Origin of the sequence: Massilia arenae (assembly GCF_008014745.1) — a bacterium.
GTDB lineage: Bacteria > Pseudomonadota > Gammaproteobacteria > Burkholderiales > Burkholderiaceae_D > Telluria > Telluria arenae.
Genome location: NZ_VPFD01000005.1, coordinates 1 through 56,277, shown reverse-complemented (window position 1 = coordinate 56,277; position 56,277 = coordinate 1). Strand labels below are relative to the sequence as shown.

The 56,277-nt window shown below is 67.6% G+C and carries 53 protein-coding genes and 1 pseudogene (1 of these 54 only partly in view); 33 read left to right on the top strand and 21 right to left on the bottom strand.

Going from position 1 to position 56,277, the window contains the following annotated elements:
* On the bottom strand, positions 1–624 hold the 5' portion of the coding sequence (locus tag FVD38_RS06560) for a CLIPPER-2 domain-containing protein (RefSeq protein ID WP_147934082.1). Its footprint begins 627 nt before the window's first position; the window shows 624 of its 1,251 coding nt (coding positions 1–624); its start codon is at positions 622–624; its stop codon lies off the left edge, out of view.
* Here FVD38_RS06560 and FVD38_RS06555 point away from each other — a divergent pair.
* Positions 580–1,662, top strand: coding sequence for a chemotaxis protein CheW (locus tag FVD38_RS06555; protein WP_147934081.1), 1,083 nt, complete (start codon positions 580–582; stop codon positions 1,660–1,662). The genes FVD38_RS06560 and FVD38_RS06555 overlap by 45 nt on opposite strands.
* Before the next feature lie 25 nt (positions 1,663–1,687).
* Here FVD38_RS06555 and FVD38_RS06550 read toward each other — a convergent pair whose 3' ends face one another.
* On the bottom strand, positions 1,688–4,885 hold the full coding sequence (locus FVD38_RS06550; RefSeq protein ID WP_147934080.1) for a hybrid sensor histidine kinase/response regulator: 3,198 nt from the start codon (positions 4,883–4,885) through the stop codon (positions 1,688–1,690).
* 109 nt (positions 4,886–4,994) lie between these two features.
* Here FVD38_RS06550 and FVD38_RS06545 point away from each other — a divergent pair, with 109 nt between their 5' ends.
* Positions 4,995–5,684 (top strand): SOS response-associated peptidase family protein, encoded by a 690-nt coding sequence (locus tag FVD38_RS06545; protein WP_147934079.1) that lies wholly within the window; start codon positions 4,995–4,997, stop codon positions 5,682–5,684.
* A gap of 37 nt (positions 5,685–5,721) precedes the next feature.
* On the opposite strand, the gene gudD is transcribed toward FVD38_RS06545, so the two are convergent.
* From gudD to FVD38_RS06515, 6 genes are all read right to left on the bottom strand, one after another.
* A complete protein-coding gene (gene gudD, locus FVD38_RS06540) occupies positions 5,722–7,062 on the bottom strand; it encodes a glucarate dehydratase (RefSeq protein WP_147934078.1) in 1,341 nt (446 codons plus the stop codon).
* A 48-nt stretch (positions 7,063–7,110) separates the two neighbouring features.
* Positions 7,111–8,079, bottom strand: coding sequence for a Bug family tripartite tricarboxylate transporter substrate binding protein (locus FVD38_RS06535; protein WP_147934077.1), 969 nt, complete (start codon positions 8,077–8,079; stop codon positions 7,111–7,113).
* 32 nt (positions 8,080–8,111) lie between these two features.
* On the bottom strand, positions 8,112–9,185 hold the full coding sequence (locus FVD38_RS06530) for a porin (protein ID WP_147934076.1): 1,074 nt from the start codon (positions 9,183–9,185) through the stop codon (positions 8,112–8,114).
* A 164-nt stretch (positions 9,186–9,349) separates the two neighbouring features.
* A complete protein-coding gene (locus FVD38_RS06525) occupies positions 9,350–10,234 on the bottom strand; it encodes a LysR substrate-binding domain-containing protein (protein ID WP_147934075.1) in 885 nt (294 codons plus the stop codon).
* Positions 10,235–10,303: 69 nt separating this feature from the next.
* A complete protein-coding gene (gene alr / locus FVD38_RS06520) occupies positions 10,304–11,440 on the bottom strand; it encodes an alanine racemase (protein WP_147934074.1) in 1,137 nt (378 codons plus the stop codon).
* Between the two features lie 4 nt (positions 11,441–11,444).
* Entirely contained in the window at positions 11,445–12,734 is a 1,290-nt protein-coding gene (locus FVD38_RS06515) for a D-amino acid dehydrogenase (RefSeq protein WP_147934073.1), read from the bottom strand.
* Between the two features lie 108 nt (positions 12,735–12,842).
* Between FVD38_RS06515 and FVD38_RS06510 the strand changes: the two genes are divergently transcribed.
* Both FVD38_RS06510 and FVD38_RS06505 read left to right on the top strand, forming a co-directional pair.
* Positions 12,843–13,328 (top strand): Lrp/AsnC ligand binding domain-containing protein, encoded by a 486-nt coding sequence (locus FVD38_RS06510; RefSeq protein WP_147934072.1) that lies wholly within the window; start codon positions 12,843–12,845, stop codon positions 13,326–13,328.
* Between the two features lie 79 nt (positions 13,329–13,407).
* Positions 13,408–15,594, top strand: coding sequence for a hybrid sensor histidine kinase/response regulator (locus FVD38_RS06505; protein WP_147934071.1), 2,187 nt, complete (start codon positions 13,408–13,410; stop codon positions 15,592–15,594).
* On the opposite strand, the gene FVD38_RS26420 is transcribed toward FVD38_RS06505, so the two are convergent.
* Positions 15,480–15,932 carry a winged helix-turn-helix domain-containing protein gene (locus FVD38_RS26420; protein WP_187271497.1) on the bottom strand — a complete coding sequence of 151 codons (453 nt, stop codon included), beginning with the start codon at positions 15,930–15,932 and terminating at the stop codon, positions 15,480–15,482. The genes FVD38_RS06505 and FVD38_RS26420 overlap by 115 nt on opposite strands.
* 173 nt (positions 15,933–16,105) lie before the next feature.
* On the opposite strand from FVD38_RS26420, the gene FVD38_RS06495 reads away from it, so the two are divergent.
* On the top strand, positions 16,106–16,648 hold the full coding sequence (locus FVD38_RS06495) for a flavin reductase family protein (protein ID WP_147934069.1): 543 nt from the start codon (positions 16,106–16,108) through the stop codon (positions 16,646–16,648).
* A gap of 1 nt (position 16,649) precedes the next feature.
* On the opposite strand, the gene FVD38_RS06490 is transcribed toward FVD38_RS06495, so the two are convergent.
* A complete protein-coding gene (locus FVD38_RS06490; RefSeq protein ID WP_147934068.1) occupies positions 16,650–17,117 on the bottom strand; it encodes a hemerythrin domain-containing protein in 468 nt (155 codons plus the stop codon).
* A gap of 30 nt (positions 17,118–17,147) precedes the next feature.
* Entirely contained in the window at positions 17,148–17,993 is an 846-nt protein-coding gene (locus FVD38_RS06485) for a universal stress protein (protein WP_147934067.1), read from the bottom strand.
* Positions 17,994–18,192: 199 nt separating this feature from the next.
* Here FVD38_RS06485 and FVD38_RS06480 point away from each other — a divergent pair, with 199 nt between their 5' ends.
* From FVD38_RS06480 to FVD38_RS06470, 3 genes are read left to right on the top strand one after another with little or no spacing between them, the layout of a single operon-like run.
* Complete coding sequence (locus FVD38_RS06480) at positions 18,193–18,993, top strand: ThuA domain-containing protein (protein WP_222706890.1); 801 nt, start codon at positions 18,193–18,195, stop codon at positions 18,991–18,993.
* Positions 18,994–19,052: 59 nt separating this feature from the next.
* Positions 19,053–20,399, top strand: a complete 1,347-nt coding sequence (locus FVD38_RS06475) for a hypothetical protein (protein ID WP_147934066.1) — start codon at positions 19,053–19,055, stop codon at positions 20,397–20,399.
* A 17-nt stretch (positions 20,400–20,416) separates the two neighbouring features.
* Entirely contained in the window at positions 20,417–21,214 is a 798-nt protein-coding gene (locus FVD38_RS06470; protein ID WP_147934065.1) for an N-acetylmuramidase domain-containing protein, read from the top strand.
* Here FVD38_RS06470 and FVD38_RS06465 read toward each other — a convergent pair.
* Together FVD38_RS06465 and FVD38_RS06460 are read right to left on the bottom strand one after the other, a co-directional pair.
* Positions 21,211–21,606: an MAPEG family protein gene (locus tag FVD38_RS06465; protein ID WP_147934064.1), complete on the bottom strand. Its 396-nt coding sequence runs from the start codon at positions 21,604–21,606 to the stop codon at positions 21,211–21,213. The genes FVD38_RS06470 and FVD38_RS06465 overlap by 4 nt on opposite strands.
* Positions 21,607–21,704: 98 nt before the next feature.
* Positions 21,705–22,928, bottom strand: a complete 1,224-nt coding sequence (locus tag FVD38_RS06460; protein ID WP_147934063.1) for a metal-dependent hydrolase — start codon at positions 22,926–22,928, stop codon at positions 21,705–21,707.
* Between the two features lie 204 nt (positions 22,929–23,132).
* Between FVD38_RS06460 and FVD38_RS06455 the strand changes: the two genes are divergently transcribed.
* The 5 genes from FVD38_RS06455 to ccoS all read left to right on the top strand — a co-directional run bounded on the left by FVD38_RS06455 (position 23,133) and on the right by ccoS (position 29,613).
* Positions 23,133–24,656: a methyl-accepting chemotaxis protein gene (locus tag FVD38_RS06455; RefSeq protein ID WP_308616794.1), complete on the top strand. Its 1,524-nt coding sequence runs from the start codon at positions 23,133–23,135 to the stop codon at positions 24,654–24,656.
* A 119-nt stretch (positions 24,657–24,775) separates the two neighbouring features.
* Entirely contained in the window at positions 24,776–26,236 is a 1,461-nt protein-coding gene (gene hemN, locus FVD38_RS06450) for an oxygen-independent coproporphyrinogen III oxidase (protein WP_229493461.1), read from the top strand.
* A 9-nt stretch (positions 26,237–26,245) separates the two neighbouring features.
* Positions 26,246–27,019 (top strand): sulfite exporter TauE/SafE family protein, encoded by a 774-nt coding sequence (locus tag FVD38_RS06445; RefSeq protein WP_147934061.1) that lies wholly within the window; start codon positions 26,246–26,248, stop codon positions 27,017–27,019.
* Positions 27,016–29,466: a heavy metal translocating P-type ATPase gene (locus FVD38_RS06440; protein WP_147934060.1), complete on the top strand. Its 2,451-nt coding sequence runs from the start codon at positions 27,016–27,018 to the stop codon at positions 29,464–29,466. The genes FVD38_RS06445 and FVD38_RS06440 overlap by 4 nt, the downstream gene beginning before the upstream one ends.
* Before the next feature lie 3 nt (positions 29,467–29,469).
* The gene (gene ccoS, locus FVD38_RS06435; RefSeq protein WP_147934059.1) at positions 29,470–29,613 is read left to right on the top strand and encodes a cbb3-type cytochrome oxidase assembly protein CcoS; all 144 of its coding nucleotides are present in this window, start codon (positions 29,470–29,472) and stop codon (positions 29,611–29,613) included.
* A gap of 45 nt (positions 29,614–29,658) precedes the next feature.
* Here ccoS and FVD38_RS06430 read toward each other — a convergent pair whose 3' ends face one another.
* The gene (locus FVD38_RS06430) at positions 29,659–30,024 is read right to left on the bottom strand and encodes a TraR/DksA family transcriptional regulator (protein WP_229493460.1); all 366 of its coding nucleotides are present in this window, start codon (positions 30,022–30,024) and stop codon (positions 29,659–29,661) included.
* Between the two features lie 288 nt (positions 30,025–30,312).
* Here FVD38_RS06430 and ccoN point away from each other — a divergent pair, with 288 nt between their 5' ends.
* Genes ccoN through FVD38_RS06400 form a run of 6 tightly spaced genes read left to right on the top strand, consistent with a single transcriptional unit; the run spans position 30,313 to position 35,498 of the window.
* Entirely contained in the window at positions 30,313–31,773 is a 1,461-nt protein-coding gene (gene ccoN, locus FVD38_RS06425; RefSeq protein WP_147934057.1) for a cytochrome-c oxidase, cbb3-type subunit I, read from the top strand.
* 18 nt (positions 31,774–31,791) lie between these two features.
* Entirely contained in the window at positions 31,792–32,406 is a 615-nt protein-coding gene (ccoO, locus tag FVD38_RS06420; protein WP_147934056.1) for a cytochrome-c oxidase, cbb3-type subunit II, read from the top strand.
* Between the two features lies 1 nt (position 32,407).
* Positions 32,408–32,578, top strand: a complete 171-nt coding sequence (locus tag FVD38_RS06415; protein WP_147934055.1) for a cbb3-type cytochrome oxidase subunit 3 — start codon at positions 32,408–32,410, stop codon at positions 32,576–32,578.
* 1 nt (position 32,579) lies between these two features.
* On the top strand, positions 32,580–33,536 hold the full coding sequence (gene ccoP, locus FVD38_RS06410; protein ID WP_147934054.1) for a cytochrome-c oxidase, cbb3-type subunit III: 957 nt from the start codon (positions 32,580–32,582) through the stop codon (positions 33,534–33,536).
* Positions 33,533–34,942 (top strand): cytochrome c oxidase accessory protein CcoG, encoded by a 1,410-nt coding sequence (ccoG, locus tag FVD38_RS06405; RefSeq protein ID WP_147934053.1) that lies wholly within the window; start codon positions 33,533–33,535, stop codon positions 34,940–34,942. The genes ccoP and ccoG overlap by 4 nt, the downstream gene beginning before the upstream one ends.
* A 28-nt stretch (positions 34,943–34,970) precedes the next feature.
* Positions 34,971–35,498, top strand: a complete 528-nt coding sequence (locus FVD38_RS06400) for a FixH family protein (protein WP_229493459.1) — start codon at positions 34,971–34,973, stop codon at positions 35,496–35,498.
* Here the strand turns inward: FVD38_RS06400 and FVD38_RS06395 are convergent.
* Positions 35,495–36,457 (bottom strand): arsenic resistance protein, encoded by a 963-nt coding sequence (locus FVD38_RS06395; protein WP_147934051.1) that lies wholly within the window; start codon positions 36,455–36,457, stop codon positions 35,495–35,497. The two genes, FVD38_RS06400 and FVD38_RS06395, sit on opposite strands and share 4 nt — an antisense overlap.
* Positions 36,458–36,592: 135 nt before the next feature.
* On the opposite strand from FVD38_RS06395, the gene FVD38_RS06390 reads away from it, so the two are divergent.
* The 4 genes from FVD38_RS06390 (at position 36,593) to FVD38_RS06375 (ending at position 42,434) form a co-directional block, all read left to right on the top strand.
* The gene (locus tag FVD38_RS06390; protein WP_147934050.1) at positions 36,593–36,970 is read left to right on the top strand and encodes a hypothetical protein; all 378 of its coding nucleotides are present in this window, start codon (positions 36,593–36,595) and stop codon (positions 36,968–36,970) included.
* Positions 36,971–37,200: 230 nt separating this feature from the next.
* Positions 37,201–39,030, top strand: coding sequence for a DUF885 domain-containing protein (locus FVD38_RS06385; protein ID WP_147934049.1), 1,830 nt, complete (start codon positions 37,201–37,203; stop codon positions 39,028–39,030).
* A 236-nt stretch (positions 39,031–39,266) separates the two neighbouring features.
* The gene (locus FVD38_RS06380) at positions 39,267–41,549 is read left to right on the top strand and encodes a catecholate siderophore receptor Fiu (protein ID WP_147934048.1); all 2,283 of its coding nucleotides are present in this window, start codon (positions 39,267–39,269) and stop codon (positions 41,547–41,549) included.
* Between the two features lie 51 nt (positions 41,550–41,600).
* Positions 41,601–42,434, top strand: a complete 834-nt coding sequence (locus FVD38_RS06375) for a metallophosphoesterase (RefSeq protein WP_147934047.1) — start codon at positions 41,601–41,603, stop codon at positions 42,432–42,434.
* A gap of 6 nt (positions 42,435–42,440) precedes the next feature.
* On the opposite strand, the gene FVD38_RS06370 is transcribed toward FVD38_RS06375, so the two are convergent.
* A complete protein-coding gene (locus FVD38_RS06370) occupies positions 42,441–44,711 on the bottom strand; it encodes a penicillin-binding protein 1A (protein ID WP_147934046.1) in 2,271 nt (756 codons plus the stop codon).
* Positions 44,712–44,913: 202 nt separating this feature from the next.
* Here FVD38_RS06370 and FVD38_RS06365 point away from each other — a divergent pair, with 202 nt between their 5' ends.
* Positions 44,914–45,729, top strand: a complete 816-nt coding sequence (locus FVD38_RS06365; RefSeq protein ID WP_147934045.1) for a transporter — start codon at positions 44,914–44,916, stop codon at positions 45,727–45,729.
* 85 nt (positions 45,730–45,814) lie between these two features.
* On the opposite strand, the gene FVD38_RS06360 is transcribed toward FVD38_RS06365, so the two are convergent.
* Together FVD38_RS06360 and FVD38_RS26765 are read right to left on the bottom strand one after the other, a co-directional pair.
* Positions 45,815–45,958 carry an NAD(P)H-dependent oxidoreductase gene (locus FVD38_RS06360; protein ID WP_147934044.1) on the bottom strand — a complete coding sequence of 48 codons (144 nt, stop codon included), beginning with the start codon at positions 45,956–45,958 and terminating at the stop codon, positions 45,815–45,817.
* Positions 45,955–46,074, bottom strand: a pseudogene (locus FVD38_RS26765) (carboxymuconolactone decarboxylase family protein); the annotation flags it as partial. The gene FVD38_RS06360 and the pseudogene FVD38_RS26765, both read right to left, overlap by 4 nt.
* A 13-nt stretch (positions 46,075–46,087) precedes the next feature.
* On the opposite strand from FVD38_RS26765, the gene FVD38_RS06350 reads away from it, so the two are divergent.
* Positions 46,088–46,951: an aminotransferase-like domain-containing protein gene (locus tag FVD38_RS06350; RefSeq protein WP_147934043.1), complete on the top strand. Its 864-nt coding sequence runs from the start codon at positions 46,088–46,090 to the stop codon at positions 46,949–46,951.
* Here the strand turns inward: FVD38_RS06350 and FVD38_RS06345 are convergent.
* Genes FVD38_RS06345 through fnr form a run of 3 tightly spaced genes read right to left on the bottom strand, consistent with a single transcriptional unit; the run spans position 46,948 to position 49,467 of the window.
* Positions 46,948–47,880 (bottom strand): DMT family transporter, encoded by a 933-nt coding sequence (locus FVD38_RS06345; protein ID WP_147934042.1) that lies wholly within the window; start codon positions 47,878–47,880, stop codon positions 46,948–46,950. The two genes, FVD38_RS06350 and FVD38_RS06345, sit on opposite strands and share 4 nt — an antisense overlap.
* 60 nt (positions 47,881–47,940) lie before the next feature.
* Positions 47,941–48,699 (bottom strand): AraC family transcriptional regulator, encoded by a 759-nt coding sequence (locus tag FVD38_RS06340; RefSeq protein WP_147934041.1) that lies wholly within the window; start codon positions 48,697–48,699, stop codon positions 47,941–47,943.
* Positions 48,700–48,705: 6 nt separating this feature from the next.
* A complete protein-coding gene (gene fnr, locus FVD38_RS06335; RefSeq protein WP_147934040.1) occupies positions 48,706–49,467 on the bottom strand; it encodes a fumarate/nitrate reduction transcriptional regulator Fnr in 762 nt (253 codons plus the stop codon).
* A 232-nt stretch (positions 49,468–49,699) separates the two neighbouring features.
* On the opposite strand from fnr, the gene FVD38_RS06330 reads away from it, so the two are divergent.
* The 8 genes from FVD38_RS06330 to FVD38_RS06295 form a co-directional block, all read left to right on the top strand.
* Positions 49,700–50,386, top strand: coding sequence for a TorD/DmsD family molecular chaperone (locus FVD38_RS06330; RefSeq protein WP_229493457.1), 687 nt, complete (start codon positions 49,700–49,702; stop codon positions 50,384–50,386).
* A complete protein-coding gene (locus FVD38_RS06325; RefSeq protein ID WP_147934039.1) occupies positions 50,373–50,606 on the top strand; it encodes a formate dehydrogenase in 234 nt (77 codons plus the stop codon). Before FVD38_RS06330 ends, FVD38_RS06325 begins: the two co-directional genes overlap by 14 nt.
* A gap of 18 nt (positions 50,607–50,624) precedes the next feature.
* Positions 50,625–53,444 (top strand): formate dehydrogenase subunit alpha, encoded by a 2,820-nt coding sequence (locus FVD38_RS06320; protein ID WP_147934038.1) that lies wholly within the window; start codon positions 50,625–50,627, stop codon positions 53,442–53,444.
* Positions 53,445–53,463: 19 nt separating this feature from the next.
* Positions 53,464–54,147 carry a formate dehydrogenase FDH3 subunit beta gene (gene fdh3B, locus FVD38_RS06315; protein ID WP_222706889.1) on the top strand — a complete coding sequence of 228 codons (684 nt, stop codon included), beginning with the start codon at positions 53,464–53,466 and terminating at the stop codon, positions 54,145–54,147.
* Positions 54,144–54,362 (top strand): hypothetical protein, encoded by a 219-nt coding sequence (locus tag FVD38_RS06310; protein WP_123071126.1) that lies wholly within the window; start codon positions 54,144–54,146, stop codon positions 54,360–54,362. Before fdh3B ends, FVD38_RS06310 begins: the two co-directional genes overlap by 4 nt.
* Positions 54,363–54,371: 9 nt before the next feature.
* Positions 54,372–55,451 (top strand): formate dehydrogenase subunit gamma, encoded by a 1,080-nt coding sequence (locus FVD38_RS06305; RefSeq protein WP_147934037.1) that lies wholly within the window; start codon positions 54,372–54,374, stop codon positions 55,449–55,451.
* Between the two features lie 9 nt (positions 55,452–55,460).
* Positions 55,461–55,901, top strand: coding sequence for a hypothetical protein (locus FVD38_RS06300; RefSeq protein ID WP_147934036.1), 441 nt, complete (start codon positions 55,461–55,463; stop codon positions 55,899–55,901).
* On the top strand, positions 55,898–56,277 hold a 380-nt coding region (locus tag FVD38_RS06295), incomplete at its 3' end, for a hypothetical protein (RefSeq protein WP_147934035.1). The genes FVD38_RS06300 and FVD38_RS06295, both read left to right, overlap by 4 nt.

Below are 56,277 nucleotides of genomic sequence, written 5' to 3'. Positions count from 1 at the left end.
GACCTCGAGCGGAATATTCACCGATGCCAGGCCCAGCACCAGCGTCGCCTGCAGGTTGCCGATGGCGCCGAAGTCGACGTCCGAGTCGCGGATGGGGCTGCGGCTGAAGAAGACGCCGTCGTCGATCTTGCCGATATACAGGTCGGCCACGCCCGGCGCGACCTGCAGGGTGACGGCCTTGGCGGCGGCGTTGACCGCCGCCAGGCTACCCTGGCCACGCGCGACGTCGGCATACACGTCCAACCTGCCAATGCCGATCGAAGCGCTCTGCAGCAGGCCGAGGCCGACCAGGGTGTCGGTGACCGGGGCCAGCGTGAGAAGGTCGAGCTTGAGCTTGATGCGCACCGCGGCCGAATAGAAGGTCGAGCCGGTCGGACCGCACACGTAGGACGGCGGCTCGATCACCTGGGCGTACAGCTGCAGGCTGTTGAGTATGCCCAGGGAGCCCAGCGGGCCACCGGAGATGCCGACCGGCACCGGTGTGGTGAGCACGTTGCGGCGGTTGTACAGCTGGATCAGGCCGGTGAAGGCGTGGTCGCGGGAGCGATCACCCTGGAAGACGGCGCGCGCATCGTCCAGATGCTCGACGCCGCACGCCTGGTGCGCATCGATAACGTGCCGCAAGTGCGGGCCCACGCCAGCGTGGCGCGCGAAGCCTGGCGCATGCGCTTCCTGCGCCAGGCGCAAGGCCGCAAGTGCATCTCGTTCACCGTCGGCGGGCTGCGCTTCGCGCTGGCGATGGAGGCGATCCAGGAAATCATGCGCGTGCCGGCATTGCAGCCATCGGTGATGCTGGGCCGCCTGTGCAAGGGCTGGCTCAACCTGCGCGGCGCACCGGTCGGCGTGGTCGATTTCGGCGCGCTGCTGCAGTGCGCGCCCGGTACCGGCGACCCGGACGATGCGCGGGTGCTGGTGGTGCGCATCGGCGACGAGCAGATGGGCCTGCTGGTCGACGCGGTCGACGACATCCGCCCCTACTTCGACACCGACATCCTGCCGATTCCGATGCTGGGCACCGCGCGCGGCGCCATGTACCGGGGCTGCCTGCCGAATGCGGAGCTGGGCGACAGCCTGTTCCTGGCGCACGATGCGCTGTTTTCGGATGCCGAGGTGGCCGAGATCTGCGCCGGCCACCGCCGCCTGTACGCGGCCGAAGCCGGCGCCGCCCGTGCGGCCGAGAAGAAGGTGGGGGCGCGCCGCGTCTACTTGGCGTTCTCCCTCGACACCGGCTGGGCGGCCGACATCGGCCAGGTGCGCGAGATCGTCGGTTTCGACGGTCCCGTCACCCGTCCGCCCGGCATGCCGGAATGCGTGCACGGCATGATGCAGGTGCGCCAGCAGATGGTGTGCGTGATCGACCTGCGCACCCTGTACGGCATGGCGCCGCTCGAAGACCGCTCCGGTTGCCGCATCCTGGTGCTGGAGCACGAGGGCGAGCGTTTCGGCCTGGTGGTCGATCGCGTGGACACCATCCTGTCGCTGCCCGACAGCCAGCGCCGTCCTTCGCCGCAGCTGCTGCGCGTGAACGGACCCGAGGACATGCGGCGAGACGCCGCCGAAGTGCTCGAGGTGCCGGGCGAGGACGGACGCGAGGACGTGCGCACGCTGCTCGACAAGGAACGCTTCCTGGCGACGCTGCGCGGGCAGCTGGGCGGCGCCTGAACGGTTGCCCGGACAAGCGCGCGAATCAGGCCAGCTTCTCCAGCAGCGCCGCCAGCTGCTCCGCATCGTAGGGCTTGGGCAGCAGGGCGTCTGCCGCCTCCGATGCGTGGCTGGCCCCGCTCATGAAGACAATCCGCGCGCGCGGCAGCTTTTCCCTCACCAACCGCGCAAGGGCCTCGCCGCCCAGCCCCGGCAATTGCAGGTCGGTCAGCACGATGTCCGGCTGCCTGCCCAGCAGCGCCAGCGCCGCTTCGGCGCTGGCCGCCTCCAGTACCTCGTAGCCCATGATGCGCAACAGTTCCGCGGTGTTGTCGCGGATGTCGTCCTCGTCTTCCACCAGCAGCACGCGCGCCTTCGAGCCGGCCGGCGCCGCGGCGCCGGACGACGGCTGCAGGGCCGCATTCTTCTGCTGCTGGTTAGCGAGCACGTGGCGGATCTTGCGCGCCAGGGCATCGCGCGTATACGGCTTGCCCAGCAGTTCGACGCCCGGGTCGAGGCGGCCGCCGTGCACGATCGCGTTCTCGGTATAGCCCGAGGTGAACAGCACCGCGACGTTCGGCAGGCGCTCGCGCGCCTTCCTGGCCAGCTCCGGGCTGCGCAGGGGGCCCGGCATCACGACGTCGGTGAACAGCAGGTCGATGTGGATGCCGCTGTCGATCACGGTCAGGGCCGAGGCGGCGTCGTTGGCGCGCAGCACCCGGTAGCCCAGGTCGGTCAGCAGGTCGACCACGGTCAGGCGCACCTGTTCGTCGTCCTCGACCACCAGCACGGTCTCGTGGCCGCCGGTCACCGGCTGCGCCAGCTGCTCGCCGGCGAGGTCCTCGGCCTGCAGCGAGCGTGGCAGGTAGATCTTGACCGTGCTGCCTTCGCCGACCTCGCTGTAGATCTTGACGTGGCCGCCCGACTGCTTGACCAGGCCATACACCATCGACAGCCCCAGCCCGGTGCCCTTGCCCTCGGGCTTGGTCGAGAAGAAGGGTTCGAAGGCCTGGTCGATGACTTCTTGCGGCATGCCGCTGCCGGTGTCGCTGACGGCCAGCAGCACGTACTGGCCGGGCGTGACCTCGGGGTGGGCGGCGCAATAACCGGCGTCCAGCGCGGCATTGGCGACCTCGATGGTCAGCTTGCCGGCGCCGTCCATGGCGTCGCGCGCATTGATCGCCAGGTTCAGGATCGCGTTCTCGAGCTGGGCCGGGTCGACCTCGGTGGTCCACAGGCCGCCCGACATCACCATCTCGACGTCGATTTCCTCGCCCAGGGCGCGTCGCATCATGTCTTCCATGCTGCCCAGCAGGCGGCCGATCTTGACCGCCTTCGGCTCGAGTGGCTGGCGGCGCGCGAACGACAGCAGGGAGCTGGCCAGCTTGGCGCCGCGCTCGACGCCGTTCATCGCGTTCTCGACGCGTTTTTTGATCTCGGGCAGGCCGTCGGCGCGGCGCGCGATCAGTTGCAGGTTGCCGCCGATGACCTGCAGCAGGTTGTTGAAGTCGTGCGCCACGCCGCCGGTCAGCTTGCCGATGGTTTCCATCTTCTGCGCCTGCTGCAGCGCGGCCTCGGTGCGCCGCATGGCTTCCATCTGGGCCAGGTCGGTGCTGATGTCGCGGCCCACCGCGTGGATGTAGTGGTCGTCGGGAGATGCGGTCCAGGACAGGTGGCACCAGCTGCCGTTCTTGCGTCGATAGCGATTCTCGAAGCGGTAAACCTGGCCGCCCAGGCGCAGCGCCTCGATCTGGCGCGTGGTGGGTTCGCGGTCGTCCGGGTGCACCAGGTCGAGCAGCGGCGTGGCGAGCACCTCAGCCTCGGTCCAGCCGAGGATATTGGTGAAGGCCGGGTTCACCGCGGACAAGCTCCCCTGCAAGTCGGCCACCAGCATGATGTCCTTCGACAGCCGCCACATGCGGTCGCGCTCGGCCGTGCGGCGCTCGACCCGCTCCTCGAGGGTGGCGTTGACGGTGGCCAGCGCCTCGCTGGCGCGCTTTTGTTCCTCGATGTCGATGCTGCTGCCGATCCACAGGACGCCGTCGCCGGCCTCGCCCGGCGAGCGTCGCGCGCGCACCAGGTGCCAGCGGTATTCGCCGTCGTGGCGGCGCAGCCGGATCTGGGCGTCGAGCGGGGCGCCGGAGGCGACGCTGGCGTCCCATAGCGTGCGGTAGCGCGCGGCGTCGTCCGGGTGTATCAGCGAACCCCAGCCGCGGCCCAGCACGCCCTGCGGATCGGCGCCGGCGCTGGCATATTCGTGCACGCGGTCGTTGATCCAATCCACGCTGCCGTCCTCGCGCGCCGCCCACACGTGGTTGGGCATGGCCTGGGCGAAGGTGCGAAAGCGCGCCTCGCTGGAACGCAGCGCGCGTTCGGCGCTCACCCGTTCGGTGACGTCGTTGCCTTCCACGAAGGTGGCGTACACGGCGCCGTTGGCGTCGCGCAGCGGCTGCAGCACGAAGTCGATGAAGGTGCGTACCGGCGCGTCCAGGCCGGGATTGCGCAGCGTGAGTTCGACGCCCTCGGCGCGGAAGGTGGTGCCGTCGGCGAAGCAGCGGTCGAGCACCTCGACGATGCCGTGTTCGGCCAGTTCGGGCACCGCCTGCGCCACCGGCATGCCGAGCAGGGGGCGGTTGCCGGTCAGCGCGCGGTAGGCGTCGTTGGCCAGGGCATAGCGGTGCTCGCCGCCCTCCAGCAGGCAGATGAAGCCGGGCGCCTGCTCGAACGTATTGTTCAGGCGTTCGCGCTCGGCGCGCACATGGCGTTCGGCCTTGACCTTGCTCGACGTCTCCACCACCACCGACATCACGCCGGCGATGCGGCCTTCCTGGTCGCGGATCGGCGAGTAATCGAGGTTCATCCAGACCGGCTCGGGCTGGCCGCTGCGGTGCAGGGTCAGTTCCTGGTCCTGGTAGCTGAGGGTGCCGCCCGCCAGGCCCACCTTCATCACGTTGTCGTTGAAGTCGGCCACCTCGGGCCAGCCTTCGCGCACCTTCGAACCGAGCAGCACCGGATGGCGGCCGCCGGCGAATACCCGGTAGGCGTCGTTGTAGATCATGTAGCCGTCCTCGCCCCACAGGGTGACGATCGGCGCCGGGGTGGCCATGATCAGGGCCACCGTGGTCTTGAGCACGGTCGGCCAGTCTTCGATCGGGCCCAGGCTCGTGGTATCCCAGGGGAATGCTAGTATCAGTCGCGACGTCTCGTCAGTGGCGGGCAGGAAGGGAAGGCTGGCTGGCGGCATCGGTGCGAATGCTAAAAAGTGGACGAAGCATTTTACACTTCAGTTAACATGGAAGACGCCATGTTCGTCGCCGCTGTTATTATTAGGCAACAATTTCCAGGTCCTTTTCATGTGCGTTAATTATCGCCCTCCGACACCCGAGCAGTTCAATGGCCGCATTGGCGCCTTCAGCATCCTGCCGCACGACTGGCACTGGCCCGAGGAGACCTGGAAGGATTACGCGGCGCCGATCCTGCGCGCGGCGCCCGGCTTGCCGCTGGAAGCCTGCGTGGCCAGCTACGGCATGGTGCCGCGGCGCCACATCCCACCCGAGGTGAAACCCTTCGACACCATGAATGCGCGCGCCGAGTCGCTGGTCGAGCGGCGCTCGTTCGCCCCGGCCTGGCGCCGCCTGCAGCTGTGCGCGGTGCCGATGCTGTGGTTCTACGAGCCGTGCTACGAGAGCGGACGCGCCGAGCGCACCGCAATCGGCATGGCCGATGACGCGATGTTCTGGGTAGCGGGATTGTGGCGCGAGTGGCAGGAGGCCGACGGGACGATGGCGACCGCGTTCACCCAGGTCACCATCAACGCCGACGACCATCCGCTGATGCGGCGCATGCACAAGCCGGGCGACGAGAAACGCTCGCTGGTGCTGCTGGGGCAGGAAGAGGTGGGGGACTGGCTGGCCTGCCGCGATACCGACGTCGCGCGCAGCTTCCTGCGGCATTACCCGGCCGAGGCCATGAAAGCGTGGCCGGCGCCGCTGGCGCCGAAGCGCGCTGCGCCACCGCCTTCGCCAAACCTGGAGCTGTTCTAGCCTTGCGTTAAAGACGGGGCAAGCGCTCGCCACCGGCTCAACGTACCAGGCAGGGGCGTTTGTTGTCGAACTTCCAGTCGCGCACCAGGTATTGCATGGCGACCGCATCGTCGCGCGCACCCAGCCCCATGTTCTTGTAGGCCCGGTGCGCCAGTTCCAGTTTGTCGGGGTCGAGTTCGATGCCCAGTCCCGGCCGCTGCGGCACCTGCACCATGCCTCCTTCGATGGTGAGCGGCTGCCTGGTCAGGTGCTGGCCATCCTGCCAGATCCAGTGGGTGTCGATCGCCGTGACCCGGCCCGGTGCTGCGGCGCCGACGTGCGTAAACATCGCCAGCGAGATGTCAAAGTGGTTGTTCGAATGCGAACCCCAGGTCAGGCCGAACATCTCGCACAGCTGGGCCACACGGACCGAACCCTGCATGGTCCAGAAATGCGGGTCGGCCAGCGGTATGTCGACCGATTGCAGCTGGATCGAATGGGCCATCTGGCGCCAGTCGGTCGCGATCATATTGGTGGCGGTGCGCAGCCCCGTCGCGCGCCGGAATTCGGCCATGACTTCGCGGCCCGAGAAGCCGTTCTCGGCGCCGCACGGGTCTTCGGCATAGGCCAGGATGCCGTGCTTGTCGCGGCACACGCGGATGGCGTCGGCCAGCAGCCAGCCACCGTTGGGGTCGAGCGTCACGCGTGCCTGCGGGAAGCGCTCGTGCAGGGCGACGATCGCTTCCATCTCTTCGTCGGCCGACAGCACGCCGCCCTTGAGCTTGAAGTCGTTGAAGCCGTAGCGCGCCTGGGTGGCCTCGGCCAGCCGCACGATGGCCTCGGGCGTGAGCGCTTCTTCATTGCGCAGGCGGTACCAGTCGTTGTCGGCGTCCGGCTCGCTGCGGTAGGCCAGCGGCGTGCGCTTGCGCTCGCCCACATAGAACAGGTAGCCCAGCATCTCGACCGCATCGCGATGCTGGCCGTCGCCCAGCAGCGCCGCCACCGGCACCCCCATGAACTGGCCCAGCAGGTCGAGCAGCGCCGATTCCACGGCCGTGACGGCGTGGATCGTGGTGCGCAGGTCGAAGGTCTGCAGGCCGCGGCCGCCCTGGTCGCGCTCGGCGAAGGCGCTGCGCATGGCGGCCAGCACCTTGTTGTAGTCGCCCAGGGTCGCGCCGATGATGAAAGGGCGCGCGTCCTCGATGGTCTGGCGGATATGCTCGCCGCCGGGAACCTCGCCCAGGCCGGTATTGCCGGCGCTGTCGGTCAGGATGACGATGTTGCGGGTAAACCAGGGGCCGTGTGCGCCGCTCAGGTTCAGGAGCATGCTGTCTTGTCCCGCGACCGGGACGACGCGCAGGCTGGTGACGACGGGGGCATTCAGATTCGGGTGGCGCATGATGGGATGGTCAGGAAAGTGGAAGGTCAGGAAAGCGCATGCGCAGGATTATTCGATCTCGATCTTGCCGTTGGTGATCACGTCGCGCCAGCGCGCCAGTTCCCGGGCCTGGAATGTGGCGAACTGCTCTGGCGACGAGGCCACGATCTCGAATCCCTGCTCATTGAGCTTGCCCTTGATCTGCGGGTCGCGCAGCGCGTTCACGATGGTCGTGTGCAGCCTGGTCTTGACCTCTTTCGGCAATCCCTTCGGCGCGGCGATGGCCTGCCACGAGTACACGTCGACGTCCTTGACGCCCGATTCGGCGAGCGTGGGTACGTTGGGCAGCGCCGCCGACCGGTTGGCGCCGGTCACGGCCAGGGCCCTGAGCTTGCCGGACTTGATATGGCTGAGCACGACGTTGATGTTCTGGAACGAGACGTTGGCGTGGCCGCCCAGCAGGTCGGTGATTGCCGGCGCGCCGCCCTTGTAGGGCACGTGCAGCCCCGAGGTGCCGGTCTTTTGCCAGAACAGCGCCGCGGTCAGGTGGTCCGAGCTGCCCGCGCCCGAGGTGGCGAAGGTTACCTTGCCGGGATTTTTCTTCAGGTAGGCGATGAAGTCGCCCACCGTGTTGGCGGGAACGGTGGCATTCGTCACCAGTACGTTCGGGGCCTGCACCGCCACCGTCAACAGGTCGAAGTCCTTCGATGGATCGTAGGGCAGCCGCTTCTGGAGCAGGGGATTGACCGAGTACACCGCGATCGAGGCCACCATCAGCGTATAGCCATCGGGGGCCGCGCGCTTGACGTAGCCGGCGCCGATCGCGCCGGTGGCGCCCGGTCGGTTGTCGACCACCCAGGGCTGGCCCAGGGCGGCGCTGATTTTCGGGCCGATCGCGCGGGCGATGGCGTCGGTCGATCCCCCGGATGGGAAGGGCACGACGGCGGTGATCGCCTTGGCCGGATAGGGCGCCGCCTGCGCGCCGCCCATCAACGCCAATCCCAGCAGCAGGGACGAAACGGTCGTATTCATTTTCATGGTGTCTCCTCGTTGTAAGTGTTCGAGCGTGATCAGAAGCTGTGGCGCATGCCCAGGTTGTAGCCGGTGTCGCCGCTGCCCGCTTCGGTATTGTTCGCAATGGTATAGCCGGCGCCGTTGCGGTTGTCGACGTGGCCATAGGCCGCGTACAGGCCGGTGCGTTTCGACAGCGCGTACAGGTAGCCGATGCCCCAGGCATTGGCATCCTGGTTGAATGCCGTGCGGTCGTCCTTGTGCAGCACCGACGCCATCAGGGTGCCGGCGCCGATCGGCGCCGTGATGCCGAGCAGGACGCTGCGTCCGTCCGTCGACGGCGTCGGCCTGACTCCGCCATAGGGATTGTTCGGGTTGATCAGCGGCGCCGCATTGAAGCCCTTGTCGACGCCGAAGCCCGCATGCAGCTTGACGCGGGCCAGCTTGTACGATGCGGCCAGCAGGTAGTTGCGGCCCAGCGTGCGTTCCACTGCCGGCGTGGCGCCGCTGGCCGGGACATCGGTGTTCTTGTTGTTGTAGACCAGGCGCAGCGCCAGCGCGCTGGCCGCGTAACCGAGCGCGCCGCCGAACTGGCGTCCGACCGAGGAATCGTCCTGTTCGCCGACGCTGTACGCCAGCTCGGCGTCGAAGCCGTTGACCTTGGGCGTCGCATAGGTGATGGTGTTGCTGGTGCGGATATTGGTGCCGTTGTGGGGGAACAGGCTTTTTGCGCTGCCCGCATAGCCGGTGCTGAACGGATCGACGATGGTCACCATCGCCGTGTGGTAGGGCGTGTACTGGCGGCCCACGGCGACCGCGCCGTAGGCGCCGCGCAGGCCGACCAGAGACTGGCGGTTGAAGATCGTGCCGGCGGCATCGATTTCGCCGGTGTCGATCTTGGTACCTCCTTCGAGGGTGAAGAAGGCCGACACGCCGTTGCCGAAGTCTTCCACCCCGCGAAAGCCGAAGCGCGAGGCGGCGCCGGCGCCGCTGGTGACCTTGGTGATCCGCCCGTTGCCGCCGCCATCCTCGACCACGATCGCGGCATCGACGATGCCGTAGAAGGTCACGGCCGTCTGCGCGTGGACGACGGTGCTGCCGCAGGCCAGCACCAGCGCTGCCAGTTGTTTCATGTTTGTCTCCTGTTATATGGCCGGATTGTTTGTCATCCGTACGCAGCCGGCGCCAGGTCATGCCGGCGAGGCAGAGCCATCATAGGGTGGAGATCGATTCCCGGACAATTCAAATACTGTCGTGTCCGATTCAATATTTGAATCGATCACGGCGACAGGGCGGTTCAGCCCTGGTGAAACGAGGTCAGCACGTGCTGCTTGAACAGCGCGAGCACGGGGTTGTCATTGCTGCGGCGGTAGGCGCCCACCAGGTGGACCGGCTCGGTCGTCATGCGGCGCGTGACGACGCCTTCGAACTGCAGGCGGCAGGCACCTTCGGCGATCAGGGCCGCCCCCATGCCGGCGCCGACCAGGGCCAGCATGGTGTGGACCTGTCCGATGTACTCGACGACGTCGGGCACGACGCCGGCCCTGGCGAAGCGTTCGCTGAGCATCTGGTAGAAGGGCCGCGCCTCGTAGGGCGAGTACATGACGAAAGGACGGCCGTGCAGGCATTGCAGGGTGGGTTCGGCCGGCCACGCGTGGGCTTCGCTCGCCTGGACCGCCAGCATGAGCGACTCGGTGACCATCAATACGCTTTCCAGTTCGCTGTTGATGGGGTGCGGCCGCATCAGGGCCAGGTCGATCTCGCCCGCGTTGAGCGCCTCGACCTGCGCCGTACTCACGAGCTCCTTGAGGTTGAGCGCCACTTCAGGGCAGACCTGGCGAATGGCGCGCACGACCGCCGGCAGCAGGCTGTAGCCAGAGGCGGCGGAAAAGCCTATCGAGAGCGTGCCTTGCTCGCCCCTGGCCGTGCGGCGCGCCTTGACCGCCGCCTCCTGGGCCAGGCGCAGGATGCGGGCGGCTTCCGGCAAAAAGGCCTTGCCGGCGGCGGTGAGGGTGACGGAACGGCTGCTGCGCTCGAGCAGGGCCACGCCGACGCTAGGCTCGAGCAGGCGGATCTGGCGGCTCAGCGGCGGCTGTGTCATGTTCAGACGCTCCGCCGCCCGGCTGAAGTGAAGTTCTTCGGCGACGGCGACGAAGCAGCGAAGCTGGCTGATTTCGAACAAGGTGGACTCCCGGGCTGCTGCGGCAGGTCGCCGCAGCGAGCATGGTAACCGCGGCGCCGGGTTTTGGCCTTACCCTTGCGCCGGCAGTCCGAGATAACGGCGCGCGAAGCGCCCGCCCAGGCGGGTCAATACTTCGTAGCCGATGGTGCCGGCCTGGCCCGCGACCTCGTCCACCGTCTGCTGCGGGCACAGGAGGTCGACCGTCTGGCCGGGCGCGATCCTCGCTTCGGGGATGCCGGTGACGTCGAGCGTGATGCTGTCCATCGACACGGTGCCGGCGAAGGGCACGGCCACGCCGTCGACAAACGCCTGCGAGTGGCCGGTGAGGGCGCGCAGCCAGCCGTCGGCATAGCCGATGGCGATAGTGGCGATGCGGCGCTCGCCCGGCGCGACATAGCGCGCGCCATAGCCGACGATGTCGCCGGCGGCCACGGTGCGCAGCTGCACCACGCGCGCCGCCAGCGACACCGCCTGCGCCAGCGGATTGGCGTGGCCGGGCTGGGGATTGATGCCGTATAGCGCGCAGCCCGGGCGCAGCAGGTCGAAGTGCCAGGCGCTGCCCAGGAACACGCCCGAGGAGTTGGCCAGGCTGGCCGGCACGCCGGGGAACAGCGCGCGCACCTCGTCGAAACGCTGGCGCTGGCGTTCGTTGAGCGGATGCGCCGGCACGTCGGCGCAGGCCAGGTGGCTCATCAACAGGCGCAGGTCGATGCCTTCGAGCCAGGCCGGGTCCTGGCGCAGCCGGTCGAGGTCAAACGGGGCCAGGCCCATGCGCGACATGCCGGTGTCGACCTGGAGGGCGGCCGGCAGCTCGCGCCCAAGCTCGCAAGCCAGCGCACGCCATTCGGCCACCTGGCCGGGGTCGTTCAACACCGGCACCAGGTCGTGCCCGACGCAGTCGCGCGCCGTGCCCGGCATCGCGCCATGCATCACGTGGATGGTGCAATCCGCGGGCACGAGTTGGCGCAGGCGGATGCCTTCGTCCAGATGGGCCACGAAGAAGCTGCGGCAGCCTTCTCGCACCAGCGCTTGCGCAACCTTGTCCATGCCGAGCCCGTAAGCGTCGGCCTTGAGCACCGCCGCGCAGGCGGCTTGCGCGCCACCGGCCTGGCCGCGTTCGCGCAGCAGGCGATAGTTGGCGCGCACCGCGGCCAGATCGACCGTGAGGATGGCCCCGGCGCGGGCGCAGCTTGCCTCGTCGCTCATGGCGTCAAGCCTGCGCCAGCTTGCCGCCGGCGGCGCCGCTGCTGCCCGCGTAGCGGAACACGGCCAGGTCGTCGGCGCGGATCGACGGCGCCTTGCCGCCCACCAGGTCGGCGATCACGCTGGCCGAGCCGGCCGCCATGGTCCAGCCCAGCGTGCCGTGGCCGGTATTCAGGAACAGGTTGCGCAGCGGCGTGGCGCCCACCACCGGGGTGCTGTCCGGCGTCATCGGGCGCAGGCCGGTCCAGAAGCTGGCCTGGGCGGTGTCGCCGGCGCCCGGGAACAGGTCGTTGACGACCAGCTCCAGGGTTTCACGGCGGCGCGGGTTCAGGTCGAGGTTGTAGCCGGAGAGCTCGGCCATGCCGCCGACGCGGATGCGGTCGTCGAAGCGGGTCACGGCGATCTTGTAGGTTTCGTCGAGGATGGTCGACACCGGCGCGCGGGCGGCGTCCGTGATCGGCACCGTCAGCGAATAACCTTTCATTGGATAGACCGGCAGCGGGAACCAGCGCTGCAGCAGCAGGCGCGAGTAGCTGCCCAGTGCTAGAACGTAGCGGTCGGCCTTGAACTCGCCCTTGTCGGTCATGACGGAGGCGATCTCGCCCCCCGCTTCATTCAGATAACGGATCGCGGTGTCGAATTCGAAGCGCACGCCCAGCTCGCGCGCCATGGCGGTGAGGCGGGTGGTAAACAGCTGGCAGTCGCCGGTTTCGTCATTCGGCAGGCGCAGGCCGCCGACCAGCTTGTCGGCCACATTGGCCAGCGCCGGCTCGGCCGTGGCCAGCTGAGCGCCTTCCAGCACTTCATAGGCCACGCCGGCGTTGCGCAGCACCTCGATGTCCTTGGCCGCGCCGTCGAACTGCTGGCGGGTGCGGAACAGCTGCACCGTGCCCTGCTGGCGGCCCTCATAGGCGATGCCGGTGTCGCGCCGCAGCGCGCGCATGCAGTCGCGGCTGTATTCGGCCAGGCGCACCATGCGTTCCTTGTTGACGGCGTAGCGGCCTGGATCGCAGTTGCGGTACATCTCCCACATCCACTGCAGCTGGAACAGCGAGCCGTCGGGACGGATCGCCAGCGGCGCGTGGCGCTGGAACAGCCACTTGGCGGCCTTGAGCGGAATGCCGGGCGCGGCCCAGGGCGAGGCATAGCCGGGCGAGATCTGGCCGGCATTGGCGAAACTGGTCTCGAGGGCCGGACCGGGCTGGCGGTCGATGACGGTGACCTCATGGCCGGCCTGCGCCAGGTAATACGCGGTGGTGACGCCGACCACGCCGCTGCCCAATACGATGACTCGCATACGTTCCTCGAAAGCTGAATCCAGAAAAGGTTGCCATCGTATCGCGGGTAGGGAGATAATTGTTTCTGTTAATAGGTCATTTTTCAGCAAATATTCTGGATTGAAGCCATGCGCGTACAAAAAGCCTCGAGCCGCATCCTGGACCGGATCGACCTGCACATCCTGTCCATCCTGCAGCAGGATGCGCGGATCGTGATGAAGGACCTGGCCGAGCAGGTCGGGCTGTCGCTGACGCCCTGTATCGAGCGGGTCAAGCGCATGGAGCGCGACGGCGTCATCCAGGGCTACTACGCGCGCATCAATCCGCAGGCGCTGGGCATGCAGATCCTGGTGTTTGTCGAGATTAACCTGCACCAGAAATCCGACAAGGCCTTCGAGCGCTTCCGGCGCGCGATGCTGGCGATTCCCGAGGTGATGGAATGCCATCTGGTGTCGGGCGACTTCGACTACCTGATCAAGGCGCGCATTCCCGAGATGTCCGAATACCGGCGCCTGCTGGGCGAGATCCTGCACGTGGCCGACGCCGGCCAGTCGAAGAGCTATGTGGTGATGGAAGAGCTGAAGGAAACGCTGGCGCTGTCGATTCCGCGCTGATCGGCATCGTCGATCCCGCAAAAACCGCAGGGATCTGGCCAGCTCATCCTATAATTGGAGTTTCCTTTCTGGAACACCCATGCGCGCCGTTGCCGGACCCGTCCTGTCCCTTCGACACCTCCTGATCCTGCTCACCGCGATCGGCCTGCTGCCGCTCGTCCTGCTGGGTGCCTGGACCATCCACGGCGCCGGCCTGTATCTGGAACAGGAACAGGAAAGGATGATGATCGGCCACGCACGCGCGCTGTCGAGCGCCGTCGACGCCGAACTGGACGCCACCGTGGCCGCCCTGAGCGGCATCGCCAAGAGTCCCCAGCTCGCCGGCGGCGACCTGCGCGCCTTCCACGACACCGCCAGCCGCCTGTCGCGGCCCGACTGGCTGGGTGTGGTGCTGTCCGACGCCGCCGGCCGTCCGCTGTTTCGCACCATGGCGCCGTACGGGGCGCCGGCGGCGCGCGTCGCCGATCCGGCCAGCCTGCACCAGGCGATGGAGGAGCGTCGTCCGATGGCCGGCCGCGTCGCGCGCGGGCAGGGCGGGCGTCCGGCGGTGCCGGTGCGGATCCCGGTCACCGGTCCCGACGGCCAGCCCTGGGTGCTGACCGCCGTGGTCCAGCCAGACCGCTTCCTGGACGTGATCACGCGCCAGAAGATTCCGCCCGAGTCCGTGATCGCGGTGATGGACGGCGGCGGTGCGCTGGTGGCGCGCTCGCGCGACCAGGAACGCACCGTGGTCGGCGCACCCAGCGCTTCGCTCATTGCGCTGATGAAGAGCGGCGGCCCGGAGGGTGTAGGCGCCACCACCGCGCTCGAGGGCGACGACGTGATCAGCGCCTACACCACCTCGCCGCGCTATGGCTGGGTGGTGGCGGTGGGCGCCCCTAGCGCCGGCTTCGGGGTCGGCTTCTTCCAGCGCTTCGCGGTCTACATGCTGGGCGCCTGGGTGGTGCTGAGCGCCTGCATCGCGCTGGCCTCGTGGCTGTCCGGGCGCATCGTGCGCCGCATCGAAAGCGTGCAGGCCGGCGCCGCCGCCCTGGGCAGCGCGCGCACGGTGCGGGTGGCGCCGTCACGGATCAAGGAAATCCGCGAGATGGGCCAGGCGCTGGAGGCCGCGGCCAGCCGCCGCGCGGCGCAGGAAGAAGAGCGTTCACGCCTGCTGGCGTCGCTCGAGGAAGCGCTGGCCCAGGCGCGCCAGGCCGGCCAGGCCAAGGACGCCTTCCTGGCCATGCTGGGCCACGAACTGCGCAATCCGCTCAGCCCGATCCTGACCTCGCTCGACCTGATGGACTTGCGCAACGAATCTGGCAGCCAGCGCGAACGCGCCGTCATGCGGCGCCAGGTGACCCACCTGCGGCGCCTGGTCGACGATTTGCTGGATGTCTCGCGCATCGCCTCCGGCAAGCTGGCGATCGAGACCCGCCCGCTGAACCTGGCCGAACTGGCGCGCCACGCGGTGGCGGCCCTGCCGGGCGAGCCGATCGCCCTGGAGGCGCCGCCGGAGGTCTGGGTGATTGGTGACGAGACTCGCCTGGTGCAGGTGCTAGGCAACCTGCTGTCGAACGCGGCCCGCTTCGGCAGCAGCGACACGCGTGTCACGCTGGCGGCGCTGGATGGCGAGGCGGTGCTGGGTGTGAGCGACAACGGCGCCGGCATGGCGCCGGAACTGCTGGCGCGCGTGTTCGAACCGTTCTACCAGGCGCCGCAACCGCTGGCGCGGCGCACCGGCGGCCTCGGGCTCGGCCTGGCGATCGTGCGCGAGATCGCTCAGCTGCATGGCGGCCGGGTCGCCGCCTACAGCGACGGGCCGGGCGCCGGCAGCCGCTTCGAGGTGATCCTGCCGCTCGGCGCGCCGAGCGCGGCGAGCGAGCCGGTCCCGCTGGCGCAGACGGCGCCGGGACGCCGCATCCTGCTGGTCGACGACAACGAGGATGCGGCCGCGGCCAGCGCGCTGCTGCTGCGCCATCTGGGCCATGCGGTGCGGGTGGCCCATAGCGCGGCCCAGGCGCGCGCGCTGGCCCTGGTCGAGTCGCCCGAGGTGGCGATTCTCGACATCGGCCTGCCCGATATGGATGGTTATGCGCTGGCCGCGGCCCTGCGCGCCGATGCGGGAGTACCCGCTGCCGGCGCCGCGCTGCGGCTGGTGGCGTTGACCGGCTACGGGCAGCAGGACGATGTCGCGCGTGCGCTGGCGGCGGGCTTCGACGTGCACCTGACCAAGCCGGCGACGATCGAGGCGCTGCAGGACGCGGTGGCGCCTGCCGGGGCCTGAGCATCCGGGGCAAGCTGGGGAGCGGGTACTGCGGTGAAGGCATAGCCGCGGCCGGCCACGTTCACGATCGCGCAGCCGCCGTCGCCGAGCAGCTTGCGCAGGGCCGCGATCTGCACCCGCAAGTTGGCCTCGACCACCACCCTGTTCGGCCACACCCCGGCCATCAGCACGCGGTTGCTCAATACTTCGCCGGGCTGGGAGGCCAGCAGCACCAGCAGGTCGTAGGCGCGCGCGCCGATCGGCAGCGGGCGGCCGGCGCGCAGCAGCAGGCGCTGGGCGAGCAGCAGCTCGAAGTCGAGGAAGGCGATCCTGGTGGTGGCGGGTGGGCCGGAATCCATGGCAAGCCTCGTGTCTGGTGGTGGCGGCGGGTCGGGTCGTATCTTGTCGGATTGTCCGCCCCCGGCGCGCGCCGGCGCTAGAACTTTTCTGCTATCGCGTGCGGCGCCGGCAAGCGGACGCCGGGCGCGCCGGGGCGGGGCGATAATACGGACGGGCTCACGACGGAGGACGGATGGCACGCAAGCACGACCTGCCGCTGCACGAGGTGCGGCGTTACCTGGAACCGGGGCCGGTGGTATTGGTGACCTCATGCCACGCCGATGAGCGCGACGTCATGGTGATGGGATGGCATACGGTAATGGAATTCAGTCCGTCGCTGATCGGTTGCGTGATCTCATCCGCCAACCACAGCCACGGCCTGATCCGCGCCAGCGGCGAATGCGTGATCAACCTGCCGACCACGCGCCAGCTCGAGGCGGTGCTGGGCGTCGGTTCGACCACCGGCGCCGAGATCGACAAGTTCGCGGCCTTCGGCCTGACGCCGGAGGCCAGCGAGCAGGTGGCGGCGCCGTCGATCCGCGAGTGCCACGCCCAGTTCGAGTGCCGGCTGCACGACGACAGCCTGGTCCGGCGCTATGATTTCTTCATCTGGGAAGTGGTGGCGGCGCGCGTCGCGCCGCGGCCGCGTCATCCCGAAACCCTGCATTACAAGGGCGACGGCACGTTCATGGTGTCGGGCAAGGTGATCCGGCGCAATCGCGCCGGCTTGAAGTAGCCTACCGCGACCGCCATCCGGCGTGCCCACCCCGATGCAGCATGATGCGCGGCACCCGCCCGCCGGTGCGGCCGGTCGGCGCACGCGGCGCCGTGGCCAGCGCCAGGTCGGTGCTGATCCGGTGCAGCGACAGCAGGTCGAGCAGCGCCGCCACCAGCTGGCGGCCGAGCGTGACGTCACCGTCCTCGACCAGCGGCATGGCGCGGTGCAGGGCGGCCAGGATGGTGGCATTCTCGGCGCGGTGCTCGTGCAGCCGTTCGTAGTCGAGCGATTCCATGACCAGCTCTTCGTGCCGGAACCCGACCTCGACCGCGGTGACGACGGCGGGGAAGGCGTGCACGAAACGGTCGTCCGGCGTGCAGCTGCTGTCGGCCGTGTCGGCCAGGCGGGCGCACAGGTGGCGGCGGGCATGGCAGATCGCGGCGCCGATGGCGCCGGCGCTGCCTCCTGGATAGTGGTGAAAAGTCATGGCGGAAATAGTGGCAAGTGGGGTCAGGATTCAATGGGCGATCAGGAGCGGCGTCGGGGCGTGGTCGAGCACGTCGCGCGTGACGCCGCCCAGGATCCATTCGCGGTAGCGGCTGTGGCCGAAGGCGCCGGTGACCATCAGCCCGGCGTGGCAGTCGCGCGCCATGTCCATCAGGGCCTCGCCCTCGGTGGCGCGGGTATGCGCGACGGCGACGTCGACCTTCAGCCCGTGGCGCGCCAGGTAATGCGCCATGTCGGCGCCCGGCTCGTCGCCGTGGAGGCCCGATTGCAGGTCTGGGTTGACCAGCGCCAGGTGCACGGTGCCGGCCTGGGCCAGCAGGGGCAGGGCGGCGTTGATCGCGCGCTGGGCCGGCATGCTGCCGTCCCAGCCGACCAGTGCATCCCCGGGGATCGGTTTGCCGTGGTAGGTGTCGGGCACCACCAGCACCGGACGGGCGCCGTGCAGGGCGAGGTATTGGGGCAGGCCACGTTCGGTCGTGGCGCGACCGCGGCCATGATCACGGCTGAGGTCCTGGCTGACGACGACCAGGTCGGCATAGCGCGCCTGCAGCAGCAGGCCGTCGCGGTCGGCGTCCTCGACCATGCGCGTCTCGGCGCCGTGGACGCCGAGGCGCTCGGCCTGGGCCACGAAATCGTCGAGCACGACCGTGACGGCGTCGCGCAATTCCTGGAATTCGCGGTTGGAGACCGGCATGGCCATCGAGCCGTTGAGCACTGCATAACTGGCCATCGACAGCCCGGTGGCGGCGCTGCCCACCAGGTGGGCGCCGTGCGTGTCCGCCAAAAGCGCGGCCGCACGCAGGCGGCTCTCCTGGCAGGGGCCGCCGTCGACATGGACGAGTATGGTCTTGAACATGGTGATGACTCCGTTCGAACGCGAGACTGGAACGTGGCGCACGGCATTTCACTATACGCCGCGCAAGGGACCATGTCAGGCGCACGGTTGATCGCGATCAAACGGGGGTGAAATATCGCGGCGTCCTGTGCTGGAATGGTTTTGTTGACAAGCAAGAAGTGAAGGATTAGCGTTGACAGCTTCGCCACCTTGACTGTCCATGCCGATGATCCGTCCGCTTGCTACTTTCGTTTTCGCCTACACGCTCGCCTTCGCATCACAGGCCCAGGCCGCCCAGTTCAAGGTGCTGCTGTTTACCAAGTCGACGGCCTGGCACCACGATGCGGTGCACGCCGGCGTGACCGCGGTGCAGGAACTGGGCAAGCTGCACGACTTCGACGTGTTCTGGACGGCCGACGCCGGACGGGTGATGAACGACGCCGAGCTGGCGAAGTACGAGGCGGTGATCTTCCTGCTCACCACCGGCGACGTGCTCGATGAGGCCCAGCAGGCGGCCTTCGAGCGCTTCATCCGGCGCGGCGGCGGCTACGTCGGCGTGCACAGCGCGGCCGACACCGAATACGAGTGGCCGTGGTACACCAGGATGGTGGGACATATGTTCCATGTTCATCCCGCGATCCAGACCGCGATCGTGAAGGTCGAGGACGCGAACTTCCCCGGCATGGAACGCTTCGCGCCGCGCAATCTGTTCACCGACGAATGGTATGAATTCGGCCCGGCGCGCTCGAAAGACCTGGTCTACCTGCTGAGCGTAGACGAGAGCAGCTACCGTCCGCAGACGACCTGGCCCGACCGCGTGGGCAAAGGCATGGGCGCCTTCCATCCGATCAGCTGGTACCAGTACTACGACGGCGGCCGCGCCTTCTACACCGGGATGGGGCATATGGCGGCAACCTATCGCGATCCGGCCTTCCTGCATCACCTGTATGGCGGGATCTACTGGGCGGCGACCGGGCGCGGCATCGGCGCCGGCCAGGGCGGGCCGCGCGCGGCACGCTAGCGCGAACCAAATCCGCTTCGGGCGATCCTAAGAAACACGGATGGACCTCGGAGGCCATCATGTACAGAGGAAACTGGAGCCTGCCTTTTTCCGTCCTGCTCCTGCTGATGTGCCTGGTCACGGCCATCGCCTATTTCGTCGAGCCCTATCTCGTCGCGCTGGTGACCGGCACCGCCGATGGCGCGGCACTGCGCGAATCTCCTGCGCCGCACGCCTATAAGCTCCTGCTGCTGGTCACCATTACCTTTGCCGCCGGCTGGTTCATCCACGCCTTCACCGGCGACCCGCTTGCGCGGCGCCGCGAACAGGTCAGGTTCGCCTATTTCTTCGTGATCGCTTCCTTCGCGGTCCTGATGATTCCACCGTTTGTGAAGAGCCAGGCGCTCGGCAGCGAGCCGATCGGCATCGTGTCGGGTTGCGTCGCGGATGCCGACGCTGCGGCCCAGCTGCGCTGCGACCCTGACGGGCGGCCCGTCCCCAGGACGGGCGCGCAGGTGGAGGAGGGCCGCCCGGCCGCCGCCGCGGGCGCGGCCGACACCGCGACGGCTCCCCGGCCCGCCCACAACCAGTGGCTCGTCAACATCGGCGGGGCCCTGCGTTCCCAGTCCGAACTGCCTTGCACGTCGAGCTCGCCCGAGGCATGCCTGCTCGGCTCTCCGGGCAACCGGGCGGACATTACGGGCGGCGTGGTGGTGCCGTTGCCTTTCGTGATCGTGGCCTTGTTCGGCGGGGCCGTCAGCCTGTCGCGGCGCGTGCCCGAGATCCAGAAGCGCTCCGAACGGGGGTACGCGGGAACCGCGGCCGAACCGGCGATCGATGCGCGCCAGGGGCGCGAGGAGCTGGTGTTCCAGATCATGCAGTTCGCGTCCGCCCCGCTGATCGCGATCACGGCCTACCAGGTGCTCGACCCCGCAAGCCAGGCCGGCGCCGTGGCGCTCGCCTTCCTGGCCGGCTTTGGCTCGGAAACGATCCTCCTGATGATCCGCGGCGTCGCCAACGGCCTGCACCCGCGGGCCACGCTGCCGGGCCGTTCGGCCGCGGCGCCGGCTGGGGTTGATGGCCAGGGTGGCGCAATGCCGGTGGCAGCGTGGGCGCCGGGAACCAGCGACGTCGGCCTCCAGCCCCTGCGCCTGGGCGTTCGGCCCGGAGAGGATACGTCCACCGAGCCGGTCCACATCCGCCTGTGCGTCGACGACGACCTGGAAGCAGGGTCGGCGGCCCTGAGCGTGGACGGCATCCGGGTGGGCGTCCCGGGGGACGGCTGCGTGGAACTTGCGCTGGCGCCGGGACGGCCGTACCGGGTTGAGGCGCACGGTCGGCGCGGCGGCCGCGAGGTCCACGGTGGGCAGACGCTCGTGGTGGACGCCGACGATGAGGCCCGGCCCCTGCAACTGGTTCTGGCCTAGTGTCCTGGGAGACGAATATGACGGCTTTTCAAGGCGGTGCGGCGCCGCTGTCGAACGCCGGATTCGAACGTGCGAAGCAGTCGCTCGAGGCCGATGCCGAGTCGCTCTGGGCCCTGATCGCGGTCGAGACCAGCGGCTTCGGCTTCCTGCCCGACCGGCGGCCCAAGATCCTGTTCGAACGCCATGTATTCCACCGCCGCACCGGCGGCAGGCACGATGCGCATGCCGAGATCAGCGCAACGACGGTGGGCGGCCACCTCGGCGGCGGCGCCGAATATGCACGCCTGGAGCGGGCGATGCGACTGGACCGCCAGGCCGCGTTCGACAGCGCCTCGTGGGGGCTCGGGCAGGTCATGGGCTACCACGCGACCCGTCTCGGTTACCCGAGCACCGAGGAGATGGTGGCGCGCTTTTGCGAGGGCGAAGACGAACAGCTGGCGGCGGCGCAGCGCTTCATCAGCGCCAACCCTCCCTTGCGCCAGGCATTCGCGCAAAAGAAATGGACGCGCGTGGCCTTTTTCTATAACGGCGCGGCCTATGCCAGGCATGGCTACGACCGCAGGCTCGCGCACTTCCACGACCTGTATGAGCTCAAGGGGACGCCGAGCATCACGGTGCGCATGGCGCAAGCCTGGCTGACCTATCTCGGCTACCGGCCGCGCGGCATCGACGGCATCCTGGGGCAGGGCACCGAGATGGCGGTGATCGACTTCCAGAAGGCGCGGGGATTGCCGGTTACGGCCGAGCCGGACGACGCCACGCTGGAACAGCTGCGCCTGGCCGTCGCCAACGGCGGTGCTGTCCGGCCGAGCTAGGCCGTCAGCAGCGCCAGCAGGATCAGCACCAGGCCCGTCACCGACACCAACCACACCAGCGTGCGCAGCACCGGGATGCCGGCCGCGTACAGCGGCACGTAGACGATGCGCGCCACCAGGTAGAGCCAGCAACCCCACAAGGTCAAGGCGCCGTGCGTGCCCGATACATGGGCGATCAGCACCGCCGCCGCGAACAGCGGCAGGGTCTCGAACAGATTGGCCTGCGCCCGCTGCAGGCGCGCCGTCACCGGGCGCGGCGGCGGCGCGGCGCCATCGCGTGCGCTCATATTGTATTGCGCGCCCGTCTCCTGGGTACGCAGGGTGGAGGGCAGCAGGATCTGGACCAGGGCCAGCACCAGGGTCCAGGCCAGCAGGGCAAGTTCGGTAGTCATCAATCCTCCTGTTCGGTCTCGGGACGGTTGCGTTCGATCATACGTTACCGGGCGTGAAATCCGGCTCTGCTTTAGGATCTACTTTTGACGCACGCCGTTCATCGCCCATCCAGCAGATCCTGGCGCGGCCGATCCCACTGCGGCACCGGCGCCGGGCAGGGCCGGTCCGCCATCTCCGCATATGGCAAGGTCGAGAAATTATCGACCCCGGGCGCGCTGAAGCGGATATCGGTGGCCTTGCCGTCGATCAGGGAAGGCACGCGCGCGAAGCGCAGCCAGCCGTCGAAGTGGCAGTTATCCTGCTGTAGCGCGCGCAGGCCGGCCAGGCTGCCGTCTTCCTTGTATTTCCATGACAGTGTGCGCTCTAGCCCGGCTGCCCCCGGCTCGCCGCCAAAGCGCGCCGGGCAGGCCGCGACGTCGCTCACGCCTGGCGCCAGGCTCAGGGCGCCGATGCGCACCGCATAGCTGCCGGCGCCGCCATTGTCGGTAATGGTTGCGAACGACCAGCACAGGGGATTGGAGGGGAAGGCCGACAGCGGCATGTCGAGGATGCGGCTGCCCGGCTCGAGCTGGGCCAGCGCCGACCGGATCTGCTCGCGCGCGAGGTGGCCAGCCACGCCCTGCACCGCGATGAAGCCCAGGCAGGCCACGATCGCGGTGACCAGGCCGGCCGACCCGCCACGGCGCGCCATCACGGCCACGACACCCGCCACCATCAGCAGGCCGGCCAGCGAACCCCACTGCAGGAAGCCCATATAGGTAAACAGCACCGGCGCGGCCAGGATCAGGGCCGCGAACAGCCAGCGCAGCACCCGGTTCGGCACCAGCAAGGCCAGCGCGATCCCGAGCGCGGTCCAGAACACCGGTTCGATGATGAACACCATGTCGCCATATAGCCAGCGCGAATCGAGCGGGTGGAAGGGGTGCACGCCATACACGTTCAGGAAGTCGAGCGACAGGTGCAGCACCATGCCGACGGCGGCAGTGGCCAGCACCGCGCGCCGCGCCGGGCGGTCATCACGCATCAGCCGCCGTGCGCCCGGCCACAGCAGCCAGAGCAGGCCGAGCAGCAGCGCGATCTGGGGCAGGGCATACAGCAGCGTATGCGTATGGCCGCGGTGGTGCAGCAGATAGCCGAGCGGCGGCGCGAGCAAGGGCGTCAGCACCAGGTCCAGGTCGGGGAAATTGCTGGCCAGCGCGCCGGTGGCGAGCAGCACACGGCGGCGCGTGCGCGTTTTATCGGGATCGGGATGGGCGGGCAGGGTGCGGTTGGCGAGTTCGCCCAGCGCCAGGCCCACCAGGGAGTGAGTGAGATTGTCCATCCCACAAGTTTACCGTGAAAGCAAGACATTGAAGCAAATCAAGATTCTCTTGGTTACATAGCACGGTGGACCATCGCATTTTTGATGCAGGTCATATTTTTCGCATTTGCTCGTCGTTAGAATACAATAAACTATATTTCTCAAAAGCAATAAGGAGCGAGCACAGTGCGCAATAACCAGCCAGTCACCGGAACCGAATATGTCATGCAGCCGGGACAGTCGATCGTCTCGAAGACCGATACCAAGGGCCGCATCACCTACGTCAACCCGAGCTTCGTCGACGTCAGCGGTTTCAGCGAGGGCGAGCTGCTGGGCAAGGCCCATAATATGGTGCGCCACCCCGACATGCCGCCCGAAGCCTTCGCCGACCTGTGGGCGACCCTGCAGGCGGGCGAACCCTGGACCGGCCTGGTCAAGAACCGCCGCAAGAACGGCGACTTCTACTGGGTAGTGGCCAACGTGGTGCCGATCCAGGAGCGCGGCCGCGTGACCGGCTATATGTCGGTGCGCACCGCGCCCACCCGCGAGCAGGTCGGGCAGGCCGACCGGCTGTACCGCCAGATCCGCGCCGGCCAGGCGCGTGGCCTGGGCATCGTGCGCGGGCAGGTGGTGCGCACCGGCTGGCGCCGGCGCCTGAACGTCCTGACCGCCGTGCGCGAGCTGCCGCTGCGCCAGCGTGTGGGCTGGATGATGGGCGCGCAGGCCTTGTTGCTGGCCGCGCTTGGAGCCGCCGCCGATGGCCCGGCCTGGCGCGTGCTGGCCGGCGCCGGCGTGCTGGCCTCGCTGGCGGTCTGGTATGAACTCAACCGCAGCATCGCGCGCCCCCTGCAGGATGCCGTCGCGACCGTCTACGCGCTGGCCGGCGGCGACCTGGCGCGTCCCGTTCCGGCGCCTGGCGGCGGGGAAATCGGCCGGCTGCAGCTGGCGCTGCGCCAGCTGAACATCAACCTGACTGCGATCATGGGCGACGTACGCGACAACGTCAGCTCGATCGAACTGGCCACCCGCGCGATCGCCGCCGGCAATGCCGACCTGGCCAGCCGTACCGAAGCCCAGGCCGCCAGCCTGGAGCAGACCGCGAGCAGCCTGGGTAATATCGCGCGCGCCGCCGGCCGCAATACCGACAGTGCGGTGCAGGCCGACGGCATGGTGCTGGCCGCCACCACGGTGGCTGGCCAGGGCGGCCAGGCCGTCGAGCGTGTCGGCCAGACCATGGACCGGATCAGCGGTTCGGCCAACCGCATCGGCGACATCATCGGCCTGATCGACGGCATCGCCTTCCAGACCAATCTACTGGCGCTGAACGCGGCGGTGGAGGCGGCCAGGGCCGGCGAGCAGGGGCGCGGTTTCGCCGTCGTGGCCGGCGAAGTGCGCAGCCTGGCCCAGCGCACCGCCGGCGCCGCCAAGGAGATCAAGGGACTGATCGAGGTCTCCAGCGGCCACGTGGGCGAGGGAACCGAACTGGTCGGCCAGGCCGGCCAGACCATGCGCACGGTGGTCGACCAGGTGGCCGAGGCGGCCGCCATCATGAGCGCGATCACCGCCGCCAGCCGCGAACAGGCCCAGGACATCCTGGGCGTCAATGCGGCCATGAACGAGCTGGACGCGATCACGCGGCAGAACGCCGCCCAGGTCGAGGAATCGGCCGTGTCGTCGGGCAGCGTGGCCGATGAAGCAGCGCGCCTGTCGCTGGCCTTGTCGGTATTCAAGTTCAAGCACGGCGGCTAGGTCAACTCTTCCATATTTGATGCATGTCAAGGATTCGCGTGAAGTAGATCAATAAACTGACAGCTAATCGTGCCACTTTGCATTTCCGCAAAGTGGCCAGCAGCTGGAGTACCTCAGTCATGTTCGCAGAAGTGCAAGCGGCGTCCCCCGCGCCGGCCCCCACCCAGTCACCGTCCCAACCCGCCATCGTGCTCCATCCGGTCGTCGAATTCGATGGCGACCTGCTGGCCCGGCTCGGCAAATCCGGCCCCCGTTATACCTCCTACCCGACGGCCGATCGCTTCAGCCCCGACTTCGGCTACCGCGACTACCTGCACGCAGTGGCCAGCGTGCGCACCCGCGGCAAGCGTCCGCTATCGCTGTACCTGCATATCCCGTTCTGCGAAAGCGTCTGCTATTACTGCGCCTGCAACAAGATCGTCACCAAGCGCCGCGACAAGGCGGCCACTTACCTGTCTTACCTGAAGCGCGAGGTCGAGATGCAGGGCCTGCTGTTCGCCGGCATGAACGAGGTCGAGCAGCTGCACTTCGGCGGCGGCACCCCCACTTACCTGTCGGACGAGCAGATGGGCGAGCTGATGACGCACCTGCGGCGCTGCTTCAGCTTCGCGCCTGACGAGCGCGGTGAGTATTCGATCGAGGTCGACCCGCGCACCGTCTCGACCGAACGGGTGCACAGCCTGCGGCGCCAGGGTTTCAACCGGATCAGCCTGGGCGTCCAGGATTTCGACCCGGACGTGCAGAAGGCGGTCAACCGGGTCCAGCCCGAGGCCGAGACGGTGGCCATCATCGACGCCGCGCGCGCCGCGGGTTTCCGTTCGGTGAGCATCGACCTGATCTACGGCCTGCCGAAGCAGACGCTGGACAGCATGACGCAAACCCTGGACAAGGTAATCAAGGCCAGCCCTGACCGCATCTCGGTTTACCACTACGCCCACATGCCCCACCTGTTCAAGCCGCAGCGGCGCATCCTGGACGCAGACATGCCGGACAGCGACACCAAGCTCAAGATGCTCCAGCTGTGCATCGAGCGTCTCGGCGCGGCCGGCTATGTGTACATCGGCATGGACCATTTCGCCAAGCCGGACGACGACCTGGCCGTGGCCCAGCGCCAGGGCCGCCTGCACCGCAACTTCCAGGGCTACTCGACCCATGCCGACGCCGACCTGGTGGCCTGCGGCGTGTCGAGCATCGGCGCGGTGGGCGCCACCTACAGCCAGAACGTCAAGACGCTCGACGAATACTACGACCTGATCGACCAGAACGAATTGCCGGTGCAGCGCGGCATCCGCCTGTCGATGGACGACGCGCTGCGCCGCGCGATCATCCAGAAGCTGATGTGCCAGTTCGAGCTGTCGATCCCGGCCATCGAGCAGGCTTTCCCGATCGCTTTCGACCAGCACTTCGCCGCCGAGCTGGCCGCGCTGCGCAAAATGCAGGATGACGGCCTGGTGCAGGTGGGGCCGGAGTGGCTCACCGTCACGATGAAGGGCCGCCTGTTGATCCGCAACGTGTGCATGGTGTTCGACCGCTACCTCGCCCGGCCGGGCGAGGGGCCGCGCCACTCGCAAACCGTCTAGGGGCGATCCATGAGCGGCGTCAGCCTGTTTCCGGTGTTCCTCGTCGGCCTGGCCGGCAGCGTGCATTGCGCCGGCATGTGCGGCGGGATCGTCGGCGCGCTGTCGCTGCCGCGCCCCCGCCAGCCCACCCCGGCCTTGCGGGAACCGGCTTTCCCGGTGCCGGTGCGCAGCAGCACCGCGAGCGCGTCGCTCACCTGGGTCGGGGCCTATAACGCCGGCCGCATCGCCAGCTATATGACGGCCGGCGCACTGGCGGGGGGATTGGCCGGCAGTGCCGCATCGCTGGCATTGTTGCCGGCCCTGCAGGCAGGCTTTTATTGGGCAGCGAACCTGATGCTGGTGGCGCTGGGGCTGTTCCTGATGGATGCCTGGCGCGGCCTGGCTCGCGTCGAGCAGGCCGGCCAGGCATTGTGGCGCCATCTCGCGCCGCTGCTGCGGCGCGCGAACGGCGCCAGGGCTGGTGGTGGGCGCATGTTCGCGCTCGGCGCACTGTGGGGCTGGCTGCCGTGCGGGATGGTGTACAGCGTGCTGGTGACGGCCATGCTGAGCGGCTCGGCGCTTGGAGGCGCCGGCGTGATGCTGGCGTTCGGCCTGGGCACGCTGCCGATGCTCGCCGCGCTCGGCCTGGCGGGCGGCCGCCTGCGCGCCTTGATGGCACGGCGAACCGTGCGCCTTTGCTGCGCTCTGGCGATCCTGGCCTTCGGCATCCTGGGCCTGGCACGCGCCGCCGGGGGACTGCCGGCGGGCTGGATGCATGAGCTTTGCCTTGGGAGCCCGGCATGAGCGCCGTCCTCAAGGAAGCGGTGCGCGACGCGGCCGGCGCTACTAAGGCACGCACACAGTCCGCCGGGTGCTTCCACTGCGGCCTGCCGGTGCCGCACGACAGCGCCTGGCAAGCCACGATCGGCGGCAATGTGGAGCGCATGTGCTGTCCCGGCTGCGCGGCGGCGGCCCAGGCGATTGTCGACGGCGGCTTCGCCGACTACTACGCGACCCGCACCGCCTATGCCACCCAGGCCGACCTCGAAGCCGCCAATGCGCCGGAGCTCGACCTGGTCGACGACGGCGATTTCGATGGCTCGGCCAGCTTCACGGTGGAGGGCATCCGCTGCGCCGCCTGCGTGTGGTTGATCGAGCGCCGCCTGCAAGACCTGCCCGGGGTGCTCGACGTCAGCCTGAACGTGGCCACCGAGCGCCTGTTCGTGCGCTGGGATCCGTCCGGCTGCCGCCCGAGCAGCATTTTGCGCACCCTGCGCGCGATCGGCTACACCGCCTATCCCTACGATGCGCGGCGCCACGGCGAACAGCTCGAGCGCGCGCGCAAGAAGCTGTTCCGCCAGCTGTTCGTGGCCGGCCTGTCGATGATGCAGGTGATGATGTATGCGGTGCCGGTGTACATGGCCGACGAGGGCACGATGGACGCCACGATGACGGCGCTGATGCACTGGGCCTCGTTCTTCCTGACCTTGCCGGCGGTGCTGTACTCGGCGCGGCCGTTCTTTGCCGGCGCCTGGCGCGACCTGCGGCGCGGCATGCCGGGCATGGACGTGCCGGTCGCGCTCGGGATCGGCGCCGCCTTCGCCGGCAGCCTGCAGGCGCTGGTGTCCGGGCAGGGCGATGTGTACTTCGATTCGGTGACCATGTTCGTGTTCCTGCTGCTGGGCAGCCGCTATCTCGAACTGGGCGCGCGCCGCAAGGCGGCCGGCGCGCTCGAACGCCTGCAGCAGGGCTTGCCGCCGTCGGCGCTGCGCCTGCGCGGCGATCCGCGCTTGCGCGACACTGAGCTGGTGACGGCCGGCAGCCTGCGGGTGGACGACCTGGTGCTGGTGCGCGCCGGCCAGGCGGCGCCGGCCGACGGCACGATCGTCGAAGGCGAGACCGACGTCGACCTGGCGCTCCTGACCGGCGAGAGCCGCACCCAGCGCCGCGGCGTGGGCGACCTGGTGCCGGGCGGCGCGCTCAATGCGGCCGGCGCCATCGTGCTGCGCGTGACCTCGACCGCCCACGACAGCACGCTGGCGATGCTGGTGCGGCTGGTCGAACGCGCGGGACAGGGTAAACCGGCGCTGGCCCTGTGGGCCGACCGGGTGGCGGCCTGGTTCGTGTTCGGCCTGCTGGTGCTGACCGTGCTGGCCTATTTCGCCTGGCTGCAGGTCGACCCGCATCGGGCCTGGCAGGTGGCGATCGCGGTGCTGGTGGTGTCGTGTCCGTGCGCGCTGTCGCTGGCCACGCCGACCGCGCTGGCCGCCGCCACCGACCGCCTGTTGCGGCGCGGCGTGCTGTCGGTGCAGCCGCACACGCTGGAAACCTTCGACCGCGCCACTCACGTGGTGTTCGACAAGACCGGCACGCTCACCCATGGCCGCCCGGTGCTGCGCCAGACCCTGTCGGTGGGCAGCCTGGCCGGCTTCGACTGCCTGCGCATCGCCGCCGCGCTGGAGGCCGACAATCCGCATCCGCTGGCGCAGGGGATCCGCGAGGCAGTCATCGGATCGCCGGGCGAATCGGCGCGCGCCGAACGCACGCAGTTTACGGTCGGACAGGGCGTCGAAGGCTGGGTCGACGGGCGTTACTACCGCCTGGGGCGCGCTGCCTGGGTTGCCGGCGTGGCCGGCGGCGTGGCGCGCGCGGCGGCGCCGGTGGGCACCACCTCGGTCTGGCTCGGCAACAGCGAAGGCTGGCTGGCGCGCTTCGACCTGGCCGATGGTCTGCGGGCCGATGCCGCGGACGTGGTGCGCCGCATCCGCGACAGCGGCAAGACCGTGATCCTGCTCAGTGGCGACGAGCAGCATGCGGCGCAGGCAGTGGCGGCCCGCCTGGGCATCTCGACCGCCATCGGCGGCAAGCTGCCGCAGGAAAAGCTGGCCTATGTGCGGCGCCTGCAGCAGGACGGCGCGATCGTGGCGATGGTCGGCGACGGCATCAACGACGCGGCGGTGCTGCGCGGGGCCGACGTCTCGTTCGCGATGGGCCGCGGAGCCGAGCTGGCGCAGCTGCATGCGGACGGGGTGCTGATGGGCGACAGCCTGGCGCCGCTGGCCGATACCTTGGACACGGCGCGCCGCACGTTGGCGGTGATCCGCCAGAACCTGACCTGGGCCACGGTCTACAACGTGGCGGCGATTCCGGCGGCGGCGACGGGCCTGCTGAATCCCTGGCTGGCGGGGATCGGCATGGCGGCCAGTTCGGCCGTGGTCGTGCTCAATGCGCTGCGCTTGCGAAAGGACTAGACGATGGAAGCCTTGTATTTGCTGGTGCCGCTCAGCGTCGTGGTGGTGGGGGTGGCCTTGTGGGTGTTCTTTGGGGCGGCCGAGAGCGGGCAGTTCGACGATCTGGAAGGGCCGGCCTATCGCGTGTTGCAGGATGACGATAGATAGGGTCGGCAGCGATGCCACCGACCCCGCGAGCGCCACGACGATGGATCACATCGTCGGACCGCGCCCGGTATGGGTTTCCTTCTCGATGCGGTCCTGGCATTCGATGCAGGTGCGCACCGTGGGCGTGGCCAGCAGGCGCGCGTCGGGGATCTCGCGGCCGCACGACTCGCAGATGCCGGCGCCGCCGGCTTCGAGCTTGCCGAGGGCGACGTCGATCTCGTGCAGCGTGTTGGCATCGTGTTCGGCCAGGTGGACTTCGTCGTGGCCGATCATCTCGGCGGTATTGCGGTCGTCGCCCTGCGCTTCATGCGCGAGCGGGCCGATCGACGGGGCATCGCCGTCGTCGGCCGTGGTGCGCGCACGGACGGCGCCGAGCAGGTCTTCACGCGCCGCGTTCAGGCGCTTGGACATTTCTTCGTGAACGGATCGGGAAAGAGGCGGCATAGCGATTCCTTATTGGTTAGTGAGGAAAAGCCCTCCGGGACACGGTGGGCCGTCTAGTTTTGGACTTGACTCGTCTCAAAACGATGCCCGTGGAATCGTGGAAGAAAGCGTCGCAGCTCAGGCACAACTGGGCTGCAACAGACGTTCCTCATACTCTATCCATCAAGGAACATTTTGATACACATCAAGGATTTTTAAGGTTCCTAAAAGCACACTCCTGACTGTCACTCAATCGTGTCATTTCAGGAGAGTATCTTGGACAGCAGTCTAAACTATAACTACAAGATCGTGCGCCAGTTTGCCATTGCGACCGTGGTATGGGGCGTGATCGGCATGGCGGCAGGGGTGTTCATCGCGGCCCAGCTGGCCTGGCCCGCGCTTAACTTCGATATCCCATGGCTCAGCTACGGACGCTTGCGTCCGCTGCACACCAACGCGGTCATTTTCGCCTTCGGCATTTGCGGCCTGTTCGCCACCTCGTACTACGTGGTGCAGCGCACGTGCCAGGTCCGCCTGTTCTCGGACAAGCTGGCCGCGTTCACTTTCTGGGGCTGGCAGGCGGTGCTACTGTGCGCCGCGGTCACGCTGCCGATGGGCTTCACGCGCGGCAAGGAGTACGCCGAACTCGAATGGCCGATCTCGATCCTGATCGCCATCGTCTGGGTCGCCTACGCCGTGGTGTTCTTCGGCACCATCGTCAAGCGCAAGGTCAAGCACATCTACGTCGCCAACTGGTTCTTCGGCGCCTTCATCCTGGCGGTCGCGATCCTGCACATCGTCAACGGCATGACCTCGCCAGCTTCGCTGATGAAATCGTACTCGGTGTACTCGGGCGTGCAGGACGCCATGATCCAGTGGTGGTACGGCCATAACGCGGTCGGCTTCATCCTCACCGCCGGCTACCTGGGCATGGTCTATTACTTCATTCCGAAGCAGGCCGAGCGTCCTGTGTACTCGTACCGCCTGTCGATCGTGCACTTCTGGGCGCTGATCTTCACCTATATGTGGGCCGGTCCGCACCACCTGCACTACACCGCGCTGCCCGACTGGACGCAATCGCTGGGTATGGTGTTCTCGATCATCCTGCTGGCGCCATCGTGGGGCGGCATGATCAACGGGATCATGACCCTGTCGGGCGCCTGGCACAAGCTGCGCTCCGACCCGCTGCTCAAATTCATGATCGTCTCGCTGTCGTTCTACGGCATGGCCACCTTCGAGGGCCCGATGATGTCGATCAAGACCATCAACGCGCTGTCGCACTACACCGACTGGACCGTCGCCCACGTCCACGCCGGCGCCCTGGGCTGGGTCGGCTTCATCACCATGGGCTCGATCTACTACATCATCCCGCGCGTCGCCGGCAAGAAGCAGATGCACAGCGTGGCGATGGTCGAGATCCACTTCTGGGTGGCGACCATCGGCGTCGTGCTCTACATCGCCTCGATGTGGATCGCCGGCGTGATGCAGGGCCTGATGTGGCGCGCGGTGAATGCCGACGGCACCCTGACCTATACCTTCGCCGAGAGCGTCAAGGCGACGTATCCCTACTACGTGATCCGCGTTACCGGCGGCGCGCTGTACCTGACCGGCATGGTGCTGATGGCCTGGAATACCTGGATGACGATGCGCGGCACCAAGAGCGTCGACGTCCCGATCCCGGTCGGGCCGAAGAATCCGCACGGCGTGAACGAAGCCGAGCACGTCGTCCCAGCCTAAAGAAACCAGGAGTTTGCAATGAAATTCACCCATGAGTGGATCGAAAAGAATGTGTGGCTGCTGATCGGCCTCGTCCTGCTGGTCATCTCCTTCGGCGGCCTGGTCGAAATCGTGCCGCTGTTCTTCCAGAAGTCGACCACCGAACCGGTCGCCGGCCTGAAACCGTACTCGCCGCTGCGCCTGGCCGGCCGCGACGTCTACATCCGCGAGGGCTGCTACGGCTGCCACTCGCAGATGATCCGGCCGTTCCGCGCCGAGACCGAGCGCTATGGCCACCACTCGGTGGCCGGCGAATCGGTCTACGAGCACCCGTTCCAGTGGGGCTCCAAGCGCACCGGCCCCGACCTGGCGCGTGTCGGTGGCCGCTACAGCGACGAATGGCACCGCACCCACCTCGATAATCCGCGCGACGTGGTGCCGGAGTCGAATATGCCGGGCTACCCGTGGCTGGCTAGAACGAAGCTGATTCCGGGCGAGATCATGCCGAAGATGCGCGCGCTCAAGCGCGTCGGCGTGCCCTACACCGACGAAGAAATCGCGCTCGCGCCGCAAGACCTGGTCGACAAGACCGAGCAGGACGCGCTGGTCGCCTACCTGCAGGGGCTGGGCACCCAGATCAAGACGAGGAACTGATATGGCACTCCAACAAATATTCGACGACGCCAGCAGCGTCATGACCGTCATCAGCTTCGCGACCTTCATGGGCATCGTGGGCTGGACCTACCTGCTGCACAAGGGCAGCGATTTCGACGCGGCGGCGCACCTGCCGTTCGCCGACGGCACCATTGAAGACGGAGAGAATTGACATGGCCGACTTCTTCAACGATTTCTGGCATTACTACGTCGCGGTGATCACGATCCTGTCGATCGCCGGCTGCGCCATCCTGCTCTGGTCGCAGTCCAAGTTCAAGGTCAAGCTCGATGCCGACGGCAAGCCGCAGCAGACCACCGGCCACGTGTGGGACGAAGACCTCACGGAATTGAACACGCCGATGCCGCGCTGGTGGATCATCCTGTTCTGGTTGTCGATCCTGTTTGCCGCCGGCTACCTGGTGATGTATCCAGGCCTGGGCGCCTGGCGCGGCACCCTGGGCTGGGACCAGGTGAGCGAGTACCAGGCCGAGCTGAAACAGGCGAAGGCCGAATACGGTCCGCTGTTCGAGCAGTACAAGAAGCTCGACCTGAAGGCGGTGGCCGCCGACCCGCAGGCCCACGCGATCGGCGAGCGCCTGTTCCTGACCTACTGCTCGCAATGTCACGGCTCGGACGCGCGCGGCAGCAAGGGATTCCCGAACCTGGCCGACAACGACTGGCTGCATGGCGGCGAGCCGGACGTCATCAAGACCACGATCATGAACGGCCGCACCGGCATGATGCCGCCGATGGGCGCGGCGCTGGGCTCGGACAAGGACGTCGAGAGCGTGGCCCATTATGTGCGCTCGCTGTCGGGCCTGTCGGCTGATCCGATCAAGGTCGCTTTCGGCAAGCCGAAGTTCGCCACCTGCGTGGCCTGCCACGGCGCCGAGGGCAAGGGCAACACGATGCTGGGGGCGCCGAACCTGGCCGACAAGACCTGGCTCTATGGCGGTAGCGTCGAGACGGTGATGGAGACGATCCGCAAGGGCCGCACCAACACCATGCCGGCTTTTGGCGACTTCCTGGGTGAAGAGAAGGTCCACGTGCTGGCGGCCTATGTCTGGAGCCTGTCGAATCCGACCGCGCCGGCCACCGTTAATGTGACGAAAGCGACGGCAGCAAAATGACAGACCCTGCTGGAGCGCCGCGCGAAGCGGTCGTCCGCATGTATGCCGCGCGGGAAGACATCTTCCCGCGCGAGATCAAGGGACGCTATGCGACGCTGCGCTGGGCCTGCGTCTGGCTGACGCAGATCCTGTTCTACGGCCTGCCATGGCTGAACATGAACGACCGCCAGGCCGTCCTGTTCGACCTGGCCAGCCGCAAGTTTTACCTAGCAGGCATGGTGTTCTGGCCGCAGGACTTCATCTACCTGGCGGCGCTGCTGATCGTGTGCGCCTATGGCCTGTTCCTGGTGACGGCGGTGGCGGGCCGCGTGTGGTGCGGCTTCGCCTGCCCGCAGACGGTCTACACCGAGATCTTCCTCTGGATCGAACGCAAGATCGAAGGCTCGCGCAGCAGCCAGATACGGCTCGCGCGCCAGCCGTGGAATGCCGAGAAGGTCGCCAAGCGCGGCGCCAAGCACCTGTCGTGGGGCGCGGTCGCGCTGTGGACCGGCTTTACTTTTGTGGGCTACTTCGCACCGATCCGTTCGCTGGGCGGCGAGATCGCGGCGTTCGGCCTGGGGCCGTGGGAGACCTTCTGGATCCTGTTCTATGCCTTCGCCACCTACGGCAACGCCGGCTGGCTGCGCGAGCAGGTGTGCAAGTATATGTGCCCGTATGCGCGCTTCCAGAGCGCGATGTTCGACAAGGACACGTTGATCGTCACCTACGACGTCGAACGCGGCGAGCCGCGCAACGGCAGGCGCAAGGGCGAAGCCCAGGCGCTCGCCGGCAACAGCGGCGACTGCATCGACTGCAGCCTGTGCGTGCAGGTGTGCCCGACCGGGATCGACATCCGCAAGGGATTGCAATACGAGTGCATCGGCTGCGCCGCCTGCGTCGACGCCTGCAATATCGTGATGGACAAGGTGCAGCGACCGCGCGGCTTGATCCGCTACGCGACCGAGAACGGGCTGGCGCAGAAGCTCGGCGCACTCGAGATCCGGCGCCGCATGCTGCGCCCGCGGGTGCTGGTCTACAGCGCGGTGCTGGCGATGCTGGTGGCGGCGATGGGCACCTCGCTGGCGCTGCGCAACCCGCTCAAGCTGGACGTGATCCGCGACCGCGGCTCGATGGGGCGCGAAGTCGAGGATGGCCGCATCGAGAACGTGTACCGCCTGCAGGTGATGAACACGAGCGAGGCGCCACAGACGCTGCAGGTGAGCGTGAGCGGCATCCCCTCGGCCGTGGTGGTGGACGACGGCGCCATCGCGATGGACGGCGCCACCACACGCGCGGTGCCGGTGCGGGTGCGCATCGACCAGGGCGCCGGCAAGCCGGGATCGAACAAGATTGAATTCACGGTGCGCTCGCTGACCGATCCGGACCTGGGCGTGAGCGAGGGCGCGGCCTTCATCGTTCCGAAGTGAGCAAGCTGATATGAGCAAGGAGAAGGATATGCAAGCGACCAACCCCAACTTCCCGCAACACGCCGCGGCGCCTTGGTACAAGCACCGCTGGCCGTGGTTCCTGATGATCGGCCCGGTGGCCGTGATGATCGGCACCGGCGTCTCGGCCTGGCTCGGCGCGCAGCAGCCCGATGCGATGGTGGTGGCCGACTACTACAAGCAGGGCAAGGCCATCAACCAGGACCTGCGGCGCGACCGCGTCGCCACCGAGCTGGCGCTGAATTTCGAGGCCAGCCACGATGCGCAGGCGGGCCGCCTGAACGGACGCCTGGCCAGCGGCGGCCAGCCGGTGGTGGCGCCATTCCACATCCGGCTGGCGCATCCGACCCTGCCGGAGCGCGACCTGGAGCTGGAGGCGCTGCCCGACGCCCAGGGCCGCTTCTCGGCCGCGCTACCGATCCTCGAGCCGACGCACTGGCAGGTGGTGGTGGAGGGCGCGGCGCGCGACTGGCGGCTGGCGCGCAGCTGGAGTCCGGCCAAGCAGGGGCAGCTCGTGATCGAGGCCGACGCCCGCTAGGCCTGCTGCGATCCCAGCCGCGCGATGGCGCGCACATAGAGCAGCTCCGCGACCAGCTCGACCAGCGTCTGCGTGACGATGATGGCCGGCAGCAGCGGCACTGCGCCCGGAACGGCCAGCGCCAGCGGCAGCACCACCAGCGAGTTGCGGGTGGCGCCGCTGAAGGCGACCGCACGCCCTGCGGGCGCCGCCAGGCGGAACAGGCGCGCCACCAGCCAGCCGGCGGACGGGGCCAGCAGCGCAAAGGCGATATAGACCGGCGCCACCTGCAGCGCCGCATCGCGCGCCTGGCCGAGCTGCGGCAGCATCGACGCCACCACGATGAACAGCACCAGGGCCGTGGCCGGCACCGGCAGCAGGCCAAGGATTGTCGAAGCGCGTGCGCCGGCCTGGCTGCGGCCGGCCCAGAGCTGCAGGGCGACCGCCAGCACCAGCGGCACGGTGATCAGCCACACGAAAGCGTCGATGAAGGGGCCCGGCTGGACCAGGCCGGCCGCACCGTCGCCGAGCAGGATGCGCAGGTAGAGCGGCAGCATCAGCATCTGCACGACCAGCAGGACCGGCGTCGCCGCCAGCAGCAGGCGCGCATCGGCGCGGCCGAGGTGGGAAAAGGTCACCACGTAGTCGATGCAGGGCGCCAGCAGGACCAGCAAGACGCCCAGCCGGATCAGCGGATCGTCCGGCACGAAGGGCAGGAGGCCGGCGACCAGCAGGGGAATGACGATGAAGTTCGTCACCAGGAGGGCGCCGAGGAAGCGGGTGTTGGTGAAGGCGCGTCCCAGTTCGGCCAGCGGCACCTGGAGGAAGGTCACGAACAGCATGAAGGCCAGGGCGGGATTGACCGCGGACTCCAGCGCCGTCGTCCTCGGCAGCGCCAGCGCTACCAGCGCTGCCAAGGCCACGGTCGCGAAATAGATGCCGATCTGATTGTTTTCCAGTTTGTCCCTAATGTGCTGCATGCGGTGTCGTCGCTTTCTTCGTGGAGGAGGGCTTGCCCTTGCAAACCCGCCAAGCGGGGATTATACGGAGCGCGGGCCGACCCTGATGCGGTCGTGAGGTAAGATGCCGTCCAATGCGATTCAGCGGGAGAGGAAGTGCGGTACCGGAACTTGTTGTTGTACTGGCTGACGATCGGCGTACTCGGGATGCTGGCGTTTCGCGTGCCCTTCATCGGCTTTGCGCTCGGCATCGGCGCGCTGCTGTACTTCGTCTACGCGATTCCCTACTGGCTGCTGTTCGTGGTGTTCTTCCACCAGCGTCCATACAGCCGCATGGTGTTCGGCATGGCGCGCCGTACCTTCGCCATCAGGCTGGCGATCGGCGCCGCGGTGGTGTGCGTTGGCAGCCTGCTGCTGGGGTGGATGGTGCTGGCCTGCCTTGGCGCGGCCGTGCTGTACTACTGCGGCGAGACCGAGCTCAAGGACCGGATGCTCTCCGAGGCGCGCGCGTACGTCGATCACGTGTCAGGCTGACGTCGCAGCGTTTGCACGTTGGCGGGCAGGAAAGGAAAGCGCATCGGCGAGCCTCCAGGTTCGCAATGGTTCAAGCGCAGCAAGTGGCGCTCGCCGCGTCTGTATTTTTCGGCGCCGTACGTACGCCGCCCGACAACACCGGCGTTGTCGATCTGTTTACTTCCATGTTAGATTCCTTGGCGGCAATTGCTACCCGCCGCAGATAATCAACCACAAGGAAGACACCCAAGATGCCATCGACCCGCCAGCGCAGCCTGCGCGCCACCTTCGCCGCCCTGTTCATCCCCGCCATGCTTGCCGGCGCGTCGCTGCCAGCTGTCGCCGCACCGGCCGCCACCCAGGCCGCCGCAGTCGCCCCCTATAAAGCTTTCGACGCCTGGAGCGACAAGTTTGCCGAGGACTGGGTGCGCCTGAGCCCGCAGCTGGCGACCTCGACCCAGTACTTCAGCGGCGCCGAGCAGGCCAGGCTGGACCGCGAACTGACCCCACTGACCGCGGCGCACCGCCAGAAGGCGGTCGCCATGGCGCGCGAAGGCATCAAGCGCCTGGACGGCTTCAAGTCGCAGCCGCTGAACGAAACGCAGAAGATCTCGGCCGCGGTGATGCGCTGGTCGCTGCAGAACGTGATCGCCAACGAGCCGTTCGAAGACCATTCCTTCGTGTTCTCGCAGTTCAGCGGCCCGCAGATCGGCCTGGTCAACTTCATGACCAACACCCACCCGATGCGCACGGCGGCCGACGTCGACAGCTACCTGGCCCGCCTGGACCAGGTGGCGGTACGTCTCGATGAGGCGCTGGTGCGCGCCAAGGGCGCAGCAAGCAAGCAGATGATCCCGCCGCGCTTCATCCTCGAGCGCGCCCAGTTCCAGGTCGATCACTTCCTCAAGCCGGCCGCTGCCGAGAACGTGCTGGTGACCACGCTGGCCCAGCGCACCGCCGAGATCAAGGACCTGTCGCCAGAGGCGCGCACGGCCGCCATCGCGCGTGCAACCGGCGTCGTCGAGCAGAAGATCCGTCCTTCCTACACCCGCGTGCAGGCCTTCATGGCCGAGATCCACCCGAAGACGGGCGACGTGGCCGGCATCTCGCGCCTGCCGAATGGCGCCGCTGCCTACAAGCGCGCGATCGAGAACTTCACCAGCACCCAGCTCACCGCCGACGAGATCCACACCATCGGCCTGCGCGAAGTGGCGCGCATCGAAGCCGAGATGGACAAGCACCTGCGCTCGCTCGGCCTGGCCGACGGGAATATCGAAACCCGCATGAAGCAGCTCGACGCGCGCTTCCAGCCGAAGGGCGAGGGCGATCCGCGCCCGGCGATCATCGCCAGCTACAACGAGATGGTGCGCGACGCCGAACGTCGCAGTGCCTCGCTGTTCAACCTCAAGCCGCGCGCGCCGGTCGACGTGCGCCGCGTGCCGCCGCTGACCGAGCCGTCAGCCGCCGCCCACTACACCCTGCCGGCGCCGGACGGCAGCCGTCCAGGCATCTTCTGGGTGCCGCTGCGCGGCCCGACCTTCGACATGATCCGCATGCGCAGCCTGGCCTACCATGAAGCCGTGCCGGGCCACCACTTCCAGCTCGCGATCCAGCAGGAGATGACCGGCCTGCCGAAATTCCGCAGCCAGCGCATCTTCAGCGGCGGCAGCGCGCACTCCGAAGGCTGGGCGCTGTACACCGAGCGCCTGGCGGTTGAGCAGGGCTGGTACGCGGACGACGTCCCGGGCCTCCTGGGCGCCCTGGGTTCGGAACTGTTCCGCGCCCGCCGCCTGGTGATCGATACCGGCCTGCACACCAAGGGCTGGACCCGCCAGCAGGCGATCGACTACGGCATGGGCGCGCAGGAAACCGAGCGCTATATCGTGTGGCCGGGCCAGGCCAATGCCTACATGATCGGCATGCTGCGCATCCTGGAACTGCGCGAGAAAGCACAGAAGGAGTTGGGCGACAAATACTCCCTGCCGGCCTTCCACGACCTGGTGCTGGGTGCCGGTTCGGTGCCGCTCGACGTGCTGGGCGAGCTGGTCGATAACTGGATCGCGCAACAGAAGAAGTCCTGATGTCGGCAAAGCATGCGGCGAGGCGCCGCATGCCGCATGATTGAACAGCGTCCCCGCCAAGAGCGGGGACGTTTGCTTTCTGCTACTGGCAAAAGGCCGATGCAAGCTCGGCCAAGAGTGTGGCGCGAACGCGAATGATAATGATTATCGTTTACATGTATTGACGTTCTCGGTAGAATCATTGTTTTACTTGCAGTGTTTACACGCACCACTCACCTGAGAGAGACCGCCTCGCCATGAAAGCAATAAAAAGCCGCAAGCACCCAATCACCCGCAGCCAGCTCGCGGGCACCGCACTGGCCGCGGCCCTGCTGCCGCTCGGCGCGCACGCCGCCGACAATGCCACCGCTGCCACTGCCACCGCAGCGCCAGCCACCATCGCACCACAGTCGACCGTCGAAGTCGTCGGCGCCTACGAGAACCCGTTCCGCGCCGAGAATGCCTCGTCGCCCAAGTACACCGAGCGTCTGGTCGATACCGCCCAGACGATCCAGGTGATCAAGAAGGAGCTGTTCGAGCAGCAGGGCGCCCTGACCCTGACCGAGGCGCTGCGCAACACCCCCGGCGTCGGCGCCTTTTTCCTGGGCGAGAACGGCAACACGACTACCGGCGACGCGATCTTCATGCGCGGCTTCGATACCTCCAGCAGCATCTACGTCGACGGCGTGCGCGACATCGGCTCGATCTCGCGCGACGTGTTCAACCTGGAGCAGATCGATGTGCTGAAGGGCCCGGCCGGCACCGACAACGGCCGCAGCGCCCCGACCGGTTCGGTCAACCTGGTGACCAAGAAGGCGAATCTCACCGACCTGGTGACTACCGCGATCACTGGTGGTAGCGGAGACCAGAAACGCATCACGCTTGATGCCAACAAGGTGCTGGATGAACAGCGCGGCATCGCCGTGCGCCTGAACGTGCTGGCCCAGGATTCGGGCAGCGCAGCGCGCGACGTGGTCGAGAACAAGCGCTGGGCGGTGGCGCCGAGCATCGGCTTCGGCCTGAACGGCCCGACCCGCGTGCACCTGGACTACCTGCACGTCGACCAGAACAACATCCCCGACGGTGGCGTATTCGTGATCGGCCTGCCCGGCTACACCAGTCCGGACCGCGCCCGGCCCTGGGTCGCCGACGCTCCCAAGGTCGACCCCAAGAATTTCTACGGCTCGGTCGATGACTACGACGACGTGAAGGCCGACATGGCCACTGTGCGCATCGAGCACGACTTCTCGCCGACCATGAAGCTGCAGAACACGAGCCGCTACGGCAAGACCAGCCAGGATTACCTGCTGACCGCCTTCCTCACCAGCGCTGCCAACCTGGCGACGCCGGTCCAGGGCGATCCGAGCACCTGGACCCTGGCGCGCAGCATCCGCACCGGCAAGGACCAGGAAAACAAGATCCTCACCAACGTCACGACCCTGACCAGCCAGTTCAATACCGGCGCCGTGTCGCACACCCTGGTGACGGGCCTGGAAATCACCAGCGAACGCCAGACCACCTGGGGCCTGACCGGCCTGGGCACGCTGCCGGCCGCGAATATCTACCGTCCAAACCCGAGCGACGCCCCGACCACTCCGGTCAATGTGCGCCGCACCGGCGCCTACAACGAGGGGGAGGTCGACACCCAGAGCGTGTACGTGTTCGACACCGTCAAGGTCGGTGAACGCTGGATCTTCAACGGCGGCGTGCGCCTCGACCACTTCCGCGGCGACTATTCGGTGGTGGCGCTGACCAATAACGTGCTCACCTCGACCCGCTTCAAGGTCGGCGAAAACCTCGTCAACGGCAAGCTGTCGGCGCTGTACAAGCCCACCGCCAACAGCAGCGTGTATGCGATGGTGGCCAGCTCGAAGCAGCCGCCGGGCGGCAGCTTCACCGTGTCGGGCAGCGCCAACAGCGCCCAGAATCCGATCTACGATCCGCAAAAGACGGTCACTACCGAAGTCGGCGGCAAGCTCGACCTGCTGAAATCGAAGCTGTCGCTGTCGGCCGCGCTGTTCCGCACCGAGGTCGAGAACGAGGTCGAGCAGGATCCGGCCGACCAGCAGTGGTACCAGACCGGCGAGAAACGGGTGCAGGGCGTGGAACTGGGCGCCACCGGTGAGCTGGCCCCGCACTGGCTGCTCAGCGCCGGCTACCTGTACATGGACACCAGCGTCGAGCGTGGCCGCAACGTCACCGCCGCTGGCGAGAACAGCCTGACCTACACGCCGAAGCAGTCGTTCACCGCCTGGACCTCGTACGACCTGCCATGGGGTCTGCGCATCGGCGGCGGCGCGCGCTTTAGTGACAAGCTGGCGCGCGGCACCGACGGCGCGATCGGCACCCCGGCTTACACCGAGTCGTACTGGGTATTCGACGCCATGGTCGGCTACAAGGTCAGCAAGAACGTCGACCTGCGCCTGAACGTGTACAACATCGGCGACGAGAAGTATGTCGCGGCCATCAACAAGAGCGGCTACCGCTACACGCCGGGCACGCCGCGCTCGGCCAGCCTGACGGCGAACGTGCGCTTCTGATACGGTGGCGCCGCCTGAAGCCGGGCGGCGCCTGCTGTATACTCGGAGCCCATGCGCATACAGCTTTTCTCCGACCTGCACCTCGAACGCTATCCCGGCTTCCAGCCGTTCATCCTGCCTGGCGCCGACGTCGTGGTGCTGGCCGGCGACATAGGCTCCTATCAGGACGGCTCGCGCCTGGAAACCCAGGATTTCGGACTCGAGCGCTTCTCTCCCGCATTGCCGGCGCTGGCCGGCAAGCGGGTGCTGTTTATTCCCGGTAACCACGAATTCGATTCGCTCGACTACGACGCCACTTATGCGCGGCTGCGCGCCACCTGCGAGCGGCTCGGCATCGTCTGGCTCGACCGCGAGATCGTCGTCATCGATCACGTGCGCTTCATCGGCACCACCTTGTGGAGCGATTTCGACGCCCTGGCGCTGCGCGACACCGACCTCACCAAGCAGATGCAGCAGCGTAACAAGGCGTTCCGCGCGGCGAACTACTACCTGAGCAAGAACACGACCCTGAAAGATGGCGAGAAGGTGCTGGCCGAGGGCATCCGCGCCATGTCGCTCGACTGCCAGGCCTGGCTGCGCGCGGCGCTGGCCACGCCGTTCGAAGGCAAGACGGCGGTGGTCACCCATTTCGCGCCGAGCCTGATGAGCGCCGATCCGCGCTACGGCCTCACGCCCGGCACGGCGGGCTTCTGCAATGCGCTCGACGGCCTGTTCAAGCACGCGCAGCTGTGGATGCACGGCCACCTGCACTGCCTGAACGACTACGTGGTCGAGGGCCGCGACGGCGCCCATTCCTGGTCGTGCCGGGTGGTGGCCAATCCGCTGGGCTACCTGAGCAAGGGCGAGCAGGAAGGCTTCCGTCCTGAGCTTCTGATCGAGCTGTAGGCCAGACTACTGCGTCGCCTCGTCGGCCGACGAGAAGGTGCCCATCAAGGCCTCGAATCCATCCGCCGCCTCGGGCGGGTGTTCCTGTTCCGCATATTCGGCATATACCCAGTCGCCGCCGGCGCGCGCCACGCCCTCGGGCGGCAGCGGCTCGTGCTGTGGGGTCTTGGCCAGCGCGACGCGCATGAAGTCGATCCACATCGGCAGCGCCAGGGTCGAGCCGAATTCGCGGCCGCCGAGCGAGCGCGGCTCGTCATAACCCATCCAGGCCACCGCCGACACGCCACCGCCATAGCCGGCGAACCAGCCGTCGACCGCATTGCTGGTGGTGCCGGTCTTGCCGGCCAGGTCGACCCTTTGCAACTGGCGCGAGGCGGCGGCCGCGGTGCCGACCCGGGTGACGTCGCGCAGCATGCTGTCGACGATGAAGGCGTTGCGCTCGTCGAGCACTCGGGCGCTGGACTGGCGCGGTTGAGGCGCTGTATGGTCAAGCAGGACGGTGCCGTCACCGTCCTGGATGCGCGCGATCAGCCACGGCTCGACGCGGTAGCCGCCGTTGGCCAGCACCGCATAGGCGCCGGCCATCTGCAGCGGCGTGACGGCGCCCGTGCCCAGGCCGAGCGTCAGGTTGCGCGGCTGGCGGGCGGCGTCGAAGCCGAAGCGCGCCAGGTGCTCGCGGGTGTAGTCGACGTCCAGCGCGCGCAGCATGCGCACGGTCGGCACATTGCGTGAACGCGACAGCGCGTGGCGCACCGTGACCGGGCCTTCGAACACATTGTCGTCATTGCGCGGCGACCAATTGGCATAGGCCTTCTCCGCGCTGAAGTCGGGCGGCTCGTCGAGGATTTGCGTGCCGGGGAAGAAGCCGCGTTCCAGGCCGGCAGAATAGACGAAGGGCTTGATGCTCGACCCCGGCTGGCGCCAGGCCTGGGTCACGTGGTTGAACTTGTGGACCGAATAATCGAAGCCGCCGACCAGCGCGCGGTAGGCGCCGGTCTCGGTGTCGAGCGCCACGAAGGCGGCTGCCACCTCGGGCAACTGGGCGATCGACAGGGCGCCGTCGGCGGCCTTTGCCAGCCGGATGACGGCGCCGGGTGTCAGCTTTGACGCCGGCTTGGCCTTGCTCGACAGAGTTCCGGCGGCGAAGGCCAGGCCGGGGCCGGTGACCTCGACGGCGTCGCCGTTGGCGAGCAGGGCGCGCACCCGCTTGGGCGATGCAGCGACGACCACCGCCGGGATCAAGCCGTCCACGGCGGGGCGTTTCTGCAGGGCGGCGGCGATCGCGTCCGTTTTTTCGTCGGCGCCGGCCGGCAGCGCGATGCGCGCTTCGGGGCCGCGGTAGCCGTGGCGGCGGTCGTAGGCGAGCACGTTGCGGCGCACCGATTCATAGGCCGCGTCCTGCTCGGCGGCCACGATGGTGGTGGTGACCGTGATGCCGCGCTCGTAGGCCGCCTGGCCGAAGCGGGCATGGACCGCCTGGCGCGCGATCTCGGCGACCCAGGCCGCGCGCGGGTTCAGGGTGGCGCCGTAGCTGCGCACCTGCAGGCGCTCGGCCAGGGCGCGGCGGTACTGGGGTTCGGTGATGATCGCCAGTTCGCGCATGCGCCTGAGCACAACCTGCTGGCGCTTGCGGGCCGCCTGGGGATTCGACACCGGGTTGCTGCTGGAAGGATTCTGCGGCAGGCCGGCCAGCATCGCGATCTCGCCCAGGCTCAGGTCTGGCAGCGGCTTGCCGAAATAGGTGCGCGCCGCGCTGGCGAAGCCGTAGGCGCGCTGGCCAAGATAGATCTGATTCAGGTAGACCTCGAGGATCTGGTCCTTGGAGAGCGCCTTCTCGATCTTGTAGGCCAGGGCAACCTCGGTCAGCTTGCGCGGCAGGGTCTTGTCGCGCGACAGGAAGAAGTTGCGCGCGACCTGCATCGTGATGGTGGACGCGCCCTGGCTGCCGAAGTCGCCGATATTGGCTTTGGCCGCGCCGAGCGCGCGGATCCAGTCGACCCCGCCGTGTTCGTAGAAACGGGTGTCTTCGATCGCCAGCACGGCCGACTTGAGCAGCGCCGGCACCTTGGCCACCGGGACGAACTCGCGCCGCTCGGCGCCGAATTCGCCGATCAGGACCTTGTCGGCGGTGTACACGCGCAGCGGGATCTTCGGGCGGTAGTCGGTGACGGCCTTGATGTCGGGGACGTCAGGCAGGATCGAGGCGCCGGCCACCTGCGGGGCGGTCGCGTTCAGCAGGGCACAGAGCAGGATGACGAGGGAGCGGCGTGGTTTCATGGCGGTTTCGTGGACGGTTGGTCAAACGCGGCCGATCTTACTGTCGTGCGGCTGCCGGGTCATGCGAAAAGGCCAAGGTAGTGCGACATGCTCTGGGGCGGTGCGGCTGGCGCTACCTTGAAGCCGCTTTGCCACATACCGAGGGCGTAGAATAGCTGGCTCGACCTTTGCACACCATGTCCCTCCTTGTTTATCTGACCGTATGATTTTTTCGCCAACCCTTACGCGCCTGCGACGTCCGGCAGCGCTCCTGACGCTGGTTTGCAGCGCCCAGTTCGCTCACGCCCAGGACGGCGATGCCATCAATCCCGACCGTCCTAACGTCGCCAATTCGAGCCAAGTCGTCGGTCACGGCCGCGTTCAGCTCGAGATTGGCGTCAACTGGGATCGCCAGCGCGATGACGATCTGCACGTGCGCACCTTGAGCACGCCAACGCTGCTGCGTATCGGCCTGGGCGATACGACCGAACTGCGCGTCGAGACCGACGGCCGTAGCGTCGAGCACAGCCTCGATCCGGCTACTCGCGTGCGCACCACAAGCGCCGGCTGGAACGCCACGTCAATCGGAGTCAAATGGCATTTTGCCGACGGGGAGGGCGCACATCCCGCCCTGGGGCTGATCGGCACGATGGCGCTGCCAAGCGGTAGCTCGGCGCTGCGGGTCGCGGGTGTTCTGCCGCAGCTGGTGCTGGCGGCTGAATGGGATCTGCCAAAAGGCTGGTCGTTGGCCGTGACGCCGGGCGTCGGGGCCGACGTGGACGATGACGGCGCGCGCTACCGCTACGGAATCCTGGCGGCGTCGCTGGGCAAGAAGTTCACTGAACACCTTCAGGGATTTTTTGAAGTGGCGGCGCCGCAGATCGCGTCTGCATCTCATGGCGGCAGCCAGGTGCAGGTCGACGCGGGCGTGAGCTGGCTGCTGAACAAGAACTGCCAGGTCGATGCGATGGTGGTGCGTGGGCTGAATAGGAACACACCCGATCTGGGCCTCGCATTCGGGCTGTCGGTGCGGCGCTGAGTCTGCCCGTCGGGCACGCCGTGGTCGGTTTGGCTGCATTAGTCGCAGCTACGCCAACACGATCAGTGCGTGCCTTCGGAAGCGCTTAGGCGGTCCGCGCCAGGCGCAGGTCGCGCCGCAGCACGCTGGCGTGAGGATGCCGCGCCAGCAGCTCCTGGACCATCGCGCCTGATAACGCGTGGCTGTGCGACTCGGTGCGCGGACTGCAATCTATGTGCAGGATATTCACTGGCGCATCCCGATCGCGAGGCGGTTGAAGGCGCTCATCAGGGCGATGGCAAAGGTGAGGTCGGAGACTTCGACGTCGCTGAAATATTCCCTGAGCGGCTCGTAGTCGGCGTCCGGCTACCACGGCGCGCTGGAACTGGCGCGGCGTGTCCTGCTGCGCGATGGCGACGTCGGGTGGTACGAAGATTTAGGCTATGTGCTCGCCCGGCGTTTCCTGGTGCAGTCCGGGCTGCGCCTGGCGCCGGTGCCGGTCGACGGCGAAGGACTGGACGTGGCGCGCGGCCTGCAACGGGCGCCGGATGCGCGGTTCGTTGTGGTGACGCCCACCCACCAGAGCCCCATGAGCGTGGCGATGTCGCTGCCGCGCCGCCTGGAACTGCTGGCATGGGCCGCCGCCGCCCGCGCCTGGATCATCGAGGACGACTACGACAGCGAGTTCCGCTACCACGGCCGTCCCTTGCCGGCCCTGAAAAGCATCGATCGCCATGGCCGGGTTCTGTACACCGGCACCTTCAGCAAGGTGCTGCTGCCCGGCCTGCGGCTGGCCTATCTGGTTGTCCCTGAATCGCAGGTGACGCGTGTGCGCGAGATGGTCGACCATCTTCCCGGCCCGGGCTCGATCCTGCCGCAGGCGACGGTGGCCGAGTTCATGGAACAGGGCCACTTCGCGCGACACCTGCGCAGGATGCGCACACTGTATGCCGAGCGGCGTGGCTACCTGGTCGATGCGCTGGCGCGCGAGATGGGAGACGCGCTGACGGTGCAGCCGCAGGCCGGCGGCATCCACGTGCTGGCGCGGCTCGCCGCCGGGCGGGACGACCGGCTGCTGGCCGCGGCGGCGCGGGCGCGTGGAATGGGATTGCAAGCCCTCGCCGACTGGCGGATGGGCAGGTCGCGCCGCGGCGGCTTGTTGATGGGGTTTGCCAACTTCGCGACGCCGGAGGCGGCGACGGCGGCGGTACGCCGTCTGCGTGAAGCGATCGAGGAAGTCTAGCGCCGGTGCGCCGAAGCGCACGAGATCACGCCCACCACCAGCAACACCAAAGCCGCCGTCTCGAACCCGCTCGGCCAGCGCGCTTCCCACAGAAAGCCATACAGGGCCGCGAAGATGGTCTCGAACACGATCATCTGGCCCATCAGGCTCAGGGGCAGTGCGCGGCTGGCGTGGTTCCACAGGGCGTTGCCGACCACCGAGCACAGGATCGCGACCGCACTGACCAGCGCGCCGAACCGCAGCCAGGCCGGCAAGGTGTGCTCGCCCGGCGCCAGCACGAAGGCCGGCACCGCCAGCGCCAGCGCCATGACGCCCGTGACCACGCCCACCAGCAGGTTCCACTCATGCGACGAAATTCCCTCGATGCGCGCCAGCCAGCGGCTGTTGTGCACCGCGAAGATGGTCCACGACACCAGCGCGCCGAAGGCGCAGGCCAGGCCGGCCAGCGATCCAGGCCCGGACGCCGACAGCGATTCCCAGCCGATGCAGGCCAGGCCGGCGCCGCTCAGCAGCAGTGAAGGCAGCAGCCGGCGAAGCGGCACCGCGTTGCCGTCGCGCGAGCCCACCAGGGTGACCGCGATCGGCAGCAGCCCGATCACGATCGAGGCCATGGCCACGCCGCCCAGTTGCACGGCATTGGCGAGGAACAGGTAGTAGATGATGTTGCCAGTGAGGCTGAGTCCGATCAGGGCGCGCCACGTTGGCCAGCCGAGGTGGTGGCGCAGCCGTCCCCAGGCAGGGTAGATGAGGATGGCGGCGACCAGGCCATAGGCCAGGTAGCGTCCGGCCGAGAGCTGGATCGGCAGGAATCCGGGCGCCAGTTCCGGGGCCAGGAAGACCAGGCCCCAGAGTGCGCCGGCGGCGATGCCGGCGCCGATGCCGAGCAGGGTGGAGCGGGACAGTCCGCCCGCGCCAGTAGCGGTGTACATGATGAATCTCCTTTGAGTGGAGATTCTCGGACCTGGACGTGCACCCAGTCTTGGCCGGGACTACTGCGGTTTTGGCGGTTTCTCCTGAGCTGAACGCCGATAGGCGGCAGGCGTGGTGTCGAACACCCGGCGCATCGCCCGCGTCAGGCTGGCCTGGTCCGAGAAGCCGCAGGCGATGGCGATGTCGGCCACGCTGCGCGCGCTGTCCGTCAACATGCCGCGTGCGCAATCCAGGCGGCAGCCCAGCAGCCAGGCATGCGGCGTGCTGTCCAGCTCTTCGCGAAACAGCGCGTGCAGGCGGCTCACGCTCAGGTTGGCGGCGCGCGCCATCGATTCGGTGCTCCAGGCCAGGCTGGGCGCGGCCTCGATGCGCGCCAGCAGGGCGGCCAGGCGCGAGGTGGCGCGCGGCGCGTCCAGGCTCAGGGTGTCGAGCAGCAGCGGCACCCAGCCTTGCACCAGCGAACGGGGCGGCGCGCAGTGTGGACCAGTTTCACGGGCCATCAGTCCCATGAACTCGACCAGCTTGCGCGCCGCAGGGCCCAGCGTGACGAAAGGCCGCTCCAGCAGGCGCTGCCAGGGACCGTCGTCGAAGGCGGCGCCGTTGACGTCGACGATCAGGGAATCATTCGCGCCAGGGCTTGATTGCGCATGCCAGGCGCCCGGCGCAACCAGCGCGCCATGCAGGGGATCGAGCCGGCCGCGCCGCTCTTCGATATCGAGCACGACTTCGCCGTGCACCGGCAGCACCAGCTGGGCGAAGTCATGGCGGTCGCCCCAGTGCACGCGGTCGTAGCTACGCAGGTGCAGGTCGGGCGTCATGACGTGTCACGCCATCGGGCTGCACACGTCGGTGCCGGCCGCCAGCGCCTTCAGCTTGACCGGATCGAGCAGCGTCACTTCGCGCTTGTCGACCTCGAGCCAGCCCTGCTTTTTGAAGCGCGACAGCAGGCGGCTGATGCTTTCGATGGTCAGGCCCAGGTAGTTGCCGATGTCTTCGCGCGACATGCGCAGCTGGAAGCGGTTGGCCGCATAGCCGCGGGTGGCGTAGCGCGCCGACAGGTTCACAAGGAACACGGCGAAGCGCTGCTCGGCGCGCATATTGCCGAGCAGGAGCATGACGTTCTGCTCGCGCGTGATTTCCTGGCTCATGATGCGGTGGAAGTGGCGCAGCAGCGTCGGCACTTCGCCGAACAGGTCTTCCAGGCGCGCGAACGGGATCTCGCACACCTCGGAATCTTCCAGCGCCACCGCGTCGCAATGGTGGGTGCCGCTGATCGCGTCCATGCCCAGCAGCTCGCCGGCCATCTGGAAACCCGTGATCTGGGCTTCACCGGCCGCGTTCACCTGGTAGGTCTTGAAGTGGCCGAAGCGCACCGCGTACAGGTTGCGGAACGATTCGCCCACGCTGTACAGGCGCTCGTCGCGTTCCAGGCGGCGACGGCGGCCGATGATCTTGTCCAGGCGGTCGATCTCGGCGTCTTCGAGGCCCATCGGCAGGCACAGCTGGTGCATGCTGCACTGGGCGCAGGATTTCAGGGCGTGGATATTGAGTGGCGGCTCGGCTTGCCGGGACAGGGGCTGGCTCATGAGGGATGGTCGCTTGGTTCGGGTACCCGGGAATTATAGACGTGTTGAAGCGTTTATCTCGACAAACAAATGCCATTTATTTGCAATTGAGCAACAAATTCGTTGTGTTCCGGTCGTTCGGCGCCCGTGCTCACCCATGCTGGGTTCATTTAGCCGTGTAGGCAACTGTGCGCACTCAATATCCTTCGAGGTCTACACTGCCGTATAAATTGCACAACTGGAGTGTTCCCCAGTGTCACCAACAACCGAGACCGTGCCCGATCGCAGCGCCTTCGCCACCGCAATCGTGCGACCGGACCTGCCGCCGGGCGGCGAAGACCAGGCCAGGGCGGATCTGTATGCCTTGCTCTCCCGCCTGCTGCTGGCCGCGCCCGACGCGGCGCTGCTCGATGCGCTCGCGTCCAGCGATCCCATCCTGGCCGAGGGCGGCGACCCGGCGCTCGAACGCGCCTGGGACCAACTGACCGTGGCGTCCGGCGTGATGGCCCCCCGGCTCGTCCACGATGAATTCAGCGCGCTGTTCGTCAGCGTCGGCACGCCGCCGGTCGATCCGTATGGCTCGCGCTACCTGGCCGGCTACATGAACGACACGCCGCTGGCGCATCTGCGCGAAGACCTGGCCCGGCTCGGTCTGGCGCGCATACAGGGGCGGGGCGAGTTCGAGGACCACCTCGGCGCGCTGTGCGAGACCATGCGCGTGCTGGTGGCCGGCGCGCCGGGCATCCGGCGCCAGCCGCTCGACGTGCAGCGCCGCTTCTTCGAGGCCCACATCGGCTCCTGGTGCATGCGCGCGCTGGACGACATCGGCAATGCCGAAGGCGCCAACTATTACCGCCTGGTCGCGCGCTTCGCCCAGGCATTCCTGGCAATCGAGGCCGAAAGCTTCGGCGTAGGAGAGGAAAGCGATGAACAAGCATGATCCACGAGTCCAGCAGGATCCAGGCGAAGACCGGCCGGACCCGGCGCGCCGCGGCTTCCTGAAAGCCGCGCCGCTGGGCGCACTGGTGGTGGCCGCTGCTGCCGCCCCGGCGACTGCGGCGCCACAGACCGCCCCGGCCGCGCCCGACCCCAAGGTCAAGCGCGGCTACCACGAGACGGATCACATCCGCCGCTATTACGCGACCGCCGCCTACTGGTAGGCAAGCAGAGGAATCGATATGTCACTGGTCAAGTCCACGCGCGACAGCGCGTTGAAACGGCGCCGCTTCCTGGTCGGGGCCGGCGTTGCCGCCGGCGCCGGCGCCCTGGCGCGCCATCTGCCGCTGAACGTGATCGAACCGGCCCAGGCCGACCCGGTACCGGATACCCCGGTGCCGACCGTGGTCAAGCGCACCGTCTGCAGCCACTGCTCGGTCGGCTGCTCGGTCGATGCCGTCGTCGCCAACGGTGTCTGGGTGCGGCAAGAGGCCGCCTTCGATTCGCCGATCAATATGGGCGCCCACTGCGCCAAGGGCGCCTCGGTGCGCGAGCACGCCTTCGGCGAGCACCGCCTGCGCTATCCGATGAAGCTGGTAAACGGCAAGTACCAGCGCATCTCCTGGGACCAGGCGATCGACGAGATCGGCGACAAGCTGCTGCAGCTGCGCAAGGAAGCCGGGCCCGATGCGCTGATGGTGATCGGCAGCTCCAAGCACAATAACGAGCAAGCCTACCTGCTGCGCAAGTGGGTATCGTTCTTCGGCACCAACAACTGCGACCACCAGGCCCGCATCTGTCACTCGACCACCGTTGCCGGCGTGGCCCAGACCTTCGGCTACGGGGCGATGACCAATTCGTTCAACGACCTGCACCACAGCAAGGCGGTGCTGTTCATCGGCTCCAATCCGGCCGAGGCGCACCCGATCTCGATGCTGCACTTCCTGCACGCCAAGGAACTGGGCGCCAAGATGATCGTCATCGATCCGCGCTTCACCCGCACGGCGCGCTTTGCCGACCACTATGTGCGCGTGCGGCCCGGCACCGACATTCCGCTGGTGTGGGGCATCCTGTGGCATATCTTCAATAACGGCTGGGAAGACAAGAAGTTCATCGAAGAGCGCACCTGGGGTATGGAGGACGTGCGCGCCGAAGTCATGAAATGGACGCCCGATAAGGTGTCGGACGTCACCGGCGTGCCGGAATCGGCGGTGCGCATGGCGGCCGAGATGCTGGCCACCAACCGTCCCTCGTCCGTGGTCTGGTGCATGGGCATCACCCAGCACCACGTCGGCACCGCCAATGTGCGCGCGCTGTCGATCCTGCAGCTGGCGCTGGGCAATATCGGCATTCCCGGCGGCGGCGCCAACATCTACCGCGGCCACGACAATGTGCAGGGCGCCACCGACGTCGGCCCCAATGGCGATTCGCTTCCCGGCTACTACGGCCTGGCCGAAGGCGCCTGGAAGCATTTCGCCGCGGTCTGGGGCGTCGACTACGAGTGGATCAAGTCGCGCTTCGGTTCCAAGGAATTGATGGAAAAGCCCGGCATCACGGTGTCGCGCTGGTTCGACGCGGTGAATGAAGAAAACCAGTTCATCGACCAGCCGAGCAATCTACGCGCCGTGCTCTACTGGGGCCACGCGCCGAATAGCCAGACCCGCCTGCCGGACATGAAGGCGGCGATGCAAAAGCTCGACATGATGGTGGTGATCGACCCCTATCCGAGCATGACGGCGTCGATGCACGGCCGTAGCGACGGCGTCTACCTGCTGCCGGCCGCCTCGCAGTTCGAGACCCAGGGCTCGTGCACGGCCTCGAACCGCTCGATCCAGTGGCGCGAGCGCGTGATCCAGCCGTTATTCGAATGCAAGACCGACCACGAGATCATGTACCTGTTCGCGCGCAAGCTGGGCTTCGCCGACGAGCTGGTGAAAAACATCAAGGTGGTGCACAACGAGCCGGTGGTCGAGGACATCCTGCGCGAGATCAACCGCTCGTGCTGGACCATCGGCTACACGGGCTGCTCGCCCGAACGGCTCAAGCTGCACATGGAAAACAAGCACACCTTCAACCCGACGACGCTGCGCGCCGATTCCGGCCCGTGCAAGGGCGATTACTACGGCTTGCCGTGGCCGTGCTGGGGCACGCCGGAAATGAAACATCCGGGCACGCCGATCCTGTATGACCTGAGCAAGAGCGTGGCCGAGGGTGGATTACCGTTCCGCGCCAACTGGGGCGTCGAGCACAACGGTTCGAGCCTGCTGGCGGCCGACGGCTCGACCAACAAGCACAGCGAACTGGATTTCGGTTATCCCGAGTTCGACCACGTGTTCCTGAAAAAACTGGGCTGGTGGGCCGAGCTGACCCCGGCCGAGCAAGCCATGGCCGAGGGCAAGAACTGGAAGACCGACCTGTCGGGCGGCATCATCCGGGTCGTCATCGCCCATGGCTGCGCGCCGTTCGGCAATGCACGGGCGCGCTGCAATGTGTGGAACTTCCCCGATCCGGTGCCGGTCCACCGCGAACCGCTGGCCACGCCACGGCGCGACCTGGTGGCCCAGTACCCGACCTATGACGACAAGGCCAATCACTGGCGCCTGCCAACGCTGTTCAAGTCGGTGCAGGCGGTCGACTATTCGAAGGACTTCCCGCTGATCATGACCTCCGGCCGTCTGGTCGAGTACGAGGGCGGCGGCGAGGAGACCCGGTCCAATCCCTGGCTGGCCGAGCTGCAGCAAAACATGTTCGTCGAGATCAACCCGCGCGATGCGGTCCAGATCGGCGCCAAGCTGGGCGAATACGTATGGCTCGAGACCCCGACCGGCGCGCGCCTGAAGATGATGGCGATGGTCACCGAGCGGGTGCCGGTGGGCCTGGTGTGGGCGCCGTTCCACTTCGGCGGCTGGTGGATGGGCGAAGACCTGGAACAACACTATCCCGAACATGGGGCGCCGATCGTGCGCGGCGAGGCCATCAATACCGGCTGGACCTATGGCTATGACGCCGTGACCATGATGCAGGAAACCAAGGTGTCGCTGTGCCGCGTGGTGCGCGCCTGAGCTGACGGAGGAGACCGACATGCCAGCAAGAATGAAATTCATCTGCGACACGGAGCGCTGCATCGACTGCAACGGCTGCGTGACCGCCTGCAAGAACGAGCACGAACTGGCCTGGGGCATCAACCGGCGCCGGGTGGTGACGATCAACGATGGCATCCCGGGGGAGCGCTCGGTGTCGGTGGCATGCATGCACTGCACCGACGCGCCGTGCCTGGCCGTGTGCCCGACCAACTGCATCTACCACACCGAGGACGGCATCGTCCTGCACAGCAAGGACCAGTGCATCGGCTGCGGTTACTGTTACTACGCTTGCCCGTTCGGCGCGCCGCAATTCCCCGAGACCGGCCTGTTCAACCACCGCGGCAAGATGGACAAATGCACCTTCTGCGCCGGCGGCCCGGAACCGGATACCTCGGAAGCCGAGTTCAAGAAGTATGGCCGCAATCGCATCGCCGAAGGCAAGCTGCCGGCCTGCGCCGAGCAGTGCGGCACCAAGGCGCTGCTGGGCGGCGACGCCAACATCATCGCCGACATCTATCGCCAGCGGGTCGAGACGCGCGGCTATGGCCCGCAGCTGTGGGGCTGGAAGATCGCCTACGGCAAACCGAAACGCGGCGGCCAGTACAAGGCCGAAGGCGACTCGCCACGCGTCAACCAGGACATGCGCGACTCGCAGAACCATTCCGGGAGGTTCCCGACATGAAGCTCATCAAGATCTGCGCACTGATCCTGCCGGCCGTGCTGCTGGCCGGCTGCCTCGAAGTGGACCAGCATCCGCCGTGGATCAAGGGCGAGTATGCCGGCAAGAAGGACGACCGCCACTACCAGCGCCGCTTCCACAACGACCGCCTGGCCTGGTGGGCCACGGTCGAGAACCGCAACGGCAAGCAGAACGAATACAACCGGGCCAATCCCTGAGGAGGCACCATGCGAGCGACTTTAAATACGCTGCGCGCCATGCTGTTCCTGGCGGCGGCCCTGGTGTTCTCCGCTAGCTGGGCCGGCGTCAAGAACCAGAACGCCACGCCGGCCTATGCCGAAGAACAGACCATGCTGCAGATCGAAGCCGACTCGGTGGTGCCCGACCCCGGCATGACCAGCTCCGCCTCGGGCCGGGTCCACATGGACCGCCACTACCTGGGCCAGTACGGCAGCAAGGAGGGCAACGTCATCGTCCAGCGCGGTGGCAATACCTGGCGCCACCTGCGCAACGGACCGCTGGCGACCATCGCCGGCTTCATCCTGCTGGCGGTGCCGCTGGCGATCTTCGTGTTCTACCGGACCATCGGCCCGGCCAAGCAGGTGGCGGAAGCAGGCCGCAAGATGCAGCGTTTTAATCGCTGGGAGCGCCAGGTGCACTGGGCCACGGCCTTCAGCTTCATCGCGCTCGGCATCACCGGCATCATCATCATGTACGGCAAGAAGATCATGCTGCCGTGGATGGGGCACGACCTGTTTTCCTGGGTGGCGATCATCTCGAAATACCTGCACAACTTCGTCGGGCCGCTGTTCATCCTGTGCTCGATCCTGATGTTCTTCACCTTCTTGAAGCGCAATTTCTACAACCGCGCCGACTGGCAATGGGTCAAGCAGGGCGGGGGCATCGTCAGTCACAAGCACGTCCCGGCCGGCTTCTTCAATGCCGGCGAAAAGACCTGGTTCTGGGGCGGCGTGGCGCTGCTGGGCCTGATCATGTCGGTCACGGGCCTGGTGCTCGACTTCGCCGTCGGCCAGACCCGCTACGTGATGCAGGTGGCAAACGTGCTGCACGTGGGGGCGGCGGCGCTGTACATGGCCGCCGCGATGGGCCACGCCTACATCGGCACCGTGGGTACACCCGGCGCCTACGAGGCGATGCGCTACGGCACGGTGGATGAGAACTGGGCCAAGGCCCATCACCAGCTGTGGTACGAACAGATGAAGACCGGCGTCCCGCCCGGCATGGACAAGGACGGCAAGATGGTCCCTGGCCAGGGCGGCCGGCCGCGACCCGGCCCGGCGCACTGAGGAATGGCGATGAGACTACACAATGCATCGATCGTGGGCGCCGTGGGGCTGCTGGCCTGCACGCTGGCCGGCTGCGACCGCGGCCAGGCGCCCGCCGCCAACGGCGTGATCCAGACAAAGTATCCCGGCCAGGTCTCATCCGGCGGCATGACGAGCGGCCAGATCATGGCGCGCACGGCGCGGCCGGAAACCGACGCCACCTATGCCGGCGGCACACCGGGCATCGCCGGCGGTTCGGGCGGCAACACCAGCGGCGCCGAGATCGGCGGCGCCACCCAGGAAACCGGCCAGGGACCGTCGAGCGGCGTCACCCAGCCGGCGGGCGCCGGACGTGCAGGCAGCGACCTGCCATCGGGCGAGAATCGCCCCGCCGCGCCGGCGCCGGGAACTACCGAAGCCCCGGCCGCCAACAATGCCGCGCCGCAGGGGCAGTCAGGAGGAACACGATGAGGACCAAGCGAATGCACACCTTGGGGGCGCTGGCGTTGGGCTTGAGCCTGGCCGGCGTCTCCTGGGCGGCGCTGCCTCCGCCGTCGCCGGCCCAGGCCCAGGCCGCGGCGGCGAAGAAGGCCGAGGCCGACGCCAAGGCGGCCAAGGAAAAGGAAGCGCTGAACGCGTCGATGGACCGGATCAGCGGTCAATGGCGCCAGCGCGCCGCGCAGGAGGGCTGGACCATCAAGCCGCCGCCGCCCGTGAGCGGGCCGCTGGGTGTCGCCGCATCCGACCCGACCCCGGCCAGCGCCGGGGTGCCGGCGCCTGCCCCTGCAGGCGGCGCCCCGGGCACCTCGGGCGCCGCGCCCGCCACGGCCGCCGCGCCGCTCGGGGC

Bases quoted from the DNA above. Each gene is read 5' to 3' on its own strand.
- FVD38_RS06555 (WP_147934081.1), top strand. From the start codon at position 580: ATGCTCGACGCCGCACGCCTGGTGCGCATCGATAACGTGCCGCAAGTG.
- FVD38_RS06550 (WP_147934080.1), bottom strand. From the start codon at position 4,885: ATGCCGCCAGCCAGCCTTCCCTTCCTGCCCGCCACTGACGAGACGTCG.
- FVD38_RS06545 (WP_147934079.1), top strand. From the start codon at position 4,995: ATGTGCGTTAATTATCGCCCTCCGACACCCGAGCAGTTCAATGGCCGC.
- gudD (WP_147934078.1), bottom strand. From the start codon at position 7,062: ATGCGCCACCCGAATCTGAATGCCCCCGTCGTCACCAGCCTGCGCGTC.
- FVD38_RS06535 (WP_147934077.1), bottom strand. From the start codon at position 8,079: ATGAAAATGAATACGACCGTTTCGTCCCTGCTGCTGGGATTGGCGTTG.
- FVD38_RS06530 (WP_147934076.1), bottom strand. From the start codon at position 9,185: ATGAAACAACTGGCAGCGCTGGTGCTGGCCTGCGGCAGCACCGTCGTC.
- alr (WP_147934074.1), bottom strand. From the start codon at position 11,440: ATGAGCGACGAGGCAAGCTGCGCCCGCGCCGGGGCCATCCTCACGGTC.
- FVD38_RS06515 (WP_147934073.1), bottom strand. From the start codon at position 12,734: ATGCGAGTCATCGTATTGGGCAGCGGCGTGGTCGGCGTCACCACCGCG.
- FVD38_RS06510 (WP_147934072.1), top strand. From the start codon at position 12,843: ATGCGCGTACAAAAAGCCTCGAGCCGCATCCTGGACCGGATCGACCTG.
- FVD38_RS06505 (WP_147934071.1), top strand. From the start codon at position 13,408: ATGCGCGCCGTTGCCGGACCCGTCCTGTCCCTTCGACACCTCCTGATC.
- FVD38_RS26420 (WP_187271497.1), bottom strand. From the start codon at position 15,932: ATGGATTCCGGCCCACCCGCCACCACCAGGATCGCCTTCCTCGACTTC.
- FVD38_RS06495 (WP_147934069.1), top strand. From the start codon at position 16,106: ATGGCACGCAAGCACGACCTGCCGCTGCACGAGGTGCGGCGTTACCTG.
- FVD38_RS06490 (WP_147934068.1), bottom strand. From the start codon at position 17,117: ATGACTTTTCACCACTATCCAGGAGGCAGCGCCGGCGCCATCGGCGCC.
- FVD38_RS06485 (WP_147934067.1), bottom strand. From the start codon at position 17,993: ATGTTCAAGACCATACTCGTCCATGTCGACGGCGGCCCCTGCCAGGAG.
- FVD38_RS06480 (WP_222706890.1), top strand. From the start codon at position 18,193: ATGCCGATGATCCGTCCGCTTGCTACTTTCGTTTTCGCCTACACGCTC.
- FVD38_RS06475 (WP_147934066.1), top strand. From the start codon at position 19,053: ATGTACAGAGGAAACTGGAGCCTGCCTTTTTCCGTCCTGCTCCTGCTG.
- FVD38_RS06470 (WP_147934065.1), top strand. From the start codon at position 20,417: ATGACGGCTTTTCAAGGCGGTGCGGCGCCGCTGTCGAACGCCGGATTC.
- FVD38_RS06465 (WP_147934064.1), bottom strand. From the start codon at position 21,606: ATGACTACCGAACTTGCCCTGCTGGCCTGGACCCTGGTGCTGGCCCTG.
- FVD38_RS06460 (WP_147934063.1), bottom strand. From the start codon at position 22,928: ATGGACAATCTCACTCACTCCCTGGTGGGCCTGGCGCTGGGCGAACTC.
- FVD38_RS06455 (WP_308616794.1), top strand. From the start codon at position 23,133: ATGCAGCCGGGACAGTCGATCGTCTCGAAGACCGATACCAAGGGCCGC.
- hemN (WP_229493461.1), top strand. From the start codon at position 24,776: ATGTTCGCAGAAGTGCAAGCGGCGTCCCCCGCGCCGGCCCCCACCCAG.
- FVD38_RS06445 (WP_147934061.1), top strand. From the start codon at position 26,246: ATGAGCGGCGTCAGCCTGTTTCCGGTGTTCCTCGTCGGCCTGGCCGGC.
- FVD38_RS06440 (WP_147934060.1), top strand. From the start codon at position 27,016: ATGAGCGCCGTCCTCAAGGAAGCGGTGCGCGACGCGGCCGGCGCTACT.
- ccoS (WP_147934059.1), top strand. From the start codon at position 29,470: ATGGAAGCCTTGTATTTGCTGGTGCCGCTCAGCGTCGTGGTGGTGGGG.
- FVD38_RS06430 (WP_229493460.1), bottom strand. From the start codon at position 30,024: ATGTCCAAGCGCCTGAACGCGGCGCGTGAAGACCTGCTCGGCGCCGTC.
- ccoO (WP_147934056.1), top strand. From the start codon at position 31,792: ATGAAATTCACCCATGAGTGGATCGAAAAGAATGTGTGGCTGCTGATC.
- FVD38_RS06415 (WP_147934055.1), top strand. From the start codon at position 32,408: ATGGCACTCCAACAAATATTCGACGACGCCAGCAGCGTCATGACCGTC.
- ccoP (WP_147934054.1), top strand. From the start codon at position 32,580: ATGGCCGACTTCTTCAACGATTTCTGGCATTACTACGTCGCGGTGATC.
- ccoG (WP_147934053.1), top strand. From the start codon at position 33,533: ATGACAGACCCTGCTGGAGCGCCGCGCGAAGCGGTCGTCCGCATGTAT.
- FVD38_RS06400 (WP_229493459.1), top strand. From the start codon at position 34,971: ATGCAAGCGACCAACCCCAACTTCCCGCAACACGCCGCGGCGCCTTGG.
- FVD38_RS06395 (WP_147934051.1), bottom strand. From the start codon at position 36,457: ATGCAGCACATTAGGGACAAACTGGAAAACAATCAGATCGGCATCTAT.
- FVD38_RS06385 (WP_147934049.1), top strand. From the start codon at position 37,201: ATGCCATCGACCCGCCAGCGCAGCCTGCGCGCCACCTTCGCCGCCCTG.
- FVD38_RS06380 (WP_147934048.1), top strand. From the start codon at position 39,267: ATGAAAGCAATAAAAAGCCGCAAGCACCCAATCACCCGCAGCCAGCTC.
- FVD38_RS06375 (WP_147934047.1), top strand. From the start codon at position 41,601: ATGCGCATACAGCTTTTCTCCGACCTGCACCTCGAACGCTATCCCGGC.
- FVD38_RS06370 (WP_147934046.1), bottom strand. From the start codon at position 44,711: ATGAAACCACGCCGCTCCCTCGTCATCCTGCTCTGTGCCCTGCTGAAC.
- FVD38_RS06365 (WP_147934045.1), top strand. From the start codon at position 44,914: ATGATTTTTTCGCCAACCCTTACGCGCCTGCGACGTCCGGCAGCGCTC.
- FVD38_RS06345 (WP_147934042.1), bottom strand. From the start codon at position 47,880: ATGTACACCGCTACTGGCGCGGGCGGACTGTCCCGCTCCACCCTGCTC.
- FVD38_RS06340 (WP_147934041.1), bottom strand. From the start codon at position 48,699: ATGACGCCCGACCTGCACCTGCGTAGCTACGACCGCGTGCACTGGGGC.
- fnr (WP_147934040.1), bottom strand. From the start codon at position 49,467: ATGAGCCAGCCCCTGTCCCGGCAAGCCGAGCCGCCACTCAATATCCAC.
- FVD38_RS06325 (WP_147934039.1), top strand. From the start codon at position 50,373: ATGAACAAGCATGATCCACGAGTCCAGCAGGATCCAGGCGAAGACCGG.
- FVD38_RS06320 (WP_147934038.1), top strand. From the start codon at position 50,625: ATGTCACTGGTCAAGTCCACGCGCGACAGCGCGTTGAAACGGCGCCGC.
- fdh3B (WP_222706889.1), top strand. From the start codon at position 53,464: ATGCCAGCAAGAATGAAATTCATCTGCGACACGGAGCGCTGCATCGAC.
- FVD38_RS06310 (WP_123071126.1), top strand. From the start codon at position 54,144: ATGAAGCTCATCAAGATCTGCGCACTGATCCTGCCGGCCGTGCTGCTG.
- FVD38_RS06305 (WP_147934037.1), top strand. From the start codon at position 54,372: ATGCGAGCGACTTTAAATACGCTGCGCGCCATGCTGTTCCTGGCGGCG.
- FVD38_RS06300 (WP_147934036.1), top strand. From the start codon at position 55,461: ATGAGACTACACAATGCATCGATCGTGGGCGCCGTGGGGCTGCTGGCC.